General features: G+C 59.2%; 47 protein-coding genes (1 of these 47 running past the window's edge). 16 read left to right on the top strand and 31 right to left on the bottom strand.

Annotation, left to right across the window (positions count from 1 at the left end):
• The 14 genes from GSQ73_RS09880 to GSQ73_RS09815 all read right to left on the bottom strand — a co-directional run.
• Positions 1 to 979 carry the 5' portion of a glycosyltransferase family 4 protein gene (locus GSQ73_RS09880; protein WP_158883545.1) on the bottom strand. It extends 143 nt beyond the left edge of the window, so 979 of the gene's 1,122 nt are visible here — the first part of the coding sequence; the start codon lies at positions 977 to 979; the stop codon falls past the left edge of the window.
• Positions 980 to 989: 10 nt separating this feature from the next.
• Positions 990 to 2,507 carry a radical SAM protein gene (locus GSQ73_RS09875; RefSeq protein WP_158883543.1) on the bottom strand — a complete coding sequence of 506 codons (1,518 nt, stop codon included), beginning with the start codon at positions 2,505 to 2,507 and terminating at the stop codon, positions 990 to 992.
• A gap of 22 nt (positions 2,508 to 2,529) precedes the next feature.
• Positions 2,530 to 3,228 carry a class I SAM-dependent methyltransferase gene (locus tag GSQ73_RS09870; RefSeq protein ID WP_158883541.1) on the bottom strand — a complete coding sequence of 233 codons (699 nt, stop codon included), beginning with the start codon at positions 3,226 to 3,228 and terminating at the stop codon, positions 2,530 to 2,532.
• Entirely contained in the window at positions 3,228 to 4,439 is a 1,212-nt protein-coding gene (locus GSQ73_RS09865) for an amidohydrolase family protein (protein WP_174236116.1), read from the bottom strand. Before GSQ73_RS09865 ends, GSQ73_RS09870 begins: the two co-directional genes overlap by 1 nt.
• Positions 4,440 to 4,463: 24 nt before the next feature.
• On the bottom strand, positions 4,464 to 5,348 hold the full coding sequence (locus tag GSQ73_RS09860; RefSeq protein ID WP_158883537.1) for a class I SAM-dependent methyltransferase: 885 nt from the start codon (positions 5,346 to 5,348) through the stop codon (positions 4,464 to 4,466).
• 141 nt (positions 5,349 to 5,489) lie between these two features.
• Positions 5,490 to 6,311 carry a Wzz/FepE/Etk N-terminal domain-containing protein gene (locus tag GSQ73_RS09855; protein WP_158883535.1) on the bottom strand — a complete coding sequence of 274 codons (822 nt, stop codon included), beginning with the start codon at positions 6,309 to 6,311 and terminating at the stop codon, positions 5,490 to 5,492.
• Between the two features lie 2 nt (positions 6,312 to 6,313).
• The gene (locus GSQ73_RS09850; protein ID WP_158883533.1) at positions 6,314 to 7,459 is read right to left on the bottom strand and encodes a hypothetical protein; all 1,146 of its coding nucleotides are present in this window, start codon (positions 7,457 to 7,459) and stop codon (positions 6,314 to 6,316) included.
• Positions 7,456 to 8,403, bottom strand: coding sequence for a glycosyltransferase (locus GSQ73_RS09845; protein ID WP_158883531.1), 948 nt, complete (start codon positions 8,401 to 8,403; stop codon positions 7,456 to 7,458). The genes GSQ73_RS09850 and GSQ73_RS09845 overlap by 4 nt, the downstream gene beginning before the upstream one ends.
• A gap of 2 nt (positions 8,404 to 8,405) precedes the next feature.
• A complete protein-coding gene (locus GSQ73_RS09840) occupies positions 8,406 to 9,656 on the bottom strand; it encodes an O-antigen translocase (protein WP_158883529.1) in 1,251 nt (416 codons plus the stop codon).
• The gene (locus GSQ73_RS09835; RefSeq protein WP_158883527.1) at positions 9,653 to 10,780 is read right to left on the bottom strand and encodes a DegT/DnrJ/EryC1/StrS family aminotransferase; all 1,128 of its coding nucleotides are present in this window, start codon (positions 10,778 to 10,780) and stop codon (positions 9,653 to 9,655) included. The genes GSQ73_RS09840 and GSQ73_RS09835 overlap by 4 nt, the downstream gene beginning before the upstream one ends.
• Positions 10,780 to 11,712: a GNAT family N-acetyltransferase gene (locus GSQ73_RS09830; RefSeq protein WP_158883525.1), complete on the bottom strand. Its 933-nt coding sequence runs from the start codon at positions 11,710 to 11,712 to the stop codon at positions 10,780 to 10,782. The genes GSQ73_RS09835 and GSQ73_RS09830 overlap by 1 nt, the downstream gene beginning before the upstream one ends.
• Complete coding sequence (locus GSQ73_RS09825) at positions 11,699 to 12,655, bottom strand: hypothetical protein (RefSeq protein ID WP_158883523.1); 957 nt, start codon at positions 12,653 to 12,655, stop codon at positions 11,699 to 11,701. Before GSQ73_RS09825 ends, GSQ73_RS09830 begins: the two co-directional genes overlap by 14 nt.
• A gap of 7 nt (positions 12,656 to 12,662) precedes the next feature.
• Positions 12,663 to 13,328, bottom strand: coding sequence for an acetyltransferase (locus tag GSQ73_RS09820; RefSeq protein WP_158883521.1), 666 nt, complete (start codon positions 13,326 to 13,328; stop codon positions 12,663 to 12,665).
• Positions 13,313 to 13,750, bottom strand: a complete 438-nt coding sequence (locus GSQ73_RS09815) for an FdtA/QdtA family cupin domain-containing protein (RefSeq protein ID WP_158883519.1) — start codon at positions 13,748 to 13,750, stop codon at positions 13,313 to 13,315. Before GSQ73_RS09815 ends, GSQ73_RS09820 begins: the two co-directional genes overlap by 16 nt.
• Before the next feature lie 358 nt (positions 13,751 to 14,108).
• Here GSQ73_RS09815 and GSQ73_RS09810 point away from each other — a divergent pair, with 358 nt between their 5' ends.
• The 7 genes from GSQ73_RS09810 to GSQ73_RS09780 all read left to right on the top strand — a co-directional run bounded on the left by GSQ73_RS09810 (position 14,109) and on the right by GSQ73_RS09780 (position 20,029).
• Positions 14,109 to 14,648 (top strand): cytochrome b/b6 domain-containing protein, encoded by a 540-nt coding sequence (locus GSQ73_RS09810; RefSeq protein ID WP_174236115.1) that lies wholly within the window; start codon positions 14,109 to 14,111, stop codon positions 14,646 to 14,648.
• Between the two features lie 39 nt (positions 14,649 to 14,687).
• Positions 14,688 to 16,064 carry a cytochrome C gene (locus GSQ73_RS09805; protein WP_158883517.1) on the top strand — a complete coding sequence of 459 codons (1,377 nt, stop codon included), beginning with the start codon at positions 14,688 to 14,690 and terminating at the stop codon, positions 16,062 to 16,064.
• A gap of 77 nt (positions 16,065 to 16,141) precedes the next feature.
• Positions 16,142 to 16,477, top strand: a complete 336-nt coding sequence (locus tag GSQ73_RS09800) for a c-type cytochrome (protein ID WP_254063449.1) — start codon at positions 16,142 to 16,144, stop codon at positions 16,475 to 16,477.
• 90 nt (positions 16,478 to 16,567) lie between these two features.
• Complete coding sequence (locus GSQ73_RS09795; protein ID WP_254063371.1) at positions 16,568 to 17,407, top strand: hypothetical protein; 840 nt, start codon at positions 16,568 to 16,570, stop codon at positions 17,405 to 17,407.
• A gap of 110 nt (positions 17,408 to 17,517) precedes the next feature.
• The gene (locus tag GSQ73_RS09790) at positions 17,518 to 18,102 is read left to right on the top strand and encodes a sigma-70 family RNA polymerase sigma factor (RefSeq protein WP_158886355.1); all 585 of its coding nucleotides are present in this window, start codon (positions 17,518 to 17,520) and stop codon (positions 18,100 to 18,102) included.
• Positions 18,099 to 18,731, top strand: a complete 633-nt coding sequence (locus GSQ73_RS09785; protein WP_158883513.1) for a zf-HC2 domain-containing protein — start codon at positions 18,099 to 18,101, stop codon at positions 18,729 to 18,731. Before GSQ73_RS09790 ends, GSQ73_RS09785 begins: the two co-directional genes overlap by 4 nt.
• 68 nt (positions 18,732 to 18,799) lie before the next feature.
• Positions 18,800 to 20,029, top strand: coding sequence for a S8 family serine peptidase (locus GSQ73_RS09780; RefSeq protein WP_254063448.1), 1,230 nt, complete (start codon positions 18,800 to 18,802; stop codon positions 20,027 to 20,029).
• Positions 20,030 to 20,061: 32 nt separating this feature from the next.
• Here GSQ73_RS09780 and GSQ73_RS09775 read toward each other — a convergent pair whose 3' ends face one another.
• Positions 20,062 to 20,766, bottom strand: a complete 705-nt coding sequence (locus GSQ73_RS09775; protein WP_158883509.1) for a DUF2968 domain-containing protein — start codon at positions 20,764 to 20,766, stop codon at positions 20,062 to 20,064.
• Positions 20,767 to 20,862: 96 nt separating this feature from the next.
• Positions 20,863 to 21,576 carry an autoinducer binding domain-containing protein gene (locus GSQ73_RS09770; RefSeq protein WP_158883507.1) on the bottom strand — a complete coding sequence of 238 codons (714 nt, stop codon included), beginning with the start codon at positions 21,574 to 21,576 and terminating at the stop codon, positions 20,863 to 20,865.
• Positions 21,577 to 21,673: 97 nt separating this feature from the next.
• Between GSQ73_RS09770 and GSQ73_RS09765 the strand changes: the two genes are divergently transcribed.
• From GSQ73_RS09765 to GSQ73_RS09755, 3 genes are all read left to right on the top strand, one after another.
• A complete protein-coding gene (locus GSQ73_RS09765) occupies positions 21,674 to 22,114 on the top strand; it encodes a DUF4902 domain-containing protein (RefSeq protein WP_158883505.1) in 441 nt (146 codons plus the stop codon).
• Positions 22,115 to 22,246: 132 nt separating this feature from the next.
• Positions 22,247 to 22,858 carry an acyl-homoserine-lactone synthase gene (locus GSQ73_RS09760; protein ID WP_158883503.1) on the top strand — a complete coding sequence of 204 codons (612 nt, stop codon included), beginning with the start codon at positions 22,247 to 22,249 and terminating at the stop codon, positions 22,856 to 22,858.
• The gene (locus GSQ73_RS09755; RefSeq protein ID WP_158883501.1) at positions 22,807 to 23,970 is read left to right on the top strand and encodes a helix-turn-helix domain-containing protein; all 1,164 of its coding nucleotides are present in this window, start codon (positions 22,807 to 22,809) and stop codon (positions 23,968 to 23,970) included. Before GSQ73_RS09760 ends, GSQ73_RS09755 begins: the two co-directional genes overlap by 52 nt.
• 1 nt (position 23,971) lies before the next feature.
• Here GSQ73_RS09755 and GSQ73_RS09750 read toward each other — a convergent pair whose 3' ends face one another.
• Together GSQ73_RS09750 and GSQ73_RS09745 are read right to left on the bottom strand one after the other, a co-directional pair.
• Positions 23,972 to 24,769 carry an OmpA family protein gene (locus GSQ73_RS09750; protein WP_254063370.1) on the bottom strand — a complete coding sequence of 266 codons (798 nt, stop codon included), beginning with the start codon at positions 24,767 to 24,769 and terminating at the stop codon, positions 23,972 to 23,974.
• A gap of 58 nt (positions 24,770 to 24,827) precedes the next feature.
• Positions 24,828 to 28,793, bottom strand: a complete 3,966-nt coding sequence (locus GSQ73_RS09745) for a YadA-like family protein (protein ID WP_254063369.1) — start codon at positions 28,791 to 28,793, stop codon at positions 24,828 to 24,830.
• Between the two features lie 1,423 nt (positions 28,794 to 30,216).
• Here GSQ73_RS09745 and GSQ73_RS09740 point away from each other — a divergent pair.
• Complete coding sequence (locus GSQ73_RS09740) at positions 30,217 to 30,801, top strand: TetR/AcrR family transcriptional regulator (RefSeq protein WP_158883497.1); 585 nt, start codon at positions 30,217 to 30,219, stop codon at positions 30,799 to 30,801.
• Complete coding sequence (locus GSQ73_RS09735) at positions 30,782 to 32,221, top strand: nitrilase-related carbon-nitrogen hydrolase (protein ID WP_158883495.1); 1,440 nt, start codon at positions 30,782 to 30,784, stop codon at positions 32,219 to 32,221. The genes GSQ73_RS09740 and GSQ73_RS09735 overlap by 20 nt, the downstream gene beginning before the upstream one ends.
• Positions 32,222 to 32,653: 432 nt before the next feature.
• On the opposite strand, the gene GSQ73_RS09730 is transcribed toward GSQ73_RS09735, so the two are convergent.
• Positions 32,654 to 33,085, bottom strand: coding sequence for a hypothetical protein (locus GSQ73_RS09730; RefSeq protein WP_158883493.1), 432 nt, complete (start codon positions 33,083 to 33,085; stop codon positions 32,654 to 32,656).
• Positions 33,086 to 33,411: 326 nt separating this feature from the next.
• Positions 33,412 to 33,609, bottom strand: a complete 198-nt coding sequence (locus tag GSQ73_RS09725) for a hypothetical protein (protein ID WP_158883491.1) — start codon at positions 33,607 to 33,609, stop codon at positions 33,412 to 33,414.
• A gap of 1,174 nt (positions 33,610 to 34,783) precedes the next feature.
• On the opposite strand from GSQ73_RS09725, the gene GSQ73_RS09720 reads away from it, so the two are divergent.
• Complete coding sequence (locus tag GSQ73_RS09720) at positions 34,784 to 36,367, top strand: tetratricopeptide repeat-containing sulfotransferase family protein (protein ID WP_158883489.1); 1,584 nt, start codon at positions 34,784 to 34,786, stop codon at positions 36,365 to 36,367.
• 640 nt (positions 36,368 to 37,007) lie between these two features.
• Here GSQ73_RS09720 and GSQ73_RS09715 read toward each other — a convergent pair.
• The 3 genes from GSQ73_RS09715 to GSQ73_RS09705 all read right to left on the bottom strand — a co-directional run bounded on the left by GSQ73_RS09715 (position 37,008) and on the right by GSQ73_RS09705 (position 43,338).
• Positions 37,008 to 39,392 carry a protease pro-enzyme activation domain-containing protein gene (locus GSQ73_RS09715; protein WP_158883487.1) on the bottom strand — a complete coding sequence of 795 codons (2,385 nt, stop codon included), beginning with the start codon at positions 39,390 to 39,392 and terminating at the stop codon, positions 37,008 to 37,010.
• 139 nt (positions 39,393 to 39,531) lie between these two features.
• Positions 39,532 to 41,928 (bottom strand): protease pro-enzyme activation domain-containing protein, encoded by a 2,397-nt coding sequence (locus GSQ73_RS09710; RefSeq protein ID WP_158883485.1) that lies wholly within the window; start codon positions 41,926 to 41,928, stop codon positions 39,532 to 39,534.
• Between the two features lie 402 nt (positions 41,929 to 42,330).
• The gene (locus GSQ73_RS09705) at positions 42,331 to 43,338 is read right to left on the bottom strand and encodes a helix-turn-helix domain-containing protein (RefSeq protein ID WP_158883483.1); all 1,008 of its coding nucleotides are present in this window, start codon (positions 43,336 to 43,338) and stop codon (positions 42,331 to 42,333) included.
• Between the two features lie 508 nt (positions 43,339 to 43,846).
• Here GSQ73_RS09705 and GSQ73_RS09700 point away from each other — a divergent pair.
• Positions 43,847 to 44,179, top strand: coding sequence for an SOS response-associated peptidase family protein (locus GSQ73_RS09700; RefSeq protein WP_254063367.1), 333 nt, complete (start codon positions 43,847 to 43,849; stop codon positions 44,177 to 44,179).
• A gap of 283 nt (positions 44,180 to 44,462) precedes the next feature.
• On the opposite strand, the gene terL is transcribed toward GSQ73_RS09700, so the two are convergent.
• The 4 genes from terL to GSQ73_RS09680 all read right to left on the bottom strand — a co-directional run bounded on the left by terL (position 44,463) and on the right by GSQ73_RS09680 (position 47,770).
• Positions 44,463 to 45,086: a phage terminase large subunit gene (gene terL / locus GSQ73_RS09695; protein WP_158883481.1), complete on the bottom strand. Its 624-nt coding sequence runs from the start codon at positions 45,084 to 45,086 to the stop codon at positions 44,463 to 44,465.
• Positions 45,087 to 45,662: 576 nt separating this feature from the next.
• Positions 45,663 to 46,358, bottom strand: coding sequence for a class I SAM-dependent methyltransferase (locus GSQ73_RS09690; protein ID WP_254063366.1), 696 nt, complete (start codon positions 46,356 to 46,358; stop codon positions 45,663 to 45,665).
• 6 nt (positions 46,359 to 46,364) lie between these two features.
• Entirely contained in the window at positions 46,365 to 46,964 is a 600-nt protein-coding gene (locus GSQ73_RS09685; protein ID WP_158883479.1) for an NADPH-dependent F420 reductase, read from the bottom strand.
• A 71-nt stretch (positions 46,965 to 47,035) separates the two neighbouring features.
• Complete coding sequence (locus GSQ73_RS09680) at positions 47,036 to 47,770, bottom strand: SDR family oxidoreductase (protein WP_158883477.1); 735 nt, start codon at positions 47,768 to 47,770, stop codon at positions 47,036 to 47,038.
• A gap of 109 nt (positions 47,771 to 47,879) precedes the next feature.
• Here GSQ73_RS09680 and GSQ73_RS09675 point away from each other — a divergent pair, with 109 nt between their 5' ends.
• Entirely contained in the window at positions 47,880 to 48,248 is a 369-nt protein-coding gene (locus GSQ73_RS09675) for a helix-turn-helix domain-containing protein (protein WP_158883475.1), read from the top strand.
• A gap of 962 nt (positions 48,249 to 49,210) precedes the next feature.
• Here the strand turns inward: GSQ73_RS09675 and GSQ73_RS09670 are convergent.
• Positions 49,211 to 50,224 carry an RHS repeat-associated core domain-containing protein gene (locus GSQ73_RS09670; protein ID WP_158883473.1) on the bottom strand — a complete coding sequence of 338 codons (1,014 nt, stop codon included), beginning with the start codon at positions 50,222 to 50,224 and terminating at the stop codon, positions 49,211 to 49,213.
• Positions 50,221 to 55,365: a hypothetical protein gene (locus tag GSQ73_RS09665; protein WP_158883471.1), complete on the bottom strand. Its 5,145-nt coding sequence runs from the start codon at positions 55,363 to 55,365 to the stop codon at positions 50,221 to 50,223. Before GSQ73_RS09665 ends, GSQ73_RS09670 begins: the two co-directional genes overlap by 4 nt.
• Positions 55,366 to 55,588: 223 nt before the next feature.
• Here GSQ73_RS09665 and GSQ73_RS09660 point away from each other — a divergent pair, with 223 nt between their 5' ends.
• Positions 55,589 to 56,575, top strand: a complete 987-nt coding sequence (locus tag GSQ73_RS09660) for a HAMP domain-containing sensor histidine kinase (protein ID WP_158883469.1) — start codon at positions 55,589 to 55,591, stop codon at positions 56,573 to 56,575.
• On the opposite strand, the gene GSQ73_RS09655 is transcribed toward GSQ73_RS09660, so the two are convergent.
• Complete coding sequence (locus GSQ73_RS09655; RefSeq protein ID WP_158883467.1) at positions 56,552 to 56,986, bottom strand: EF-hand domain-containing protein; 435 nt, start codon at positions 56,984 to 56,986, stop codon at positions 56,552 to 56,554. The genes GSQ73_RS09660 and GSQ73_RS09655 overlap by 24 nt on opposite strands.
• A gap of 17 nt (positions 56,987 to 57,003) precedes the next feature.
• The coding region (locus GSQ73_RS09650; RefSeq protein ID WP_158883465.1) for a TIGR03032 family protein at positions 57,004 to 57,671 on the bottom strand (668 nt) is incomplete at its 5' end.

Raw genomic sequence — 57,671 nt, 5'->3', positions numbered from 1 at the left:
ATTCCGCAAGGCGTACGGCGTCACCACAAGGCCAGAGATGGCCGACACGACCTTCGTTGGTCAACGCGCGAAACGACGGGATATCGGTGATCACCGGTGCCACACCGCAAGCCATCGCTTCCAGCACGACGAAGCCGCAGCTCTCCGCGTGGCTGCCGGAAACGAAAATATCCGACGATTGCATCAGTCGCTCCACATCCGCATGCGCCACCTTGCCCAGCAGATGCACGCGGTCGGCAAGTCGTGAGTCGCGGGCGGTGTACTGCTGCACTTGTTCAAGCAGCGGCGCGTTGGCGAACGCGCACCACAGTTGCACATCCGGCAACGTCACGCTCGCCTGCGCGATGCCTTCGAGAACGGTGAGCGGATCCTTGCCAGCATTCAAATGTCCGACCCAGAGCACGCAAGGATCCCCGTACAGTCCGGTCTCCGCGCGTGCGTGGACGCGACTGCCAGGCGTGAAGCGGCTGCTCGATTCCGGTATCGCGAACAAGCGCGTGCGCGATCCGAACACGCCCGCGCGCGTGAATGGCAAAGCGAGTTCTCGTGCAGTGAAAACGACGCCGGAAACAACCGAAAACCAGCGCTTCCATCGCAGCCGTCGCCACCAGCGTGGCAGGCGATCGGCGTGGTCCTGCACGATGATCGACAGCTGCGGCAGGCATCGGGAAAGCGCGAAAATATCGCGCGCGAAACCGAGGCCGTGCACATGCGCAACATCCGCGTCGATCTGCAACAGCACGTCCGCAAAACGACGGGCGCGAGCCGCCACGCGCATGCCGACAACATCGACGAAGTAATAGTCGATGCCGTTGCGCGTGATCCGCGCCTGCTGAGCTGCCGCTTGAATGACCGACACGCGCGCGCCACCACTCGCTGCCGCTTCGGGGATGTCGGCCAGCGAAGGCCAGAGTTCAAATAGCTGCTCCGGCGAATGCCCCGGCGGTGCAGGCACGAAGTTGATGTGCACGGCGTGCATCAACGCCAACTCAGAGGCCGGAGACTTGCGGCATGCGCAGGCGCACCAGCTTGTTTGCCAGATTCAGTTCCCACGGCTTGTCATAATTTCCGCGGCGATAACGCCATCCGGCCATGATGCTCAGGCTGCGTTTGGCCCATGGCGGCGAGCGCAGATCCTGCACGGTGGGAAAGCGGCAACGCAGCACCGTCACGAAATCGTGGATGCGGTTGCGCAACTTGTCGGTCAGCCACGGCGCATCGGCATGACACGCGTAATCGACCCAACGCTTTTCCATCCATCCCTCCGGCGTGCTTGGAAACACCACCGGCTCACCGTTGAGATCGAGCAACGCCATCGACGATCGCTTGCCGCGATCGCTCTCGTGCTTGCTGCTTTCCGGCAGCGGTGTGTAGATATAGACGATGATCTCGGACTGCGGATTGATGCGCTTCAATTCTCGGATGAACTCGAAGGTGTGCTCGGTTTCTTCCTCGGTGTTTTCCGGTGGCGCAACCATGAAAGAGAGTTCGGGGATCACGCCGTTACGCCGGCAGAGTTCGGCGACCTCCAGCGTCTGATCCGGTCGCGTGCCCTTGCGGATTTCCTTGAGCATGGCGCCGCTGGGTGATTCGGCGCCGACATACGCCATGCGCAATTTGCTCTTGCGCACGAGTTTCCAGGTGCTCTCCGACAGATTCAGCAGCGCGTCCGATCGGGCGTAGCACCACCACGGCATCTCGAGCTTGGCCATCACTTCGAGCAGCGGGATCATGTCCACTTCGCGGTCGAAGAAGTTGTGATCGAAGAACTGGATCGAGTCGGCACCGACCTCGTACTTGAGATAGCTCAGATCGCGCTCGAGCCGGCTTGCACCAGGCAATACCGTGGTGCCCCCGAACATCGCGTTCACGCCGCAGAACGTGCAGCGAAAGCGACAGCCGATCGATGCCTGGTGTGCGGCCGTGCGCCGACCGAGAAACGTGCGCGCGAGATAACGTCGCGGATCGCCAAGCTTGTCGTACGGCAGCACCAGTCCCGCGTCGCTCATCGTGTAGCGACGGTTAGGGTTGTGCACGACGGCGCCATCGTTGCGCCACGACAGGCTGCCGATCTTCGCCAGCGCCTCGGGCTGCGCACCGCGACTGATCGCGGACACCAGTTCGGGCAGGCTGTCTTCACCCTGCCCGCGCACGGCGTAATCGACATATGGCGCGGCCAGCGCGGTGTCCGCGTAAAGGGTGGGGAAATAGCCGCCCCAGATGATCGGCATCGACGGAAAGCGTTCGCGGATCGCCTTGGAAACATCGATCGACGGCGCGATCTGTGGTCCGCCCATGACGCTGATGCCGACCGTGTCGAAACTGCCGCCTTCCAGTGCGCGCAAGGTTTCGCCGACGATATCGCGATCGACATTGCCGTCGATGATCTGGCTGCTGCCGAACTTGTCGAGCGACGCCGACAGGTGCAGCAACGACAACGGAAAACGCGCGCTCGAACGCGACGTGATGGTCGGGTTGATCAGCAAGGTATGGGGCGAATGGGTCATGGCGAAAACTGCGTCAGGAGGATCAGGCCGCGCGCCGCAGCTGGAACACCAATGCGACGGGCACCTGCAGAGCCATGCGATCGAATTGCGCATCCGCGGGAATGTCGGCCGGGTCGAGCATCGGTTCCAGCACGCGCTCGATCGTCAACCCGAGCTCGACGCAGGCCGTGTGCCATTGGCTGTAGAGATGCTGTGTGTGCCGCGCGGCGTAGCGCGTACCGTCGGATTTGAAATCGCGTTGCCATCCGAGTGCGTGCCCGATGGGGTGCACGTCGCTGCAAAGAATCGTGCCGCCCGGGCGCGTCACGCGATGCAGCTCGGCCAGCGCCTGCGCCAGATTTTCGAGATGCCCGACCACCAGTCCGCAGATCGTCAGGTGGGCCATCGCATCGGGCAGCGGCAACGCCATCAGGCTGCCCTGGGCCAACGCGATCTCGGCGACCGAGCGATAGGCGTCCATTTCCACATCGGCGCGCACGAGCATTTCCGGCGACAGGTCGACACCGCTGACGCGTGATGCGCCCCGCCTCAATGCGTGCAGCATGTAGCGACCGCTGCCGCAGCCGATGTCGAGCACGGTCTGCTGCTGCAGGCTGGCCGGCATCAGCGCGAACATCGCGCGCTCTTCCGCCTGCATCACGGGATTATGCGCATGCGCCGGATAACTGGCTGCCCACAGTGCGTACGCATCGGACGGATCGAGCGTGGACGCGCGCGACATCAGCGATATCCCGCTTCGACGACGCGTTCACGCTCGCGCACGTTGATGGCCGCCTTGTATTCAAGGCCAGGCTCGAGCGCAACCAACGCTGGCTCGGCCAGCGCGCGGGCCATCAATTTCGGTTGGCCGTCCAAAGTCACCGCCACGGTTTCCGTACCCGTGGCTGCAAACCATTCGGCGAAATCCGGATCGGCGATGCGCGGCACACCATCGCGCACGACCGCGCGAATATGCCGGCGATCGATGCCGACCAGATTGCGCAACTCGTCGCCGCCGCGATCGGCCACGATCAACATATCCGCGCGCGATCCCGCTGCAAGGCTGCCGCGTTGTGGCAATCCCAGAATGCCGGCCGCGTGCGTGGTAACCAGTTCGAGCAGATGTTTCGGTGCGAGTTCGCCGCGCTCATCCACCCCACGCATTTCCTCGAGCAGATCGCGTGCGCCGCTGACCCGCGAATCACTGCCGAGCGCCAGCCGGCCGGCCGCATGCAGGCGTTTCGGATCAAGCGTGCGTCCGAGCAGATTGCGATTGCTGGTGGGGCACCAGACCACCGCGGCGCCGCAGGCGATCACGCGATCCACGTCCTGTTCGCGCAGCCCGACGCCGTGGATCAGAACACTGTTGGATGCGAGGCAACCCAGTTGATCCAGTTGCGACAATTCGGCTTGCGCGATGTCGTCGGTGCCTTCGGCGAGATGGATCATCCATGGACGATGACTTGGCGTGGCGGCGAAACTCTGCTGCACCGGCGGACCATAATCCGGCCAACCGAGTGCGTAGCTCCAGCCGAAATCGCGCAGCAAGGCCACGGGGAAATCCGTGACGTCGAGCGCGGCGTGCCACGGGTCGTGATGCGCGACACAGGTGGTGCCGGCGAGCAGGTTCTTCAGTGCGCCGTGGCGCAACCGATGTTCCTTCGGTACCTGCAGCGCGGCGACGACCGCTGGCTCTTCGAAGTGCGCCTTGAACGCGGCGATCCACGCGTAGCTGTTGGGAAACGGCGCGACCTTGCGCAACGGCGGCACGGTGTTGACGTGCAGATGATCGTGCGCATTGATCAGCGCGGGGAAAATCAGGTGGTCGCGAAGATCGACGCGATAGGCGCGTGCGGCGAGCGATGAGCCGATGCGGCCGCCACGAATCGGCAGCGGCGTGCGCACGACACCGTCGGGCGTCACCGAACCCGCGCGGCACAACGTCACATCCATCGCGGCCTGGAGAATATCCACGGCTCAACGTTTCCGCATCACGATCAGGAAGTGGTCGCCCATGTCGCGCAAAAGCGGCAGGTTGCCGAAGCGATCGTCGAGACGGCCAAGCCGCTCGCACCAGCGACGACGACGACGGTAGTAATCCACGAGGTATGGCGGCGGCATGAACAAGCTCAGCGCACGATAACTCTGCAGCGAGAAATCGCCGGCAAATGCGCGGAAGAATTCGCGCGGCATGTAGTAGTAGGTCCAGATCGTGTGCCGGTTCATTCCCACCGCCGTGGCACCACGCGTCGCGCGTACGCCCGCGCGTTTGAAGCGGCCGCGCAAGGTGTAATGGCCCACTTCCCACGGACAGATTCGGCCCATCACCGAAAAAACAAGTTTGCCGCCGGGTTTCAGCAGGCGCGCACACTCGTTCGCCACGTCCTGCAGGTCGGGCGCGCAGTTCAGCGGGCCGAAGTTCGAATAGATGCCGTCGAATGAGCCGTCCAGTTGATCCAGTTGCTGCACGCCAAGATGTGTTGCGGTGACGCGTGACTGCAGCCCGCACGCCGCCGCGCGTGCCTGCGTGCGTTCGACCATCTGTGGCGACCAGTCGGTGGCAACGACATGAAAACCGCGCCGTGCGAATTCGAGCGCGTCGATGCCGGTGCCGCAACCCAGATCGAGCAGTCGCGCATTCGGCGGCAGTTCGCTGTGCACGGTGTCCCACAGCGTGAGCCGCATGCGCTGGATCAACTCGTTGTTGCCGCGCGGCCCGTCGTAGTCGGCGGCGACACTGTCGAACGCGCGCTGTGTCTCGAGCAGTTGCGCTTCATCCAGTGGCACGTGTCGCTGACGTCGCGCTGCGCTGGAGTCAGCTGCAAGCTGGCGTGCGTCGTGATGTGCCTGCTGCGTGCTCATGTCGATCGATCTGTGCTCCACCACGTGCGTCCTTCATCACCACGAATCCGCGGCCTTCTCCGTGAGTGCCGTTGCCGGACGCTTTGGTTGAATGCGCCCGGCGCATTCGATGTCGATATCGACACTGATGCCGTGCGTCGTTCAGGCCGATCGACGCGTGGCGCTGCGCGCGAGCGTGGCCAGCGACGCGAGAAAGAACGCCAGCAGCACGCCGATGCCGTAAGTCAGCTCGGGGTTCGGGAAAGCCTGCTTGTCCGGCACGTAGGCGGGCCAGGGCATCGACGTCTCGAAGGTGTAGACGGGACCCAGTCGATCGAGAAGATCGTTCTTCGCCTGCTGCAGGTTGCGGATCTCGTCGTTCTTGCTGGAAAGGAGCATGTTCGCGAGCAAGGGATCGCGCGTGTTCTTGCCATCGCCTGCCGCGCTGGCCTGCATGAAGCGATCCCGATCCGCCAGCGCTGTCTGCAAATCGCCCTGAACCTCGACCAGGCGCGCCTGCGCCGACTTCGTCGGAAGTTGTTCCAGACGCTGATGCAGAAGGTGAAGCTGGGCGACGGTCGCGTTGGCCATGGCGATGGCCTGCTCCTGCGAAAAGCCTCGCACGTTCATCCGTATGAGCGGACCGGCGTAAGGCAGCGGCTCCAGTTTCATGCTCTTGCGGAACAGTTGCGCCTCGGCCGACGTGGGTGCAAAGCCGAGGCTCTTCATGATCTCGTTCTGGAACGGCACCATCTGCAGGCGCTCAAGCACGCGGGCGAGCGGCTCGACGAGCGGATTCTGTCCTCCCGGCACCTGCCCGACCTGCCCGATCTGGATCCATGCGGTCGACTCCCACTGACGTTTCACGAGATGTGCGAATGCATAGGTGCACGCCAGCGTCAGCAGCAGCACGCCCACAAACCACTTCCACTCGCGGGAAAAAATCCGCCAGAGGTCGACCAGATAGATTTCGTCTTGTTCCATGGTTATTCGCTCACTGGATAAAGGGTCGAGGCGTGCGCCCGCCGGTTGGGCAGCCAGGCCGACAGCACCTGCAGCACCAGGCACAGGCCGATGAAGCCGGCGTTGGTCCAGGTGAAAGCCTGCGGCGCGAACGGCGACATCACGCACACGTAGGAAACGCGCAGAAAGATCAGAAACGAAAACAGCGGCACTGTCGGTCGAAGCCGCTGCACGCTCCACAGCAGCCACGCGTACAACGCAACCATCGAGAGCGTGGCGCCGAACGGACCCAGTGCGAGCAGGAACGGAAAAAACTCCGTGCCGACGTTGATGTTCGATGCATCAAGCGGGATGTCGGTGCCAGCCGTCGCCACCGAACCACTCAGCGGTACGACCTGATTGATCAGGAAGCTGGCGTTCGTGTAGTGCCTGGCGAGCATCGCGCTGAAGTTGTACGGGCCCGCGCTGCCATACAGCAACAGCCACTTGATGCCTTGCGGCGCAGCCCGGTACATCGCACTGAACGGCAGCGTCACGTGATCCAGCGGGCCGGAGCGCAACATGCCGAGAATGGAAAACGCGCTGAGCCCACCGATCGCCAGCAACCCTACCGCCTTCCACGGCAGCACCTTGGCCTCGTCCCGTCGCAACAGGATGACGATCGCGAAAGAGAACACCGTGGCGAACAGCCGGTTGCGATCGATCACCACGATCGGAAACAGGAAGCCGACAACGATGAGCGTGTTGCGCATCCAACGACTGCGCGTGCAGAGCACGCCGATCACCGGCAGGATCCAGCACATGTCCGACACGTGCCGGATATGTTCACGCCCGCCATCCATCGATGCATACGCCGATGGTTTGTCCAGCAGCGGCACCGGGAAAAACACCAGGTCGATCAGGCAGAACAGCACGATGAAACCGGCGAGCGCGAGTGCGACGAATCCATCGCGCGTGCCCGCGTAATGCCGCGAACGAAAACGTGCCGTGTCCGGAATCCTGATGCGCGCCTGCACGTCGAACAGGATGATGGCCGCCGCCACCACGGTAAGCAGCAGCAGACCTTGCATGTAATCCACCGAAAGGTCATAGGTGAACCATGTCAGCGCGCAAGCCAGCAGGATCGGCGCGCCGAGATAAGTGGACGGAAGGCGCAGCAGGTTCGTCATGCCTCCTCCGAATGCGGATGCGTGGAAGCGAAACGAACCCTGGAAAGCGCGAGCAGCGCGGCGTACGCCAGCAGATGCCGCAGCAGCGACCAAAGCCGTCGTTCCAGGTAGGAAATCTTGGCGCTGATGAAATGCGATTGCGCCTTGAGCAAGGTGCGGTACGGTTCGTCGAACAGATTCGCGCGGCGCATCGCGATGTGCTTCGACTCGGTGAGATTGCCGACGCGCGTTCCCGCGTGTCGCGTCTTGCTCAGGTTGCTGCCGTGGATGCGATAGGCGCAGACGTTGACGTCGATGAAGCCCAGCGCGTCGCGCGCGGCGAGCCGCAGGAACAAATCCCAATCCTCAATGCGCAGGCCCTCGCTCCAGCGCGCCACCGTGTCGAGCGCGCTCTTGCGAATCAGCGTGACCGGACCACCGATCGCCCACTGGCTGATCACCGCCCGACGAATGCCGTCGTCAGAACTGTAGAGACGCTTGTCGGCGCCATGCAGATCGCGCATGCCGCTGTCGTGCAGCTTCTGGCCATCCTGATCGACCACCACCGAATCGCCGATCACCGCGCCCTTGTTCGGGTGCGCGAGCAGGTATCGCACCTGCGCATCGAGGCCGCCGGCCAGCAGGTAATCGTCGCTCGCGCCTGGTCGCAGAAATTCGCCGTTGGCGCGCGCGGCCAGTTCATTGAGCGTGGCGGCGACGCCACGGTTTTCCCGGCGCACGTATTCGATCGGGATATCCATGCAGTGCGTGGCGACCCAGTCGGCGATGCGATCGGCCGTGCCGTCGGTTGAGCCATCGTCGACGATGATGAGTTCTTTCGCCGGATACGGGTCCTCCAGCACGCTGTCCAGGCAGCGTTCCACGAAGCGCTCGTGGTTGAACGCGGGGATCAGTACCGAGACCAGCGGCAACGACGATGCATCCATCGCGATGTCATTGTTCATTGTCACAGCGCCCCCAGGTAACGTCGGGCGACCAGCACGTTGAAGGCGAAATACAGCAGATAGTTGATCGCGAATGCATACATCGCGCCGACCAGGCCGTAGTGCGCCGTGCACACGTAGACCAGCACGAGATAGGTGAACGCGAACACGCACTCGGAGATCACGAACAGCCGCGTCATGGCTTTGGCCAGCATGATGTACGACAGGATGAAGGACGCGATCTTGATCACGTCGCCCACCAGCTGCGGTCCGTACAGAAAGTTGGCGGACTCAAAGTCCGCGGTGAACAGCAGGCGTGTCACCCATTCCCTGAGCACATAGACGAGTGTCGCGAGAACGATCACGGCCGGCATGATGTAGCGGAAAGCACTGCGCAGCTCGAACAGCAATGCTTCGCGTGTGTGCGTGGAGGCAAGTTTGGGCAGGTAGTAAATGTTGATCGCAGTGGTAAGGAACAGTAGATAGGCGTCCGATACCTTGCTCACTGCCTGCCAGTAGCCGACGCGTTGCCAACCGAAATGGACGGCCAGATGATCTCGAACCGCGATGTTGACCAGTGGCGCGAGCAGCGCCGACGAAAGCGTCATCATCGAAAACATCGCCAGCCGCACGGTCATCTCGCGATCGAAGCGCATGCGCAGCATGGCCGGCCGGAAGTAGGCGCTGCGCCACCACGCCGGCAGCCCGATCGCCAGCCAAGACACCTGGCTCAGCACCAGCGCCAGCAACGCGCCGTAGAGATGCAGCCACTGCGACAGCCAGATCATCATCGCGATACCGACGGCCGAGCCCGCCACCTGGATGAAGGCAAGCCGGCGCACGTCCATGAAGCCGTTGATCACTGCGAGCATGTAGTTGACCAGCGCAATGCCTATCTGCGCGATCGCCAGGATGCGGATCAGGCCGGCGTCCTGCGGGTCGCCAAGCAGCCATGTGGCAATGGGCCGGCTGAGCACAAGCGCCACGAAAGCCATCAGGCACGACGCACAGAATGCATACCAGAGCGCTGCGGAAAGCAGGCGCGAAAGCTTGCCGTCGTCCTCGCGATATTCGGCAACGTACTTCACGATGGCGGCACCAATGCCGCCACCGGCCAACACCGCCAGCAACGACATCAAGCTCATGAACTGGCCGAGCTTGCCCACGCCCTCGGGGCCGGCGAACCACGCCACCAGCTTGATGGCGATCAGTCCGGCGAGCAGCCGTGCTGCCGTGGCGACCGCGGTGTACGCGCCAGTGCGAACGATGTTCATGCGGCGTGTCCGAAGGTCTGGCATGCGTCGATAACGCGGGCCACGTCGTCGTCGCTCAGCGTGGGACCCATTGGCAGGCTGAGCACTTCGTCGTGCAGACGCTCGGTCAGCGGAAGGCGGATATCACGCATCGCCGCATACGCCGGCTGCCGGTGTGGCGGCACCGGGTAATGCACCAGGGTCTGGACGCCCTGCGCCTGCAGGTGTCGTTGCAGCGCATCGCGCCGGCTGCAACGCACCACGAACAGATGCCATGCGTGTTGTTCCTCGCGCGCCACGGTCGGCGTGCGGATATACGGATGCCGGATGCCGTCGCGATAGCGGCGCGCGACAAGTCGGCGCGATGCCACGTCCTCATCGAGGTACTGAAGTTTCACCCGCAGCATCGCGGCCTGCATTTCGTCGAGCCGCGAGTTGACGCCCTGAAACAGGTGACGGTATTTCACATCGGAGCCGTAGTTGCGCAGCGCCGCGACACGCGCAGCAAGCACGGGATCGTCGGTCACCACCGCACCGCCGTCGCCGAGCGCGCCGAGATTTTTCCCGGGAAAGAAACTGAAAGCCGCAGCATCACCGAACGTACCGGCCTTGCGGCCGTCGCTCATCGCGCCATGCGCTTGCGCTGCATCCTCGATCAGCAGCAACCGATGCCTGCGCGCGATGTCCGACAGCGTGGCCATGTCGGCCAGCTGGCCGTAGAGATGCACGGCCATGATGGCGCGCGTCCGCGGTCCGATAGCCGCCTCCACGACTGCCGGATCGATGTTGAAACTCAGCGGATCGGGCTCGACCGGAACCGCTACCAGTCCGTTGCCGGTGATGGCGAGAAAGCTGGCGATGAAGGTATGGCCGGGCACGATGACTTCGTCGCCCTCTTTCATCGCGCCGAGCTCCTTGTAACCGCGCAGGATCAACGACAGCGCATCCAGCCCGTTGCCGACGCCGATGGCGTGCTGCACGCCGCAGTACGCAGCGAACTCGTGTTCGAACGCAATGAGTTCTTCACCGAGGATATACCTGCCCGAATCGATCACGCGCGCAGCAGCGGCTTTCAGTGCATCGGCATGCCGAGCATTGACGTCCTTCAGGCTGAGAAACAGCACGTCTTTCACCGAGGCATCCATCACAGAGGCCACTCGTAGAAGTCGTGCACCAGCGCACGCGCACCGAAATATTCCTTTTGCGCAACCAGTCCGCCGTTGAGTTCGCGTCCTTCCTGCGTGGTGGAGATACCCAAGGTGAAATGCTGTCGCGTGGCGTAGGTATTACCGATGAGATCGGCCAGCAGCAAGGTGAGCGCGTCAAGCCGACGCCCTTCATCCGAGACGGCCATGTACTGCGTGTGTGCGACGCGACCAAAATCATAAACGAGTACACCGGCGAGCAGCTCATCATCGATGCGTGCTTCGTGCACCAAGATCTGTTGCGGGAAACGCGACTGCAGCAGCCGTAATTCCGCGAGGCTGTGCGTTGGCGCGACGCCATGTTTTCGCAGAACGTCAACGAGCAGCGCATGAAACGTGTCGATGTCGTCGGTGCCGCTTATGCGAATTCCGGCCTTGCGCGCCTTGTCGATCGCGTGCCTGCGGCCCTCGGTGAAGTGGAAGGTTTCCTGCAGCGCGATCGCAGAGGAAAGATCGCGCCGTTGCAATCGCGCGCCCATCCGGTGCAACGCGTACAGATCTTCTTCCGCCGGGTACGCGTGATACACGTGCGGCACCGCCTTGTAGATCACGCGATTCACCTGCAGCGCGCGGAAGCGTTCGGCCATCTGCTGGAATACTTCGAGTGTCGACTCCGCGCGCAAGGCGTGCGTGGTGATGAGGCCGCCGTACGTAAGGCCTGCGTGACTGGTCACTGTCGCGTCCGTGATATTGGCGGGGAAAACGCCAACGATCTCGCCACGCTGCTCGATCACCAGCGAGCAGTCGACGAAACGATCGGCGTGATAATCCATGTAGCTGCGTCGATGCAGGAAATTGCCGTTGCGGGATCGCTCGACCGCAGCATCCCAGGCTTTGGCGTCCGAGGCGTCGTAGGCTCTAACCGTGGGCATCGACACCACCATCGAAGCCTGCACTGTCGCATTCGGCCACGCCGAAACCGTCCACGCCCATGTCGTTGCCGTTGTAGAACATCAGCATTTTGTCGCGCTGACGAATCAATGCCGGATAGCAGATCACCTGCGAATCCCATCCGCTTTCGGACAGCACCATGCCGAACGATTCGTCGCGACGTTCCCAGTCGATGCCGTTCGTGCTGTGCGCCACGCCGGGGAAATATTCGCCGGTGACATTGCCGCGCGTGAAGTACATCAGGTAACCGTCATCATCGCACCGGTAGACGCGTGGCCGGCCGATGCGATATTCAATGCCCTGTGGTAACAGGCACACATGATCGTTGCGCGGTATCGCAGCGAGATCGTCCGTCTCTGCATAACGGATGTGGTAACGCGGAAACGGTTGATCGCCGATGATTTCCCAGTCGTCGCCCACGGCGTACCAGATGCGCCAGCGGCCGTTTTCGTACAGCACCGAATGCACCGCGCCGATCGTGCTACGTCCCGGAGCGCGATCGAGGATCGGCGTTTCCTGCGTGCGATGAAAACGATGGCCGCCGTCGGTGGAAACGGCAAGACCCGTGAACGCGAGGAATTTCGCCCTGGCCACGCGCTGGAACCCGACATAGAACATGTGCAGGCCGCCCGGTGCATCGACGACGTCGCCGAGGATCACGCCGTGATCGTCGAAGCAACCCGGGCGACCGATGTCGAGCACGGGTTCATCACCGACTTTCACGATGACGGTGGGATCATCGGCGCGCACATCGACATAGCCGATGCGGCTTACGCCTTCGCCGTCGCGAAAACCCGCGTAGACGCGAATCAGATTTTCATTTATGCGATGCGGCGTGGGCGTCAGCGCCGAGTGAGCCATCCATCTGCCCACACCATGGCGCGCAGTCTCGAACACCAGTCCTCGCTTGCTCCATGCAGGCATGCGTTCTTCAAAGCCTCACGTCGAGACTGGATTTGTCCGGCACGGCGCGCGCGGGAGAACCGACATAAATGCGACCCGGCTCGGTGTCGCGCGTGACCAGTGCGCCGGCGCCGATGATGTTGTCCGCCGCCACTTTCACGTGGTCGTTGAAGGTGGCATTCACGCCGATGAAGCTGCTTTCGCCGACATCGCAATAGCCGGAAATGACCGCGTGCGAAGCGACGAACACGTGATCGCGAACGACAGTGCGATGGCCGACGTGGTTGCCGCTCCACAGGATGCAGTTGTTGCCGATCTCGACGAAAGGCTGGATGACGTTGCCCTCGAAGATGAAGCTGTTCTCGCCGACTTCCGCGTTGCGCCATACGAATGCGCGCGTGCTGATGTACGTGGCGAACTGGTAACCGCGCGATTTCGCGTCGCGATAGAAACGCGTGCGCACGCGGTTGAGTTCGCTGGCGGGAATCGCAACGAAGACATCGAAATCCGACGGCGGATAATTTTGTTCGATGTTTTCATAGGCGATCACGGGGCGACCGGCGAGCTCCTGCTGCGCGAGGTACTTGCGATCCACGCTGAAGGCGACGACATCGCGATCGCTGTCGTGTGCGAAGTATTCGCAGGCGATCTGGGCGAACTCGCCCGCGCCGATCAGGACTAGCGGCCTGGCCATGCTGCCGAGCCCTCCCGCCGCAGCGTGCCGTTCACTTCGCCCAGAAAATCGTCGTAGTTGGTGATGTAGTCGGCCGGGTCGTAGTACTGGTCGGCCAGCACCATCAGCACGCAGTCATCGCTGAAATCGTAGAGCTCGCGCCAGACCATGCTGCCGAGCAAAAGGCCCTGCGATGGATCGTCGAGCGTTACTTCCACCGGCCCGGTGCCGTCGTCGAGCAGAAACGTTACCGAACCACGCACCGTCACCGCCAGTTGATTGAGATGGCGATGCGCGTGCTGGCCGCGATGCACTTTTTCTTTCGTGGCGAACAGGTAGTACACGCGCTTGATCTCGAACGGCACGTTTCGATCCTGCTCCAGCGCGATGAGCATGCCGCGGCCGTCACCATGCTTCTGCAACTGGACTCGCTCGATTTCCATGTTTGGCCCCAAGGCGTGGATGGGAGTTCACCGACCTCTTTGAGTGCCGGCTCGCGAGCGAAAGGTTGTACGTGTTGCAGCGAAGGCGCCTGTCTTCAACGCGCGACTCCGATGCGTGCGCGTCACCGATGACGCGATGCAACCTTTCGCGGCACGGCCGGCACTCATTCGTACATGGTCACTCCGGCCTGCGCATCCTTCGTTCAGAGCGGCAACGCCTGAGCGGGCGCGGGAATTGTTCGACGACGGCGAAGCGCAAGGACCTCTCGGAATGGGATTGGAGAACAACGCGCAGCACGATGGCAGCGTGACGTCCGCAGCGGACGTCGTGGGTGATTCGGGGCATCCGTCCGATGCGATGGCATCACCGCTCGCACGCCCGCGAAAACTGGTGGTTCTGCACTGGCTGACGGCGCTCTGCGTGACGCTGGCCGCTGCGCTGATCCTCACGCGCGATGAAGTTTCCGGCCGCGCGCTGCGCATGTGGCTGCTGGAGGGTCACCGGCATTTCGGCTTGTTCGTGCTGATCCTTTTCTTTGTGCGGATCGCGCTGCGCATCCGGTTGGGCAAGCTGCCTTCCGAAGACAACCCGTCGCGCCTCGTCCACCTGCTTGCGGTGTTGAATCATCTCGCGCTGTATGCGCTGTTGCTGGCGCAACCACTACTTGGCTGGACGCTCAGCAGTGCGCAGGGCAAGCCGGTTCATTTTTTCGGACTGACGTTGCCCGCGCTCGTGGGCGCCGATGAAGACCTCGCGGACCGCCTGCAGGCCTGGCACCAGGACGCCGCATGGCTGTTGCTCGCCCTTTTGATACTGCATATCGCCGCTGCGCTCTGGCATCACTTCGTCGTGCGCGACGGCGTGTTGCGCAGGATGTTGCCGCAACGCCGGCGCTGATCACGCTTCATTACCGCACCACCGCAACAAGGAGACATCATGTTGTCTTTTCTGCATCGACGCGCGGCGCGCACACCCGACAAAAGGCATGTGTGGAGTAGCGTTGCGGCGCTCGTGCTGCTCGCTTGCGCCAGCACCGCACACGCCATTCCTGTATACGCGCGACAGACCGGGTCGGCCTGCGCCGATTGCCATGCCGCAGCCTACGGCGCAGCCGGCGCCGGCCCGAACCTCACGCCTTACGGCATGCGTTTCAAGTTGAACGGATACACCGATACCGATGGCAACGGCACCAAGATTCCGCTGGCCGCGCAGCTCACGGAATCACATAGCGCACCGGCGAAAGGCGTCAGCACGACCAACCTGACCGAAGCGGATTTGTACATCGCCGGACGTTTGACCGATCAGATCGGTGGCTACATCAAGGTCGAGGCCGATCATGTCGGGCACGACACGTACAACACCAAACTCAGCACCGTGGACCTGCGCTTCGTCGCCAAAGAGCTCAAGCTCGGCGGCAAGAACCTGACCCTCGGCGTGAGCGTCAACAACAGTCCCGGCTTCGACGATCCCATCTCGATATTGCCGGCGGCGATGAGCTTCGGGCCGCCGGGCGGACAAGGGCCGACTGGCACGTTCCTCAATCTTTCCAGCGCCAACTCGCCGACCAACCGCGTCATCGGCGCCACGTTCTACGGGCTCTACGACGCCAACTGGTACGGCGAAGTGGGCACCTACGATTCGCTGCCGAGATCCACCCAGGATCACCTCGGCTACAACATCTCCGGCGACCCGGGAAAAATCAGCGACACCGGCTATTTCCGCTTCGCGTACATGAAGGATCTCAAGCGGCAGTTCTTCTCCGTCGGCGTGGTGGGATTGACGACAAAACGTGAGCTGCAGCGCGTCGGACCAGCGGACGATCTCACTGATCTGGGCTACGACCTGTCGTACCAGTTTCTCGGCAACCGGGAAAACATCGTGCAGGTCAGTTACGTGAACATTCTCGAAAAACGAAAGTACGGCAGTACGTTCGAGAGCCCGACCGTTCCGGGATTGTTCGCTTCGTCGCGCGGCGCGCTGCACGACGAAACCCTGAGCGTCGCGTACATCTTCAAGCAGAGCTACGGCGTGCAGGTGGCGCACATCGAGAGCAACGGAACGCGCGACGACGTTCGCTTCGGGCCATACGGCAATCCCGATACCGCGGCCAATCTCTTCAGCGTGTTCTGGACGCCGTTCGGCAAGGACGATTCGTTCACCTCGATCGCGAACATGAGAATTTCCGCCACCTGGTTTCGCTTCACCCGCTTCAACGGCGCCACCAGCAATATTTTCGGCGTTCCGCTGGGCGTCGAAAGCACCAAGCCAGGCGATCTGAACGCGTTCACCGTTTCGGTGAGTGCAGCATTCTGAAAACACGCAAAGGAATCTGAAACGTGACGAAGTCAACCTTGGGCCTTTGTGCCGCAGTGCTTATTCTCGGCTGGACGCTGGACTCGCCCCTGGTCCGCGCCGGTGACGCCAGCGCGGGGTCGGATGTTTTCAAGTCGGAGTGCGCCGAATGCCACAGCGTCAAGCAGGGTCGCAATAAAAAAGGCCCGAGCCTGTTCGGCATCGTGGGGCGCAAGGCGGCCTCGCTGCCTGACTACAACTATTCCGACGCACTGCGCAGCCACACCGACTGGGTGTGGACAGCGGACAAGATTCACAGTTATCTGTCGCAGCCGGCCAAACAGGCCGACCCCGGCACCAAGATGAAATACGATGGACTCAGCAACGCCAAGGATCTGGACGATCTCATCTCCTACCTCGGTACGATCCACTGATGATTTTACGTAACCCGCAAGCCATCGGAATGATGCGCTTCACTTTCGCGTCGGCATGGATCGCCCGGCCAAGGGAGCGATGATCCGGACATGACCAACCAACGCTTCCCGCGCGCAGCGTTGTGTTTGCGTCATCGTTCCTTTCAACTCCCGCATCGCAGGATCGGCATCGATCATCGCTACCGCAGCGCGCGACACCTTGCGCTGTTGGCGCTGATCGCCGGCTCCGGCACTTCACCGATGCTGCATGCGCAATCCTCGACGTTCGGGGGCACGGTAGCGGTGAGTTCGGAGCTGATGGACCGCGGTCAGGCAATCACCGGCAACACGCCGATACTGCAGGCCGCCGCTTCGTGGACATCGGTCAGCGGCTGGTCGCTGGGTGTGTCGGCAGGTACCAAGTCCGGTTCGCCCGGCCGGCTGGTCGAAGGGCTCGCGCAGGTTTCTCACTACTGGTCGCTTTCCGGCGACTGGCAGATGCAGGCCAGCGCGCTGTATTACCGCTACCCCGGAAGCGCCGGTGTCCGCGCCTACGACCGGGCCGAAAGCGGCGTCAACTGGACCTATCGCGACGTGCTGACCATGGGCGTATCGGCCATCTATGTGCTCGGCGCTAAAACGCACCGCATGCGCGGCGCCGCCGATCTCGGCTTTCACTGGCCGCTGGCTTGGAACCTGTCTCTCACGGCCGGCGTCGGGGTTGCCCAGGCGCTGGTTGCGCCGTATACCCGCTACCAGTACGGTCGCACGGGTACCTACGCCTACCTTCATGAGGGTGGCCTGCTCGGTTACGGTCAGGTGGGTTTGATGTGGAGCCGCGGGCCGTGGCGGATCGAAGTGGCCCGGGTCATGGCCGATGCCGCGACCCGGCAGCAATGGGCAAGCCTGAATGCATCGCCATGGATCGGCACGCTGTCGCGATCCTTTTGACCGGGTATCGGCTGTTCCTCGATCCTTCGAGCGCGGGGCAACCTTTTGGCGCTGATGCGGTACTTACGGGTAGCGAACCCACCGCGATCCGACGGATGACTTCCGAGCCTATGAACGACGCTGATATCGATGCCGACGCGACCGACCGCATGCTGCTGCAGCGCATGGCGGCGGGCGATCGCGTGGCGCTGGGCATTCTCTACCGTGGATACCACGGCCGACTTTGCCGCTTCCTTTCGCGATTGACGCGACGCCCCGACGTGATCGAGGAAGTGATCAACGATTGTTTCTGGATCGCCTGGCAGAAAGCCGGCAATTTCCACGGCGACTCGCGCGTTTCCACCTGGCTGATGGGCATTGCCTATCGCTGCGGACTGAAGGCGCTGCGCCAGCACGGCGACGAGCCCGTGGAGGAAAGCAACCTGCCGGAGCTGCGCACGCCAGCGCACGATCTGGACGACGATCGCGAACTGCGCGACTGGCTCGGCAAGGGACTCGAGCGTCTTTCTGCAGACCAGCGGGTCGTGGTCGAACTGGTTTACGGGGTGGGCCATTCGCTGGACGAAGTCGCCGTGATCATGCAGTGCCCGGTGGGTACGGTGAAGGCGCGGCTGTTTCACGCCCGGGTCAAATTACGCAACGTGCTTCCGGCTCTCGCCGGCGAAGCGCCACTTCACAAGGAGAACGCACCATGACGTTCCCGATGGATTCCGGCAGGGAATGCGTCCGCGCCTGGGAAGCGATGCCCTGGGTGTTGCAGGACAATGCTCCGCAGGATCAGAAAGACTGGCTCGAAGGCCATCTCGCGCATTGCGCCGAGTGTCGTGCAGAGTTCGCGCAGCAGAGTCGCCTGCGAATGGCGATGTCGCTGCCTTCGGATATTCCACTCGATGCCAACGCCGGCTTCAGCCGTCTGATGGGTCGCCTCGATCGCCCTGAAGTTCCGGAAGTGCGCGTGCGTTCGCGATCGGTCAACTGGTTGAGCCGCGCGCTGGTGGCCACCGTGCTGATCCAGGCACTGGGCATCGGTGCACTTGGGTTGAAGCTGTGGTCGGCGGGCGAAAATCCCCTGTATCGCACGCTCAGCCAGGAATCTGCCGCTGTTCCTGCCGGCAGCATTCGCGTCGTACCCGATGTCGCGATGACTGTCGCGGACTGGAATGCCTTGCTGCACACCTTGCAATTGAAAGTCGTGGACGGTCCGAACGACGTCGGCGCGTATACGGTCGCGTCGATCGCATCGACATCCACTACGCATGCGCTGCAGCAGTTGCGTGCCACGCGCGGTATTCGCCTGGCGGAGCCCATCAACGCCACGCCATGAAGTACCGCGTCCTTTTTCTTGTTGCAGTCGTGGCGGCATTGAATGCGTGCGCGCTGTCGCGCCCGACGATGCCGCGCAACGACCAGGCCGGCCATCGTGCAGTCGCGGCATCGAGCGTGTCATCGATGAACAGCGGGCGCGACATCGTGCTGGCTGTCGACAATCCGCTGGAGCCGCCACCGATTCATGCCGGTTCGAGCCTGCTTGGTTATGCGCCATCGAGAATCTACGGTGCCGGCCAGCGTGCCGCCGCCACCGTTGCCGCGCTGAAGCGACAGTATGGAATGCGTGAAGTCACCGGCTGGCCGATCAAGGCGCTCGATGTGTATTGCGTCGTGCTCGAACCGCCCGCCGGCGTGACGCGCGATGCGCTCATCAAGATGCTCGCCAAGGACAAACGCGTTCAACTAGCGCAGCCTTTGCATGACTATGCCGTCTATGCGGACAAGGCCAGCGCTGCACGCAAGTACAACGATCCCTACGTGAACCTTCAGCGCGGCTTCGTCGAAACCGATGCCGCCGTCGCTCAAAGCGTCAGCCAGGGTAGCGGCGTGCATGTCGCGATCGTCGATACCGGCGTCGACGTCGTGCACCCGGATCTCCAGGGCCGCATCAGCGACACGCACGACATGGACGACGGCAACACCGCGTCGTTCAATGGCGATAGTCACGGCACCGAAGTCGCCGGCGTCATCGCCGCAAGCGGTGACAACCATCAAGGCATCGTCGGCATGGCGCCCAAGGCCATGCTCAGCATCTACAAGGCCTGCTGGTATCCAGCCACGACCAACGCCGGCGCCCGCTGCAATTCCTTTACCTTGGCGAAGGCGCTGGCCGGCGTCATCGATACCGATGCGCGCATCGTCAACCTGAGCCTCGGCGGGCCCGCCGATCCGCTGCTGCATCGCCTGCTCGTGCACTTGCTCGAGCAGGGTCGCATCGTGGTGGCGGCGATGCCGCCTGATGGAAGCATCGACGGATTTCCAGTCGATACGCCGGGCGTCATCGTGGTCCGCATGAGTGCACCCACAGCAGCACCGCACGGCATTCTCAGTGCTCCCGGCAATGACATCCTGACCACGCAACCCGGCGGCGGTTACGACTTCACCTCGGGCTCGTCGATGGCCGCTCCCCATGTGAGCGGCATCGTCGCGTTGTTGCTGTCCATCGCGCCTGGACTGGATGCACGCACCGCACACGATCTTCTGCTTCGAAGCAGCAAGGTATCCGGCGGCGTGTTGCAGGTGAACGCGGCGGCAGCGGTAGCGGCGCTTCGCGCACAGCAAGTCGCGCCGTAGCGGCTACATCGAAGCGAATAGCGACGCGTGATTTACGGAGAAGACGTCTGGCTCGTGTCGGCTTGTGCCGGCGAGGATGCAGCGCCTGCAGAAGAGGCCGCGCCTGCTGGAAGGCTCAGGTCGGGATTCCCCTGCTGTGCTTCGAGCTTGTGGATGTTCTGCTGAACCTCATCCAGCTGGCTGCTTGTAGCGCGCAGATCTCCGCTCAGCGCAACCGCCTTCTGTCGTCCCTGCTCCTGCAAAGCCGCGACCTGCTGACCCTGACGTTGCTGTAGCAGCGCGTCTTGCTGCAATTTGTGCAGGCGCGATTCGTTCAGGGCCACGAGATGCTGCGCATATTGCTTGCCCGCTTCCAGTCGCAAGGTATCGATGTCCACTTCAGCCAGCTTCGCCGTCTGATCTGCAAATACGCGGAAGGTGTTTTCTGCATTCTTCACCGAGTCGGTCTGGATGACGCGCCAGAACGACTGGTCATGCGAAAGCGTGACGAAGTAGTTCAACGTATCCGCCTGGAAAAGCAGGCTCGCGCTGTAGCTGCCGTTGCGCGTGCTGCGCACTTCCGCCACATCGTGGCTGGCGATCAATCGTTGAAGACTGGCGATCGTGCTTTCGGAGGCAGCCGAAGAATCCGGCGAGTCTTCTCCCGGCGCCGGCGGGTGGGCGAAAACCGCGGTGGCGGTTCCGGCAAACATCAGCAAGAACACGGCTGTCGAAGCGTATCGGGTGATCGATTTCATGGGCGAGTCCCTCTCATTTTGCAGATCCGACATGGAACATGGGCATCCAGTCTCCGAGCTCACCGTTGTCTCGAAAACCGGATGTTCGTCGTGCGATCAATCCAGTGCATTGAGTAACAAAGCCTTGGCCACCGCCTGCGTCTTGTTGACGACATTGAGCTTGCTCAGCGAACTGGCGATATGAAATGTCACTGTACGTTCGGTGATGCCCAGGATGGTCGCGATCTCGTCAGCGGTTTTTCCCGCCGCACTCCATCGCAGCACTTCGCGTTCGCGATTCGACAATTCGCGAATGGTTTCCGGCATGACGCGCTGCAGTTCAACCGAGCCGATCAGGCCATGGACCACATGCGCCAGCCATACCAGTTTCATCTCCGTGTCGGCGAGCTCGAGTTCCGTCACCGGTCGAGAAGAGCGCGCCAGCGACAGCATGCCTGTCGTCATGTGTCGACCATACGTGGCCATGGCCCAGCCATGCCGTATGCCATGCGCCTGCGCGTCTTCCCAGAACGCCGGCTCGCTGGTATCGCGCGCATCGGCCCACGTCAGTGGCGCCATGTCTTGCACGACCTTGTGGATGATCGGATCGACTTCCAGATATTTGTTGCTGAAGTAATGCTCGAGCCAATGCACGGGATACGTGCTTGCCCATACGACGGAAGGTTCTGAAACAGGAATCGGCATGCGCAACACGTAGGAGCAGTATTCGAAGCCGAGGTCACCGACGATGCCAGCGAGCTCCTTGACGATATCGTCCGCGGAATTCGCCGCAAGGGCGAGTCGGTGGAGGGAATCTTCGCGCCATGTCATGCGTGCGATCACTTCTGTCAATCTGCAAAAGCTGACAGCTGTGTGCCATGGCAGGAACGGCATAAGGTAAAAGACCCTGCCCTACCTGGAACACGCCGTGGCATCCGCATTTTCTTCATCCCAAGTCTCCCCCAAAGGACTTTTCGATGGCTACGTCCGCATCACGTTCGATGCATTGGCCCAAGTCGTGTTTTCTGAAAGACACGCTTGGGAGGACGAGAGTCTGAGAGAAGACCTTGCTCACGAAGATGTTCCCGCTCTCCGGGCAGGATACTGCGAATGGAGTGCGTCGGGGACCGCACGACAAATCAGCATTGGCTGGGCGTGGTTCGTGTCACAAACTGGACGTGTGCTTCTCGCGCCGGGCGGGTTGAGCACCAATCTCATGCTGGTAGGTTCGCAACGTTTCGACCTGGGATGCAAAAAAACGAATGAGTTGTTGCACGCATGGCTTTCAGGCGTTGCGTGGCAGACAACACTTGAGTCCGACAATATCGTGACGCTCGTTTCGAATGACTCGGCTCCATGGCCGTTTTGATCCACGTTCGATTTTTACTTGCCAGCTAGTACGCGCGTTACGTCTCGCGTACCAACTGTAGGAATCTACAGTTCTCCCACCGCTTGCTTTCACCTTCAATGTCTTCATTCAGCCTTCGCAGAGTGACGGACCATGGTGACGATGCTGGCAGGCACAAGGAAACAGCTGCCGGTGGGACTGGAAGCAGAACTGGCTTCCTACCGGCACTCGATATTCATCGAGACACTGCATTGGCAGTTGCCTGTCGTCGACGGTCTTGAGCGGGACCAGTTCGATCGCCCCGACACCTTGTATGTCGTGGCCAAGGATGAGCTGGGAGTCATCTGCGGATGCGCGCGGCTGCTGCCGACCACTCAGGCATATCTGCTCGACGAAGTGTTTCCACACCTCATGAACGGAGAGTGCGCGCCACACTCGCCGGAAGTCTGGGAGCTTTCGCGCTTCTCCACGAAGACGACACACGAAACATCTGCGTTGTCACGTGAGGATGCGCGTCAACATTTCTGCCTGTTGTTCGCAGCGTTGGTCACCGCTGCCATGGAACATGGTGCCACGCGACTGATCACGTTCACCGCCATGGGTGTCGAGCGGATTCTGCGCAGCATCGGCATGCACGCTCATCGTGTCGGCCCACCACAACTGGTCGACGGCAAGCCGGTGCTCGCGATGTGGATCGAACTCGATGCACAAACATGCCAGGCCTTGAACATCCAGCAGGACGCAAGCATCCGTCTTTCTCACTGAGTAGCGCCTCGACGCGGAAACCAGGAACCGATGTCGAAGTCCCCTTTTCACGGTCGCCCTGGCCAATTCGTAGTGTTTTCCCTGGTGACGTCATGGCGAGTTTTCGGCCCGATGGATTGATTCCAGCCTCCCAGGGAACTGCCGGAGTGCAGCTGTCGCATTGCGACCTGGCCATGTTCATTGCGCAACTAAAATCCAGCAGGATGCAGGTGCTGCTGCTGGACACCGCCGATCCGCAGGCATTCGTCGGCTCGCTGAAACAAGGTCAATCATTTGCCTGCAGCAGCGAATACTGTTTCGGTTTTCGCGCTCGCTTCGTGATGCCCGCGGATTTTTTTCTGCTGGGATACATGCACCGCGCTGGCGACAACAGCTGGTGCCAGGGCGTGCCAATGACGGCAGATACTGCATTTTCCGTGATGCCGGGACAAACCGCCGACTTCATGTTCGGAGCCGGCACACGCGTGACGCACGTTCTCCTGCCGACGGGTGGCATGCGCCCGGGTTCCCTGAAAGCGCTGCCGGCACCTGCCGAACCGCGACTGTTCGTCAAACTTTTTCAAACGGCTGGCAACGACACATTCGCCCGGCTCGAAAAAATCTATCAGCAGATTCGCTGGAAGGTGATCCTTCAGGCTGACGCTGCATACAGTTCGTTCGTCACCCCGATCGATCTGCAAGCGCTTGTCGAATGCCATGCCGCCGCAAGCCTGTCCGCAACGGGGAAGAGCATTCTCGGTTGTTGCAGATCGCGACGAAAACACTACCGTGTCGTCGAGCGCACCGAGCACTTCATACGCGCGAATCTGGGCGTGGACATCTACCTCTCCGACATGTGCGACGCCGCCGAGGTCAGCGAACGCACGCTTCGCTATGCCTGCCAGGATCTCCTGGGTATTTCGCCCATGCGATTTCTTTCGTCGCTGCGTCTTTGTGTTGCTTTCATCGAACTGAACGAAGCAGACGCAAGCCGCCGCTCAGTGAAGTCCGTCGCGATGGATTGCGGAATGCATGACCTCTCAAGATTTGCCGAAGCATACAAACGGTTGTTCGGTGAGCTGCCACACGACACGCTGCTGCGACCGTCATCAGGCGAATGGATGACTAACTGACTCAGGGCTTGGCAGTTCCGGACAATTCCACCCTGCGATTTGGCGCGAGGCAAATGATCAGGGTGGCTTTGTCGGAGTTTGCGCAGTGCACGATCGGATTCTCTGCACCGCGTCCGTGCGCGGTGATCACATTTTCCGGCACGCCGCCTGCGACGAGGTAGTCGCGCACGGATGAAGCGCGCCGACGCGACAGTTCCAGGTTGTAACGCGCGCTGCCGAGGCGATCGGTATAACCGACGACGACGACGTCCTGAATGTCGCTCGCATTGCGTACTTGCGCCAGCACTTGTGAGAGTTTCTGCTTTCCCGACGATGTCAGTTCGGACTTGTCGAAATCGAACAGCATGTCCGACGAAAGACGAACAGGTTCGGAAGGCATCGGCGCTGTCGTGGGTACAACTTCCGCCTGAGGCGCAGGCAACAAGACCCGGCTGCACGACGCCGGCATCCAGTACATGCCGGTGGAAAGTCCGTGTTTGTCGAACGCAACCTGATATTGGCAACGCAAAGTGTCCCCGTTGCTACCAGCGTTGCGAAAGTCGAAGAGATAATTCCAGGTGCGAACACCGAACACGCCTTCGTTGAAATGCGGCGTCCCGAGCAACCGGTGCAGCTGCGCCTTGGTCATCCCTGTTTTGACTTTACCGAGATCGTCCAGATTGACGAAATCGCCTTCCGGCATGGTCGACTTTGCCTGATCGGGAAATATCGCCGGTCCGTTCGCTGCGGCATTTCTTGCTTGCTGATCTGCGCATCCCGCAGTCATCAGAGCTGCCAGCATCCATCCATACAAGCTCATGCTTTTCATCGTCACGCGGCCTTTTTCGTCTACGTCCGTATGTGGATGCCACGCGTCCCTACCACTGCATGCCTGCTCCGATCGTCACACCGGCATCGCCGCGCGTATCGGTCGATCCCGTCAGTTTGTAAACCCACCTGCCGCCTTCGGAAATTGTCGAGACGCCGATAGCCAGGCTCGACTCGCCCCGAAAGCTGCCGGCCGAAACGGATGCCATGCTCTTGCCGGGCTCGTATGCCTGTGGCAGCCCGCTCATCGCCATGGCTGCAGCCACGCCTGCGTTGGCGCGATTGCTGATCCGTTGGAGTTGCTGATCGGTGTATGCATTGGCCCAATTGACTGCCTGACCGATGCCGGCATTCAGCTGATCCACATTCACGGCGTCGGTGTTGGCGATGCCCGCACCCACGTTGTGGATCACGGTCGTGCCACTGCCATTACCCAGCGTCACGTTGTTGTAGTCCGTGCTGCCGTCGGCGTGCTGGTCGTAGCGCACGGTGCCTTGCTGGGATGCGGTCACCGTCGAGGTGAGCTGGCCCATGTTCACCGCATCGGTGACCTGCGTGCCCGCTGCGACGTTGGTGATCTGACGCGTGTTGCCATCGCTGCCCACCGACACCGTGTTCGCGCGATCTGCAACGGACCCGGCACCGATGGCCACGGCGTTGTCCGCAGTCGCGGTGGCGCCATTGCCGACCGCAACACTGTCGCTGCCGCTTGCCTTGGCCACCGGACCGATGGCAACGCTGTTTGAACCACTGGCAGACGAATCGGCCAGTGTCGAATTCGCGTGGAAATATTTGGAACTGCCGCCACCATCCGTCGGAAGATTCTGCAAATCGGTGTACAGGCTGTAGTTGCTGTAGATGTTGTTGACGTCCTGCGTCCAGTGCCACAGCTGCGAGCCGTTGACGGCGTCGCTGCTGGTGGACAGCTCCGCACCTGCAGCGAGTTGCGTGATGCGCACCAGTGCACCACTGCCGTTACCGGTCAGCGTGATGGAGTTGGTGGCATGGCCCGCTGTATCCGCATCATATTTCACGGCCAGCTGGTCCACCGACTGCACCTGGTTGTTCACGGCCTGCAACTGCTCGACGTTGACCGCGTCGTTTGCGGCAGAGCCTGCAGCCACGCCGGTGATCTGGCGATTGCCGATATTCACTTCGCCCGCGGATGTCTGCGGCGCGGTCAGCCCGTAAGCGGTGTAGTTCGTCAATGCGCCCACCAGCGTGACCGAACCGGCACCAAGGGCCACGCTGTTGGCCATGCTGGCGTTGGCACCCGTGCCCATTGCGAAAGCGTTGTTGGCGCTGGCTGTTGCACCATTGCCGATCGCGACACTGCTCGCGCCCGTGGCCTCGGCAAGCGGACCTACCGCCACGCTGTCAGCACCGCTCGCGCTGCCATCGGCGAGCAAGGATTTCACGTGGAAATATTTGATGCCCTGGCCGGACCCACCGCCCGTGAGCGCATCGAGCACGTTCTGCACGGATGCGTAAGTAGCGCCGCCATAGGTCAGGTTCGCGATCACTACGCCCGTGTTCGGATCGAACGACGAGCCACCGCCGAACGCGGTGGCCGTGGAGCTGCCTATCGTGTTGACTCCCGCGACCACCGAATAGAGTTGCGATCCGTTGATCGCATCGGTGGAAGCTGCGGCGACTACGCCCGGTGCGAGATTCTGCAATTGACGCTCGGCGCCACCGGCACCGATCGATAGCACCGACGATGCCGTACCCGCGGCCGTGCCACCAAACAATGCCGTTGTGCCCACGTGTGCCGCTGCCGTGATCGAACCGGAACCCAGGGCCACGTCGTTCGTGTTGATCGCATGCGCGCCCGTACCCGCCGCGACGCTGTCCACACCCGTTGCCGCACTGCCGGCGCCCGTACTGTTGGCCTGGAAATATTTCGTGCCGGTGTCGTAGATGTTCGAGATATTGCTGTTGGTGGCGTAGAGCTGCGCACCGTTCACCGCGTCGGTGCTGGTGGCGTTGAGCGCACCTTGATGCAGGTTGCTGATCGTGGTGCCGCCCGTCGCGCCACCATCGGTGGAAGGCGCGCCTGCGAGTGTCACGCTGTCGTAGTTCGGCGTGCCATCCAGGCGCGTGTCGTATTGCACGGCTGTATTGCCCAGCGTCGAAAGCGCGCCGTCAACAGCTTGCAACTGCGCCACATTGACCGCGTCGCTCGCTGCCGTACCGGCTGCTACGCCGGTGATCTGTCGGTACTGACTGCTAGTCGCGTCGCCTACCGATACGGCACCCAGCGTGCTGGTGGTGGCGTTGATCGCAGCGATGGTGGCGGGCGTTGCATCGGTGGGTGCATAGCCGGTGATTCCCGAGGCTGTCGATGCGATGGAGCCGAAGCCCAACGCGACGCCTCCGGCAGCCGTGACCTGTGCAGCCTGGCCGACTGCCGTGCCATTGGTTGTCGCGGCTGTCGCACCCTGCCCTACGGCGGTTGATCGAAGGCCGGACGCAATGGCGTTCATGCCGAGTGCGGTTGCATTGTTGCCGGCCGTGGCACTACGGCCGAGCGCAGTGCTCTGAGCCGAGATCGCCTGGGCACCTGAGCCGACTGCTGTGGATTGCGGCCCACTGGCCAACGAACCATCACCCAACGCAATGGAATTCTGCGCGGATGCCACCGCGTTGTTGCCGATCGCCACTTCACTGATACGTGTCAGATCTGCAGCGCTGCCCGCGATGGCGCTATTGCCGATGGCGATGCTGTTGGTGCTGATCGCCTGGCTGTTCACCCCACCGGCGATCGCGTCCGCACCTAACGCTTTGCTGGCCGTACCGGTGCTGTTTGCCTGGAAGTATTTGGTTCCGGTATTGAAAACGTTGGTGATGCTTTGGTTGGTGGCAAAAAGCTGTGATCCGTTCACTGCATCAGTGCTCGTAGCGTTAAGCGCGCCCTGATGCAGATTGGTAATCGTGGTACCGCCGGTCACGCCTCCGTCCGTGCTCGGCGCTCCCGCCAGTGTGACGACGGCTTTGCCGGCATCATCGTATTGCACGGCGTTATCCGCCACTGTGGATACGCCTTCGAGCTGCGCGACATTCACGGCATCAGTCAGCGCACTGCCGGCGGCAACGTTGGTGATCTGTCGCGCGTTGCCGGCTGAGCCGATGGACACTTCACCAGCCGAGTTCTGCAAGGCGGCAAGTCCAAAGGCAGCATAGCCAGTCAGGGCGCCACGATTGGCCACTGATCGATAGCCTAGCGCCACGCTGTTGGCGGCACTGGCGCTTGCCTCCGCACCAACGATGGTTTGCGCATTTGCCGTTCCGGATGCGTCGTCGCCGATGACCACCGAGTGACCAAGCCGCGCTTCATAGTCTGCTGTCGGCAGGCCGCTTGGATTGTTCGGATCATTCGTGCCCGACCCTGGAAACACCGTGTCGGCATCTTGCGTTGGCAAGGTGTGGCTGGCGCCGGTACCGATCACGACTTCCTTTGATCCATTCGCTGTAGCGCCATCGCCGACAAGCACTTGATAGTCCTGCGCGGCATTAAGGCCCCAACACGACTCCGTCACCAATCCAAGCAGGTTCAGGCACGTGGACGACCACGCCGGCGCATGAGTTGGCAAAGCGATGCCAAGCAAACCGCCCGGCCCGCCATTGTTGATGTTGTCGATGTAGCTGTCGGACGTGACGCCACCGATCAGCGTGAGATGCGAATTGATACCGGTGCCGCCCACGAGCGCACCGCCGGTCGACGTCAACACCGTGCCAACCGCCGTCAGATTCAACAGGGGGATGCCCAGCGCGCTCAGCGTTGAATATCCCTGGGTGAAATTCGCGTTGTTGACGCGTAACGATCCGTTACTGACATAGCCGTCTGGACTTCCAAACAGACTGTTCGTCGTCGGCCCCAGCAATTGCGAAACCGCGCCCACGACGCCGCCATTGCCCACGATGATACCCGTGGGCGAAGGTCCCGGTAGAGGTATCACCGGCTGCGATGCTGAAAGGATCGACATCGATGGCGAAAGCATGTCGCTCGAACTCATGGCGGATGTCGAAGGCCCGGCCATCGCCAAGGTCGACCGCGTACTCCACGACGCAGCCAGCGGCGATGGTGAGACCGTAGCTGTATCAGTTGCCGTTGATTCGGTGCTCGCATCGTCGAGCGCATCCGAATCCGTCGACTTGTGCTTGGCGGATTTTTTGCTGGTTTCGTGGCTTCGCCGACGATCGGCTACCGAACCGTCGATAGCGAGTGACCCCTGCGCCATCGGCTTGCCCGCATCTGTCGTCATGCTCTTGGGCGTCGGCGGCGTTGACGCGCGCGATGCCTGAACTGCCTCAGAGGATTCGTGAACTTCTGCACGAGCGACAACGGGCTGATGAATCGCTGCCGATTTTGCGACGCGAGATTCAGCGCGCGGCGCACGCGTAGCCGAACGTGGCGAAAGAGGTCGCTGAAATACCTGCGGCTCAGGCATGGCGGTGACATGCGACTCGCCTGCCTGCGCAACGGGTTTCAATGGTGTCGGCGCGACGGGTGAGTATTTGTCGACGAGCGGCAGAAGATCCGCCAACTTCGCGTTGTCCGTTGACTGCGCGAACACCGGCGATATGGCGAGTGAGCACAGCAGCAGAGATGCCAGATGCAGCGATCGCACCCCTTTCTTGCGGCAGCCCGTGCGCACCGAAGATCCACCTTTGGAGGAAGCCAGCTCCGAGACGACCACCAGAGTATTGCGAGCACGGCACCAGATCAGGCGATAAATGTGATTCATCTAATTCACCTTCCATTGCGAAATTGCGGATGACTCGACCGTTGCATGTCCACTTCATTGAACAGCAGCAGCAAATAGGTCAATGCACAAATCCGGCAGAAGGTAGTGCTTTTTCGGCAGCGCAACGGGCATATTCGGCAACTGGCAACTGACAGTCCGGCCTCCATTGATCCGCTTCGCGGCATCAACTCGTTCTCCGCACGAGCAGGCACGGAACATGCCCCGTCGTTTGCTGCTTCTGATGGCTGGCACGGCTTGCCACGACCGGCACCACGCGCAGGTGGTCATCCTCGAAGCACGCTTTCTTATTTTCGGACACGCAAAAAACGAAGGCGCCCTTGCGGGCGCCTTCTAGCTCAGGGGCGATGAGCCAACCATTTGCCCGTCCATGTCAAATCCCACCAGACATCCGATGTCTGCGCCCTGACGTCTCGTCGGCGTGGCATGACCGGGGCAAGTAGAAGCTACGTGTGCCTCGCAATTTGGGGTACTGATATTTTTTGCAGTATCCATCACGCGAGCAATGCTGTACGAGCCGGCGACCATCCAGACGACGGCATCAGCTGCAGCGTGGGTGCACGAGGAAGCCACTCATGCAGGTCTTTGAAGAGGCCAACGTCGCTTTGGCCACGTTCCGCTGATTTTAGCCAGAGTATTGCACTGCTTCACCTGATTTGTATACGCTGTATACATGCCGCGACTCACAACCGTCGAAAAAGTGATTCGTGCCGCCCATCGCATATTCGATCGAGACGGTGCGGAAGCTGTGACCATGCGTCGCGTGGCTGACGCGGTCGGCATCACGCCGATGGCGATCTACCGGCACTTCCCGAACCGCAGCGCGTTATTGAAACGACTTTCCGACGACAGCTTTCAGATCGCCGCAGAGGAATGGGAAACGCGCACCCGGCATCCTGATATCGAACGGCGCTTGATGACGCTGCTGGATCCGTATCTGGATTACGCGTTGGCGCATCCGCATTTGTTTGACCACTCTTTCTCGGTACGTCGTGATGACGCGCGACTCTATCCGGAGGATTTTCGCGCCGGGTCGTCGCCAACTTTCAATGTCGTCATCGACGCCATCATCGATGGCATGGCTCAGGGCGTTCTGAAACAGGACGATCCGCATGACGTCGGAATGACAATCTGGGCTCACCAGCATGGCCTGATCGTGCTCTACCGCGCCGGACGCTTCAGCTTCGATGAAGCGCAATTCCGCGCTTTCTGTAAACAGTCGCACGGGAGATTACTCGATGGCATCAAGGCTCGATAATCGTTTCGCCAAATTGACCTGGCTTGCCGCGACCCTGCTGACAGCCGCGATGTGGTGGCTTGGGAGCGGCCTGCAACCTCTTTGGTGGTTGACATGGTTCGCGCCGCTGCCGGTCCTCTGGCTTGCGCCAAGAGTGCGCACGCCATGGGCGTTGCTGGCTGCATTCACGGCCTACGCGATCGGTAGTCTCAACGAGTGGTCGTATCTGCATGAGGCTATCGGTTTGCCGATGGTCGCAATCATGTTTTTCATCGCCATGCCGGGCGTCATGCTCGCACTTTGCGTGTGGTTGTTCCGGCGATTGTTGTTGCGCGGCTACGTCATGGTCGCGGCGTTGTCTGTATCGTCCGCCTGGGTTTCCGCCGAATACGTCTACAGCTTGCTGTCGCCGCATAGCACGTTCGGCAACATCGCTTATACACAGATGGATGCGTTGGCGATCATCCAGGTCGCCGCCATGACCGGCCTGTGGGGCGTCGGTTTCATATTGCTGCTGCTGCCAGCAGCGATTGCCGCATGTATTGCGTCACGCACGACCGGGAAACTTCGTAGCTCAGCCCCTGTCCTCCTGGCAGCGGCAATCGTTGCGGCACTGGCCATATATGGCAGCTGGCGTTTGCGAACGCCTGCCGCAAGCACGATGCGCATTGGATTGGTGTCGTTGCAGAAACCCGCTGGCGTTTCTCTGAGCGAACCCGCAGGCCAGGCACTTGAAGTGCGCTACCTTGCCGTTGCGAATCGACTTGGCGATCAAGGCGCGAAACTTGTGCTGATGCCGGAGACCACTTTCAAACTCGCCAGCGCCAACATTCCGGCGTTTGCACAGCTCGCACACGCACGCGAAATCACCATGGCAACGGGCGTCGATTCGGAAATGAATCCGTCCAGCGCCCGCAACATGCTTATGGTGTTTCGGCCTCGCACGCCCACGCTTTTTACGTACAGCAAGCATCACCTGCTCATCGGGTTGGAGCAGTACAAACCCGGGACGGATTACACGATGCTGGATGCAACGCCGCGCATTGGTTTGGCAATTTGCAAGGACATGGACTTCCACGACATCGGCTGGGCGTACGCCGCGCGTGACACGCAATTGCTGTTGGTACCCGCATCCGATTTCACAGTCGACGGCTGGCTGCACAGCCGCATGGCGATCATGCGTGGCGTGGAAAATGGTTTTGCCATCGCGCGCGCTGCGCATGCCGGCCGTTTGACGTTGAGCGACGACCGGGGACGCGTCCTTGCCGAAGCATCAAGCGAGCACCAGGATGCCGAAGTCGTTGGAGACTTGTCGCTGCGCGAGACGCATACGCTTTACTCACGCTTCGACGATTGGTTCGCGTGGCTGAACCTGTTCGCGCTGGTGAGCTGGTTGGCAATCGCATTTCTTCCGCGCGCGCAAATAGATTCGCGGAAATGAAAGCGCAAACCGTTTGATGCCGACGCCTGCGGTCAACGGCAAGCGTCGCTTTCGCTACTACACATGTCGCGCTAACGCAGGCACCTGCGTTCGCACAACCGCACGTGAGGTAACAATGCGACACGTATAGGGCCATTTTTTCTTTGCGTGCATTGTGTCTCTCTACACCACAATCACCGCTTGCGTATCGGATGACACAAGAGTCGCGTCACGACTGCAGCAAGAAGCTGCATGCACTCACTATCAAGTGAATGCTTCAGGCCAAGATCCACAGAGCATGAGAGACCAGTCTCGGTACGACTCCCGCGATAAGGATCATCCGTACTACGGCGCTCCACCAAGCACACCGGAAGCTCCACAGAGTCCACAGCCTTCGGTCTCGTGTGATGGCTTCAAATAACTACAGCTAACCTTTCCTTGTCGATGTGCGCGTCATCCGGTGCGTTTGTGCTGTTCTGTTCGTGCTGTAGCAGATAGTTCACCGCGTTGACGTATTCCCTCGAAATCCAGACGCTGGTTCTTGTCCGTATCGAATGCCGACATCGGCGGTGCCGATGCGCCGGCGTGCTTGACCAATGCCAAGTGCGCGTACTCCGCCGCATCCAGGCTACCGCTCCTGTCGGTGTCCAGCGCTACAAACTGGTCGTGCAACCGATGCAACGCGGCATCCGACTGAAGCTTCTCCCAGCCCGCGCTGAACTCAGCCGGCGACAGCGTTCCGTCGTGGTTCGTGTCCCATTGCGTGAAGAGCGCATTCGGTCCACTGGCTTGCGACGATGCCGACGTCATCGGCGCCTTGACCGGAGTCGTCGATGAGCGTGGCTGAGTCTGCAACGCAATCGCTGCGATCGGCATCATGGTCATGCAGAGCGCCAGATTCATTTTCGCCAGGTCATGCTCATGCGCTCACATCCTGCGTCGGCGGTTCTGTTTCGAACGTGATCAGGTCGCGAAAACACGAATTGGTTTCTGTCACGGATGGTCCCGTATCGATGCAGAGCCTTCGTTTCGTCCACTTCTTCCACGGCTGGCTGGCAAACGGCTTGCACGCTCAGCCAGACCAGCACCGCCGCGTATTGAACGCGATATTTCAAAGCTCTTGGACCACCGCCGCCGATGCCCACAACAGCGACGGGAAGAACACCGCTCCGCTGTCGGACTCAGATTGGCCAGTGCGCCACGATCAGAATTTAACCGATCGACTGGGCAGACTCGGCAAGGATCAACTCCACCATGCGATGAATTTGGGGCTCGGTCAAAGAGGCTGCTAGATATTTGCTCCATAGCCAGTCAATTTCATCAGCGCGGCTTGTGTGCACACGATCTGTCTCGTCGGCTATCTCTTGAACAGGCGTCGACAGCGACTGATCCGGAGAGTTTGTGTCCATGCTCATCACCTAAGGAAACAGTGACACTGACGCGTCGTTGGTTTTGCGCCAAGAGTCAGTAGGACTTCATATGTGGGCCATTTCGCGCGACGGTCGGCGGGGCTTGCGTTGGCGCCACCGATGAAAACTTTCATAAGGATGAACGCCTCGCGGCCTTCGAGTGGAACTTAGAGTCTGAAATTTTCAGCTCTGAGCGATGGGAATTTGTTTCAGCCATGCCACTAAGTATCAGACTGGCGATATCCCTATAAACGGTCCGATCGCATCGTTTAGGCCCGGGTACTGACAAACCTTGCCGTCAATCTCGAGTATCAGCATGTTACCGGCAGTCGTGGTGTGTGAACCCCGAATGACGACGTCATGGCTCGATCCGTTTGCCAAGAGAATTAGATATTTCTTGCCGAGCGCCATTGATACTGTCAGATGCACCTGAATCATCTTCTTAGTTTTTCCCGAACGGATGAGGCCTAGCAATGGCTAAGGCTGCGGCAGCTAACAACACGATGCCTGTATCTGACATCAGTTCGAAGCGGAATCAGGAGGTTGCTCTGACGATCGGCCGTCTTTGTTACTGAAAATTTGATGTCTGCATTCCGCCCATTGATTAAAATCAACTGCGAATGCACGAGTATGGGTCGAAAGATTCTGGCAGCGTCCTGCCGCCAGCAAATGATACAAGACCAACTTACGCTTGAATGCTACGTCGTGCTGCACGCATCGCAATGACCCACTGAAAACAGATTTCCTCTGTCAAGAATCTGTTTTCCTACCAGCTTGTTGCCCAACCCTTGTCACAGTAGACTTTTTTGCACTTGCCACGCAATGGAAATAGACGTTTATACTTCTATCCTGATAGAAACATATCATTTCATCGGCTGACGAAAAGAGGTCCAAACGGTCAGCGTTGGATTTAATATGTAAATATGGTTGAGACAGAGGGCGCGGTTCCTCAGCGCGGTGTGACGCCATCGCGTTTAACAAACTAGTTTCGTGGTCCCACACCATTCAATATGTGCAGGAACAAGCTTGCAACGCATTTGCACCAAGGTATGGCTTTCTTCCCTAAAACTATCTTCTCGCCATTTTTAATCAGCTCCGAGAATCCTGCGAATCTTCTTTCGCTGAAGATTCGCAGGTGTAACGTATTTCTTGCATTCTTCTCCACGAGAACACGATGGACCATCTTGCCTCGCACAACTTGCATACCCAGGCGATTGCCGAGTTCACGCAAAAAAACTGGCAGCGCGCTTACGAGTTATCGATGCAGTTCCAGCAAAAGGAGCCCGACCATGCTGGCTCCCGCTATATTGCCGGGCGAGCCGCGGTGGAGCTGCAACATTGGCCGCAAGCGCTGGTCCATTTGCGCAGAGCAACCCGGCTCGATATGCATCGTGCCGATTACGCCGCGCATTGTGCGAAGGTTCTTTCCATCACGAACATGCCGGGCGAGGCGTTGCGTATGGCTAATCGCGCCTTCAACCTCGCCCCAACCGATACGCAGTTGTACGAGATCCTGGGCATTGTTTACACGCGCTCGAATGTGCTCGAACGTGCTGTCTGCGCTTTCGGGCGAGCTGTCGAGCTGGCGCCGACCAACGCAGTGTGCCGCTACAACCACGCAACCACCCTGATGTATACGGGCGAGAGTGAGGCAGCCGAAAAGGAATATGAAGCATGCCTGGCACTTGACCCAACCTACTGGAGGGCTCATTTCAGCCTGCCGAAGGTGCGCAGGCAGACGCGGGAGAGCAACCACATCGACACCATGCTCGCGTTGGCGCATAAACATGCAGACGACAGCAAGGCGCTGATGAATCTGCATATGGCGCTTGGCAAGGAATACGAAGACCTTGGCGACTTTCCGCAGGCTTTCGCCCATTTCACTAGGGGCAAAGCCTCCGTCGGGAGTACGCGTACGAATTCCGCCCTCCATGATCAAGCTATGGTCGACGCCATCATGCGAATATTTCCAGAGCCGTGGTCGCCGCCACGAGGCTTTCCCACCGGCGAACCTATTTTCGTTATGGGTCTTCCACGCACAGGGACCACCCTTGTGGAACGAATCGTCTCCAGCCATCCATACGTCCATTCCGCTGGCGAACTGCCAAATTTTGGAGTTGCCCTCAAGCAGGCAGCGGGCACACACACGCCCGCGCTACTGGATTTGGAAACGCTCGAAAAGAGTCGTGATTTGCGTTGGGATCGTCTGGGCGAAAACTATCTGAACAGCACGCGCCCGATGACCGACAACAAACCACGTTTCACCGACAAGCTACCGCATAATTTTTTCTATGTTGGACATATCGCCAACGCGTTACCCAATGCCAAGATCATCTGCTTGAGACGCAGCCCTCTGGATACCTGCCTCAGCAATTTTCGCGAACTGTTTTCGCACGGTTCTGAATTTCACGACTATTCGCTGAACCTGCTCGACACCGGCCACCACTACCTCCAATTCGACCGCCTGATGGCCCACTGGAAGAGCGTCCTGCCCGGACGCATATTGGAAGTCGAGTACGAAGCATTGGTGGAAGAACAAGAATTCAACACCCGCCGAATTCTGAAACACTGCGACCTGCCGTGGCACGCCTCCTGTCTTCGGTTCGAAGAGAACAATGCCGCCTTGAGCACGGCCAGTGTCATGCAAGTACGCGCGCCGATGCATCGCCATGCGCTGAAACGCTGGAAGAATTACGCACCCCAGTTGACGGAATTACGAGCACTGCTCGAAACAGCAGGCGTGGATTGTGGTTCCTAGGAGCCAGCTCAAGAACGAGGCACAACTGCAGAACGCCTAAAAGCTGCGGCGTATTTCACCAAAGGGTGGAGATGCAGTTCGCATTGGTACGCGTGCGTGAGTTCGCCTCACAGTGGCTTGCGTGTCGGCGGAGCATCTCAGAAGAAGGCATTGAATGTGGCGCGCGACCCGTAGCTAGAAGCGAAAGACGTATGGAGGCTGACCTCAGCAAATCGGAGAAACTATCAGAAGATCATTCAATGCTTGGATGAACCCTGCGCTTGTCATCGTGACGCCAATTGGTTTCCCAAGCACATCACACACCTGAATATTCGGATTACCTAACTTCAATACGACGAATCGGGTGGGAAGATAAAAGCCTACCCCCAGAGCGCACGGGGCTCGACGAAGCGGATAGGAAACCCCGGTGGAAAACAGCCGGTAAACCACCGAAGGGTCCGTGGTCGAATGCGCGCTGGGGGTAGCTGGTAAAAGCGAAGGGTTGAATCGTCAAGGTATGCAATGTCGAGCCGACTCATCCCAAACAGCCTCCGGCATTACCAGATCGGAGGAGACCTACGTTCGCATCTCGAGTACCGACTTATTAAAACAGCTATGTTAAGGAACACGGCTGCCTGCAAAGGCAGCCGTGTTTCCAATTTCACTGAACAGAAGCGGCAGGCGCATTGACGAATGCACGCCAAGCCACCAGCAGGTTGCGAGCATTCACCGAACCAAGGCCCGAGGCAAAGCTCCAGCCTGGCTGCGCCGAATACGCCTTGGTCGTTGGCCCGTAATTTTGCGGGTCCAAGCTGGTAAGGCCAAGAGTGACAGGGCCCAAGTTGAAGATTTTATCTTCAAGCAAATTATTAATGCCGCCATAAAAGTAACAGTTTGTCGTTGGGGCTGTCTGGGCATCAACAACGGTCAAGCACTGGCTGGAAATAGTGCCGCGAACGATGTTGTGAAAAACGCAGCCGGCACCGGCGTCAAGGTTGCCGTTGTCTACACTGGCGCAGGCGGCCAGACTATCCGGAACGGGCCCTTGGCCGGTGCCATATTCCTGGCCCGCGAGCGCATACAGGGTTGGCGCGGAATTGCCCTGATCAGCCTGAAGTCCGCGCTGGGCGATCCCCTGATCAATCAAGGCTTGAATACCCGCCATCAGCGGCGCGGAGAGCGACGTGCCTTCGACCGTTTCCACCTGCGTCGAAAAGGTCGGGCTGCATGGGTAGAAGTGCTTGCATATGACGGTCGTTGTTGTCTCGCCGTAGGAACCGGCGAACAACGCCACATCTGGGAGATCGCGGGATTGGTCTTGAGCGGCATTCTGCACCATTCTCTGCCATGCGGGCTTGGCATCCACGCTAGATGGACCACCACTGCTTGCCTCGGAGGTTATGGTGTAACCATCGGGATCGGCATGCAGGTACAACTTGCACAAGTCAATCGCACTTGTGAGACCCCAGACCGACTTAGCGACGATGCCATTGCCACAACTCGCATTCCAGGGGATCTCCGGGACGTAGCCCTTGGCGGTGCCAAAGTCCACGTTGCCATTGCCGTTGAAGTAGGAGCTCGTGGTGCCGTCCCAAATGTCCGCAGTATCGGTGCCGCCCACGGCGGTATCGTGGGGCGAGCTGCCAAACGCGTTGGCATCAATTCCCTGACCGTAGATGAAAGCTCCGTTATAGCTTGGATTGGAACCGGAATCGCCACTGGAAACGAATACCGAAATACCCTCGGCATCAGCCTGCGCCCACATCATGTCAATCGCGGTCTTGGAACCGCCATCGACGTTAGCTTCACCGGAGCCCCAACTGACACTGATGATATCCGGCCGGGCAGCTGCGTTGACCAGGTTATCGGCCGCAGTGAATGTACCCCCGAACAAGTTCGCGCTGTTGTTGAAACTGTCGCAGGCGGCAACCCAGACGTTTGCCCCCGGCGCCATCGCCGTCACATATTCCGCATCCAGAGCGGTCTCATCAAAATCAGCTTGCACACCATTGGCCGGCTCGAGGCAGTTCTTGAAGCCTGCGGCGCTGGCCTGTGGCTGGAATTGCTTGAACGTACCGCCGTAGGTGCCCAGATTGAATGTCTGGACGAAATTGGTCCAGTCGCCCGGCTGCATCTCCGCATCCTCGACCACGGCGATCGTGATGCCTTTGCCAGTAATGCCATTGTCGCGAATGCTCTTGCCGGCAGGACCCACGACTCCGTACATGTTCGCGAAGTCATTGGGCACCAGAGCGCGCGAGAATTGACCTTGCAAAGCCATCGAAATCCCTTGCGGTTGTCCGCTCGCAGACAAGTGCTTTTTATCGCCGCCTTGGCCTATGTCAAAGCGGTGCGTGCCGGCATTGAATTTGCCAATCATTGGCTTCGTTATGTACGGCTGGGGGTGGACATTATTCAAACCCAGCACACCGGCAATGACAGGCTGCAGGGCGGACGGCACACTAATATCGGTGCTATTGGCAATGAATTTCGCACCGCCTTTGGTGGTGAACTGCGTCTGTTGAGTGTGAAAGGCCTGTTTGACCTGACCGGCAGTGCCGCTGAAATCGATCTGGGATTTGTTCGGATACACCGCGTTGACGACAAAACCCTGGGAGGTCAGCCATGCGCTGACCGCAGCGATATCGCTGTCCACCACGCCAAAATTCTGGCCGTACTGCTGCGGAGTGATCCACTGATGAAAGGCAGGCGACGCGGGATCATGCTGCGCCTTGACGAGCTGTTCCAGCGCGGCCGCACGCTGCGCGCTCGGTTTCAGCACCAGCTGCATGTGACTCATGGCGGTCGTGTCGGCCAGCGTGCCGGTCGTCGTTACAGCGGACATCCGGATAGGCAGGTGAGTACGAGCGAGCGGCGCAACGAGCTGGTTGTTCACCGTCTGGGTGACGCGTGCGACCTCAGTGGTATCGATGCCCGCCAAAGCAAGTGCGTTGGACGGGCTTGTTGTTGTAGCGAATGCACAGGTAGAACCTGCCGCAAGCAGCGCCGAGATGGCTGCGCGCAGCGAGAGATGGCCGTTTTTCATGGAATATCCTCAAAGAGCAAAAGGGAAGACTGGAATACGACACCGAGCTGCTTGTGTGGTTAATACTTTTTTTGGTCCAAAGCCGATGGCGTGCGCGCTAAGGGGACATGGCGTCCAAAGACGGCCATGCCCCTGCGTTTCACAAGACGGGAGCGGCAGGCGCCTTGACGTATGCACGCCAGGCCATCAACAGGTTGCGGGCATTTACCGAGCCTAGACCCGAGGCGAAGCTCCAGCCTGGTTGCGCGGAATACGCCTTGGTCGCTGTCGCGTAGTTATACGGATCCAAGCTGGTAAGGCCTACGGTTGACGGACCTAGTCCTGCGAGGAAGATGCTGAGATTTCTAACAGTGCCGTAGTTGTAGCAGTCCGTCGTGTAGGGGTTCGGTCCCTGGAGGAAGGCATTAGTTATGCATTGAGTGGAAATATTGCCGCGGACAATGTTGTGGAACACACAGCCCGCGCCGGCGTTGGGGTCGCCGTTATCCACGCTGGCACAGGCGGCCAAGCTGGCTGGAACCGGGCTCTGGCGATTGCCGTATTCCTGGCCCGCGAGCGCATACAGGGTCGGCGCCGCATTACCCTGGTTCGCCGGCAACCCACGTTGCGCGATACCTTGGTCGATCAACGCTTGAACGCCAGCCATCAACGGCGCTGAAAGCGAAGTGCCCTGGACCAGTTCCGTCGGCTGCGTAAAGCCTGCTACGCATGGATTGGCATTCGTGCAAAGTACGGCTGCCGTGGTTGGGCCGTAGGATCCGCCGAACATGGCCACGTCCGGTACATCACGAGTCTCGTCCAGCGCCGCCCCCGTGACGGCTGTCTGCCATTCGGGCTTGATATCCGTAAAAGACGTGCCGCCGCTACTGGCCTCGGAAGTCACGTACAAGCCATTGGGATCGGTGATGAGGTATTGCTTGCACAAATCGAGGGGATTGGAGAAGCCCCATGCTGCCTTGACAGCGACGTCGTTGCCACAGCTTGCATTCCAGGGAATCTCCGGGACATACCCTTTGGCAGTGCCGTACGCCACATTTTGTGTGCTATTGAAATAGGTGCTGGTGGTGCCGTCCCAGATATCTGCCGTATCGGTGCCGCCCACCGCCGTGTCGTTGGGCGAGCTGGCCATCGCGTTGGCGTCGATACCAGTTGAGTAGATCCAAAGCCCGTTGAAACTCGGATTCGAGCCGGAGTCTCCGGACGATACGAACACCGAAATACCCTCCGCATCGGCCTGCGCCCACATGGCGTCGATCGCTGCCTTGTCAGCGACAGGGACCGAACCTTCACCGTATCCGTAACTGACGCTGATGACATTCGGCCGAGCGACCGCGTTGACCAGGTTACTGGCCGCCAGGAACTCTCCACCAAAAAAGTTGCCTGAGCCGCTATCGTCGCAGGTGGCGACCCAGACGTTGGCACCCGGCGCCATGCCCGTGGTGTATTCCGCGTCCAGGATGGTCTCAAGATAATCAGTTGTAGGATTTCTTAGTGCATTCGGTTTCGGGGCAATGCAATTGATTTGGCCGCTGGGCTGCGGCTGAAATTGCGTGAACGTGCCACCGTAGCTGCCCAGATTGAATATCTGGACGAAATTGTTCCAGTCACCCGGCTGCATATCCTCATCCTCGACCACGGCAATGGTGATGCCTTTGCCGGTAATGCCGTTGGTTCGGATATTCTGGCCTGCAGGACCCACGATGCCGTACATGTTCGCGAAGTCATTGGGTACCAAGCCGCGTAAGGTGCTCCGAGTAATGGCCATCGGAATACCTTGCGGCTGTCGGGTGGCAGGCATGAGCGATGCGCCCTTTGTGGCATTGACCTGATCAAAACGGTGTGTGCCGTTGTTGAATTTGCCGAACAATGGTGCGGCTAGGCTTGGTTGTGCATGAAAGTTATGGAGGCCCAGCACGCCAGCAATAACCGGCTGCAGGGCCGCCGGCACACTGATGTCGGTGCTGTTGGCGGTGTAGTTCGCGCCGAGCTTGGTGGTGTACAGCGCTTCCTGCGTGTGGAATGCTTGATTAACTTGGCCTGCGGTGCCGCTGAAGTCGATCTGCGATTTGTTCGGATACACCGCGTTGACCACGAAACCCTGCGAGGTCAGCCAAGCACTGACTGCGGCGATATCGCTATCCACCACGCCAAAATTCTGGCCGTATTGCTCCGGCGTGATCCACTGGTGAAAGGCGGGCGACGCGGGATCATGCTGCGCCTTGACGAGCTGTTTCAAAGCCGCGACGCGCTGGGCGCTGGGCTTCAGCACCACTTGCATGTGATTCATGGCGGACGCATCGGCCAGCGTGCCGGTCGCCGTTGTCGCGTAGGCCGTCAGAAAAGGCAGATGGGTGTGCACGAGCGGCAAAACGGCTTGCTCGCTTACCGTCTGGGTGACGCGAGCGACCTCGGAGGTATTGATGCCCGCCAAGGCAAGTGCGTTGGATGGGCCCGCAGTTGTAGCGGATGCACAGGTAGAACTTGCTGCAAGCAGCGCCGAGATGGCTGCGCACAACGAGAGATGGCTGTTTTTCATGGAGTATCCTCAAAGAGCAAAGGGAAAAGCTTGAACACGACGCTAAGGTCTTGTGTGATTGGTGCTTTTGTCGCTTTTTGTCCACTACTACGCACTGGCCGACACGTTCCCAGGGTGATTTAAGTCAAAAACCCCCGACGCCGCCCCAAAGGGACGCCGAGACTCAATGCACCAATAGACTCAAACCGGCGGCGATCTACGTCATCCCGACGTCTCGCGATAAACCAGCTGAAAAGCTCTTTCCCCTGCCGGCTTGTTACCGAACCGTGGCAACAATAGGCTTGCTTTTGGTTTCAGCGCAATGAAAAGAGACGTTTATACTTCTATCTTGATAGAAAAATATCATTTCATCGCCAAACAAATGGACGTCCAAAAGTCGGGCCGTTTCGCGGGAATGAACGACTAGCTACGCTTGTCGGGCGATGCGCGTTCAGGAAACGCTTCCAGCGCTGCGCACCAGCCCAATTGAAAGCGGGTGCGGGCGTCGAAATGCTTCATGAGCTCTGAGATGCGTCGATTGAGCGTAACCGCGCTTACGCCTTCCTCAAAGGCAATGGATTTGTCGTGTACACCCGCAGCCAGTCGAGGAATCATCTGCTTCGCCGCATCCGAAAGTCGTTTGCCGGTCGCACCTTGCTCAACGGCTCCCCTCTCGCTGAACGCTAGAGGCGTTGCACGTTCCCATATCAATTCGAAAAGGGCGCAAAGTGCGTCGAGCAACGGGCTTTCTCTAACCAGCAGGATGGGGTCCGCTGAGTTGCTACCTGCATTGAGGATCAAGCCAATGCGGCGATCCATGATGAACATTTTGATGGGCAGTGTCGGAAAAACCCTCACTTCTTCACCCATGGCGGCGACGCGGCTCAGTCCCTCTATTGCACCGGGCGACTGAACGAACTCAAGGTCGGAAACGCTGCGATAGCGCAAACCCGGACGTATGGCTTCCTGATGCGAATTACTAACAGGCAGGCGTATGAACCCGAAGAGCTCTTTTTGGGCCGTTCGGTGCAGGTGCATCGTGATCTGCCACAAGGTATCGCGATTGGAAATCACCTCAACAAGTTGCTCCTGTTTTTGCCCCTGAGCATTGTCAGCAAACTTCTCCAGTTCGGCGATCTTCTGCCGGGCTCGCTCAATCTCGGCGTGGCGTTGACTGGCCAACGCCTCAATGGCCAGCCCGGGAGGCACTGCGTTATAGAGCCTTGGCTGTCCCGGCGAATGAGTCGCCAGTCCCTTGGCCTCGATACCGTCGAGCAATTGAGTTGTCTCTTGTAGTTGCACAGACAACAGTTCGGAGATATCTGTTGCTAGGGAAGCGCCGTGCGCAAGCAGCGCGCAATACAGTCGCTCTTCCAATTCGTTGATACCCAACGCCGCAAGCGAGCTTTGGGTGTAAGCCGGTGGATTCATGCACAACGCCCAGTGCTCACCAAGCCCGCATCGACGGCGCCGGAGGTTTGGAAGGAAGCAGCCAGATATGACGCCGCGCATCGGGCTTGGGTGATGATCCCGGTCACGAGTAAGCAGAGTCGTGGCAAATCGAGCTCGGCTTCGAATTTGCTAAAACTTGGTTGCGGTCGACCTGACGACCCTATCATCGAAGGAACCCCGATCCGATCATTGCGTCGCGAGGGCTCAATACTTGTAGCGGGTGCATAGCTTGACTTGCAATCAATCATGGCGATATCTCGGTGCGACCCTAGGTCATGTGTAACCCAAAGCGAAAACTGCATGTGGATCAGCTTTGCCGTCTGCTAGTACATAACCTTTGTTCAAGTGACCAACCTCAATCAACCTAGTCGGGGTGTGTGTGTTTCGAGCGCAACTCCCTGGGCACGGGCGCGTGGCATGGAAACGCACATTTGTCTGGCCTCATCCAAACTTCAGTCTAACCAAATTCTTCGATTGTCATCTCTTTGTGGCCTGTCTCTGGACCTATGTCGAGGCCGCCGGCGATGATCCCGACTTCTACACGTTCGCGACGATCACGGACGACCCACCCTTGGAGGTTGTGGAGGCAGGCCACGACCGGTGTCCCGTTCCGATCCACGAAGACGACATAGACGCGTGGCTCGACCCGAAGCCGAATGACCTCCCAAGCCTTGAGGTACCGGAAGAGGTTTCGGAGCTGCCGGCCGACGTTGCCAAACCGCAGGTCGCCGAAAAGAGTTGCTCGCGAGAACTCGCCGCGTGGCTCGCCGGCAACAACACGTCGCTGGCGATTTCGTCGTATCAGACCGAACGCGTCTAGCTGGTCGGCAGCGACAAGCAGGGACGCGTGTCGTTCTTCGAGCGTTTGTTCGAACGCGCGATGGGCAGCGTCGACAACGCGCAGCGCATTTGTCTGGGCAGCCTGTATCAGCTGTGGCGCATCGGCACAGCCCATGTCGGCGTTCGATACGGACAAGAACCAGCGTCTGGATTTCAACGAATACGTCAACGCAGTGAACTACTTGATCAAGCTCGATCGCAAGTGAACTTGAGACAGACTCCGACACTCAAACCGCCCTAGATACGCCTTTCGAGTGCTTAGCTTAGCGATCGTCGCACATCGCCTCCGCGTCTCGCTTGAGCAGTTCCCGCATAAAAACGAGATACGCCGGCTCATCGAACTCGTGATTGATCCACGCTAGTGCCTGCGAGGTGGAATCGACTTGGTCGTCGTATTTGCCATTCGGAAAGGTGGTCAGCTCTTGGATATAGCCGTCTAACCACGATGCTCGCTCCGGAAAGCGCACCACACCATTTTCAATCATCGCCGTCTGCGCATGCATGCGCATGACCTTGTCGCCGACCGGCTTCACCGCCTTGACTTGGTAGAGATGTTCCTGACGAAGCTCTTGAATCAGCTGCGTACCAGAGGCCTTGTCTTCGATCAGGATTGTTTGCGGCTTCCACACGGCAGCTTCTGCGAGTACGGCTCGTTTCAGAGCGGGATATTCCATGCGGCGCCGAACGACACCTAACAGATAAACCGTTTTATTCACGATGCCCCACCTGGTGCATACGCTGTAGTCGTAGATCTCCGTCTTTTTGTTGGCCGTATCCCACGACTGCAAGATCTGTTCGAACTGTTCGATGCCGCGATACCGATTGGGCCGGTTCGAACATGTGCGATGCGCTCCTTGGCTTAAGCGGCAGCCATAGAACTCGCTCATTCGAAATAAAAATTACAACTGACGCTGGCCCGATGTTCACCAGCGAGGCTTGGCGGGCGAACTAGATTCGAACTTTCAGTGAGACTTCTGAGCCTGAACGAAAGTCTAGTCGCAAAAAAGCCGCAGAGAGGATTCCCTGCGGCTTGTCTGTTTGGCGGGCTAAACAGAATTCGAACTCTCAGTAACACTTCTGACCCTACCCAAATTTTGGGTACAAAAAAACCGCAGAGAAAGGTCCTCTGCGGTCTGTCTGTTTGGCGGTGCTACGAGTCTCGTGCGAACTTGTCTCAACGGCCTTTTTCCCTGCTTTCAGGGAAAACAGCAGGGAATTTGGGGAAAAGAACCATCCGAGCACCATCAGGAGCGCTAAAAATAGGCCCGCCGCCTAGGAAGGCTGGGCAATTCCCTACACTTTGTTGCAGGGAATCCAAAGCGGCCAAGCAGGGAAAAAATTTAGGCTAGTAGCGAGGCACTTACAGGCTGAAACTTGCCTCGGCCTAGTTCCTGTATCCCATGCCACGCCGCCTTGGCATGCCTTCGCTTCGGTCAGGCCACATTACTTGCGATCGGCGTCCTTCAAGGCTTCACGAACCGATAGACGAACCGGTCAGTTTCGCCCTTGATCGAGGCGTCGAACACCTTGACCGAGTGCGGATCATCCTTGTTTGCGAGCAGAGTACTTTGCGCATCCAGCACGAAGCCAGCCGCCTCCACCTCCACGCGAACGGACACAGGGTCGATCCGATGCAGCGACTGGGTGTCGCTCGTGCCAGCCGCTGCTGCAGCGGCATGGTCGACGATGACGTAGAACCCACCGGGTTTGAGTTGTTCGTAGACGACTCGGTTGAAGTCGGCCGCCGTCGCACCCTTGGCCTGGATGAGCGCGGTATGGAGATCGTGATAGAACAGGTGCAGCCACAAGACATCCGCTGGTGGCGTGACGTCCGGCATCGCGACGAGGTCCGCTGAGACGGCTTCGACGTTCTCTCGGCCCGGCTCCTTCGCGAGCGCCCGCATGTTGTCCAATTGATCGGGCTTCACGTCGGCAATTTCGGTCGGCACGAAACTGTAGACATGTCCTTCGGCTCCCACCACGTCGGAGAAGAGACGCGTCCAGTCGCCGTCGCCGGGATAGACGTCGATGACGGTGGAGCCCGCACCTGCGCGTGCGAAACGGATCAATTCGGATTGCCTGGTTGGGTCGTACATCGGGATTTCCTCCATTGCGTTTTTGAATTCGACAAGCGCGCCGCGAGCGAGTCGGCGATCCACGGCTTGTCAGTCGAACTTGATCAGGTCCTTGAAGATCAGTGGACCCCAGACGTTTCCGCGCGCCTGCACAAGCAGCCCACCTTCCGAAAGCCCGCCGAGTTTGATTGGCGAGAAGCCGAGGCTTTCCGCAAGCGCGCAAACCTCTGTTGCAGCATCGTTATCGTCGCTCGCAAGAAACACGACTCTCCTGCCGCCATGGACCGCAGGATCCTGGCCAAGAACGGCAGCACCCAAATGATTGAAACCCTTGACCAGTCTTCCACCCGTGAAAACCTGCGCCACGGCTTTCGATGAAGGCTGACCTCCCAGTTCCTCAGGGGGCACGCCGTAGGCATTGGTCACATCGATGATGATCTTGCCCTTCCAGTGGGGCAGCGCCTTCGCGACATCCTGGTGAGACTCGAAACGGACGGCCAAAAAGACAATGTCCGCTTTGAGCGCTTCGTCCAGTTTTTTGGGAATGATGCCGGGCCCGATCGCGGCCGCGTCGGATGCAAAGCTTTCCGGGTCGCGTGTGGTTGCCACGGATACTTCGATGCCGTTGCGGGCAAAGGCCTTGGCCAGAGCCTGGCCGATATTTCCGAAGCCGATAATGGCGTAGCTCATGCTTTTCTCCTCGGGTTACCAAGCCCGGCAGCACTCCAGACGATCGAATGGAGTGCTGCCGGACGTATGCGTCAAAGTTGCGCCAAGCCGCCATCGACCGCGACTTCGCTGGCGGTCATGAAGCTGCTGTCCGATGACGCGAGGAACGCAGCCGCCGCCGCGATTTCCGCCGGGTCTGCCATGCGCAGGAGCGGAGTCATCGATGCGTAAACCTTCTGGCCTTCCTCGCCCAGCGCCTGCTTTGCGAGTTCGGTGGCCGTGGCCCCGGGCGACAGCACGTTGACCCGGATACCGGTGCCTTTCAGATCTTCCGCCCAGGTGCGCGCGAGATTGCGCACTGCCGCCTTGCTCGCACTGTAGGCGCTCATGCCCGGAGCACCCGTGGTGCCGGCGCTTGATCCGGTCAGGATGATCGAGCCGCCTTTACCCATCAGCGGCAGCGCCTTCTGGACCGTGAAGATCGTGCCCTTCACGTTGGTGTTGAAGTGCTCGTCGATGTGCTCGGCGGTGATCTTGCCAAGCGCAGCCTGACTTCCGGCGCCGGCATTGGCGAACACAATATCGAGCGTTCCGCGCTCGGCCTTCACCGCCGCGTAGAGTCGATCGAGATCGGCCTCATCCGATACAGAGCCCTTCACTGCCCGAGCGTTGAGTCCGAGTTCCGCTAGAGCAGCGTCGAGCATTTCCTGTCGGCGGGCGTAGATGAAGACGAATGCGCCTTCCTCGATGAAGCGCTTTGCTGCAGCGAGGCCGATGCCGGTCGCGCCGCCGGTGATCACGGCGGTCTTACCTTTCAGTCTGTTCATGTCATGTGTCCTTGGTTGAAGTTGTGCGGAAGCGGGAGCCGCTTGCTTGAGTACAAGGATGTGATCGAGATAACCTAACAACAAGTATGCACTTTTTGGTAAGTATCAAATGACGGACTGTTCTGAGAACTGTGGTGGTCGCTATTCCCACGGGCTGGCTGCCACGCTCCGCGTCATCTCGGGCAAGTGGAAGCCGCAAATTCTGTATTTCCTGCTTGACGGACCGAAGCGCTACGGCGAACTCAAGCGCACGATCCGCGGCGTCAGCGATAAGGTGCTGATCCAGCAACTGAAAGATCTGGAGGCCTATCACGTGCTGGCGCGGACCGACTACAAGGAGGTGCCGCCGCGCGTGGACTACGCGTTAACCCCATTTGGTCGCAGCCTGGCCGACGCAATCGTTCCGCTGTGCACATGGGGCACACAGAACATGGCGGAAATGGTGAGCATCTTCGCCCAGCGCGACTCTTTGCCTTAGTTCGACGCTGATGAATCGCCGACTCAGATGACTTTTCGCATTTGCGGAAGAGGCCAATCGAATTCTTTCGATCGGAGCAGAGGCTTCGCGCCGTACCTGCCCAATGCTCATTGGCTGATAACGGCGGACACTTAGAACTCGCCAACTTCAAGGTGCCAAACACAACCGTTTTAGAGGCAAAGCCTCATTGAGGTCGCAAGTCCAGGCTTGCAACGTAAACCACCTTTTGCTCCATCCGCCGGTGTCACCTGTGGCGCACTGTAACCGTGGCAACGGGCGCCGTTTGACTATAGCGAAGAATCCATCCGATTTGGATGTAATGCTTTGGGCCTGGCAGGCGAAGTGTAGGCAGCTCTTAAAGACTCACCTTCATTTCAGCTACAGCCCGTTCGACCAAGAACGAAATTTCTTCTAGCTAACAGCAAGCAACACAAACAGGTCCTTGCATCGACCGGCTGAGACTGCCGTCGAATGCGGACCTCTCTGACTTCAACGCTAGCAGCCTACTCATCGCGAGCACACGCGTTATAAACTATGAGCACGCGCGGCCAATTCGCCTTCCTTCAAGCCCGGAGCTCAGCGTCGTAACTTCCTTGATCCTTTTTCACAGTGTGTAGAACGACAGCTAGTCGCGCCAACTTGCCCCCCTTATTTCGACAGTATTGGTTCCAGGCTCGACGTTATTGGCACTAACAACGTATCCCCCTTGAGGGAATATTTTCGATAAAAGGGTATTGCTCAAAGCCACTCTGGACGGACACTGACTCTTGAATTGAAAATATGCGACATTCTTACTTTGGACGGAATATCCCGCTAGCGGAATTTTGAGTTGCCAGGACACGTTCATAAGAGTGTTTAGACCGCTCTCTTGGAAACTCGGCAAGGTCAGATCCGTCGCTTTTACTTCGACAATGCAGTCCGCTCGAAATGGGAGCTCTTTCTGATGACGGCAAGCACATAAGCTAATTGTGCATAGGAGTATAAATTCTAATCGTTTCAAATGATGCATTTTGATGCCAATCCTCTTGCAATGGAAAAGTAACGGTCCACTTATTTCCACCAGGCCCAGGTAACGCGTAATATCTGAATGAGTGGCCAGCTCCATACCCTGTCAAGCCACTACTGTTATATGTCGGGTCACTCCATTTTTGCGACGCCGATACCGACAAATAATTGCCATTTAAATCGAGTGGTCTTTGACCAACGTAAAATCCAAAGGCGTCTGTTTTGAAAGGGCCACCGACCGAATTAGCTTGGACCAAGATACCGCCGCGCGAAATGACAGATGCAGACTCTCCTTCTGTAATTTCTGCTGCGACTTTCCAGCTGGTAAAGTCGATGGCGGGCACTATATCAAAGCCGTTATTGTACCCATTAAGCTGTGCTGCTATCTGCGATGCCGTTGATGTCGGAGTATCGGTGCTTGCGCTCTGTGTCGATGTTGGCGCACCCGTTGTCGGATTAGGACTCGATTGGGGCGGCGCTGAAGATTCTGAACCGCTATCATCATTCCCTCCAAACATTGTCACTCCGACGGGATAGGCCGAATGATCGAAATCATCTGGATCGCCGGGGGCCATGCCCGTCGGATCGTCGTGGACGACCGGCCCATTATTCGCATATGCATAACGGTTGAAGCTAAACGAATTGCCTGCATCAGGCGCGACTTGATCGGTGCTTATGAACCTTCCCACATTTGGATCGTAGTATCGAGCCTGCATATAGACGAGCCCCGACTCTGGGTCGTTCACATGGCCCGAATACCCCGGTCCATTTGGCGCCCCACTCATGCCACTCGCCGTCGACGCCGCACCATAGGGCGCGTAGTCAAACTTCGCAGTAATCGTACCGGTCGCATCCGCTTCCGCCAGTGGCGTGCCATGTGGATCGGTGTAGACGTAGGTGACTGAACCTGCATGAGTCGTCCTCCCAAGGCCCAGAAGTACCGCCGCCGACATGATCAAAGCGAGCTTCATGGTGTGCCTCCCTGACGGACTGCCGTGGCCGTGTTTCCACACTTGGGAATGCCGGGTTGCATGCCACTCGTCTTGACCGCCTCGGACGAGCAAGTCACCACAGTTACAGTGCCGGAATTTGTCCACCCTGAGCACCCGGAAGCATTACAAGCCTGCGCTGAATACACGTACGTGCCTGCAAGAACCAATTGGGTAACACTGGTTGCAGTACCCGTGTAAACCGCTGTGACCGGATTTGACGCTATGCTGGTAGTGGTTTTTTGAACGTTATAACTGGTCGCTCCACTTACCGAGGACCAGCCAACAGTGAAGCCACATCCCGGGCCTTGATAGCAAGCTGTGCTTGGTACCGAGACTAATGCAGGCGCCGCGGGTACGCGTAAAACGCTTATCGACGCCGTCGTACTCCATGGCCCACATCCGGCGACGTTGCAGCCTTGCACGTGATATCCGTACGTACCGCTACCCTTGCCGCTGATGGCATCGCTGGTCGCACCGGTTCCCTGTATAGTTGCCCACGCGCCACCATTCACTGCTTCCTGCAGCGTATACGTCGCAGAGCTTGCCACTGCACCCCAACTGACCGAGTAGCTGCCAGTGCTACTGGTGGCTGGTATCGTCAACACCGGCGCGCTGGTGGGGGGGCGCGTCACCGCCACTGCACTGCTGAGCTTGAACGCGCTGCAGCCGCCCGCATTGCAGGCCTCTACTTGGTATGTATAGCTGCCGGAGGTAGTTTCACTGACGCTAGCACTGGTTGCCGCACCGCTGTAAGCGGACGTCCATGCGCCGGTGCCCAGACGATGCTGAAGGGTGTAACTGCTTGCCGTGGCACTGGCCGACCAGCTCACCGCCACTGTGCCTGTACTGGTTGTCGGCACGGTAAGGGTTGATGGTGTGACCGGTATGAAGAGCACGGTAGTGGTCACGATGTTGCTCCAAGGAGTGCATGCGCTAGCGCTGCATGCCTGCACCTCGTAGGAGTAGCTACCATTGCTTTTGCCAGTGATAGCGCTAGCGGTAGAGCTTCCGTTCAGGATCGATGTCCAGGTTCCACCATTGTCTTGCTCTTGCAAGTTGTAGCCTGTGGCGCCGGCAAACGTCGACCAACTCACCGTAAAGCTACCGTTGTTACTGAGCGCCGGTGCGCTGATCGTGGGCGCGTTATCGACATTGCGCGCGACTATCTTGCTGCCGAGGTAAATAAAGTTGGTCGAAACAGGTCCCGGACCGTTCTGGTACATCAATTGCCCGGCCTGGTTGTAGAAGTAGTAGGTATCCGCACCGGCCGAGGTCTTCTTCACCCGACGACCCGCCGCGTCGTACTGGTAGCTATCGGTGCCGACGATCTGGGTAAGTTGGTTTTTCTGATCGAACAACAACGTGATCCCGTTCTTGGTCGCCACGTTGCCGCGCGGATCGTAGGTGTAGCTGGCGGTGAGTGCGCCGCTGATGCCTGTCAACTTGTTACTCGTGTCGTACGCGTAAGTCGCGGTCTGACCGTTTGTCTGCAGCGTGCGCAGGTTGTTAAGTGCGTCGTAGGTGTACGCCTGCGTACCCCATAGACCCGAGGCGGTTGCGCTCGTCAACCGGTTTAGCCCGTCATAGCCGAAAGCCTTGCTGCGTGGACCACCCGAAACCAGATCGGTCACGGTGGTGATGTTGGCGTTTTGGTCGTAAACCAGGTCTTCGCTCAGCTGCGCCGCGCTGCTCGGTCCATAACTGAAGTTGCTCAGCAGTTGCCGGGTGTTTTGCTCGGCGGCATAGCCAATGCCATTGCCGTAGACAAATCCCGAGACTTGCCCGTTGGGGAAGTATTCGACGCCACTGACATAGCTGCCGGCCTGGGTCGGGCGACCGAGCGCATCTGGCACGTAGCTAACATTTTCGCCGTCAGGGTAGTGAACAAAGCTGAGGCTGCCGTTGGCGTCGTGCGCATACCCGATCGCCCAGGGACTTTGGCTGCCCACTTGCAGACTTTCGCCGGTGAGCATGCCGCGGAAGTTATAGGTGCCACTCCAAGTGTTATCTCCCGAGGCTGCATTAGTCACGGCGCTGGTCATGCGGCCGACCGAATCGTACCCATAGGTGGTGCTCTGCGTACCAGCGGGCGGCACAATCGTCTTGAGGCGATTCATCGCGTCGTAAGTAAATGTGGTCTGCGAGCTCGTGGGAACCGTTTCCTTGCCACATGGGCTGGACCCGGGCGGAACGGTAAACCCTGACACACTGAACCGTATGTTGTTGGCGCCGTCGTAAGCCATTACGGTGTCACCGCTCTCCGGCTCAGTCGTGCGGCACAGGCGGTGATAGATGTCGTAGACCATGGTTTTGCTGAGACTGTCGCTCTCGCTACCATATAGCCCTGACTGCGTGATCGACGTCGGACTGCCGTAGATGTCGCGCGCAATGATCTGGGTAATGCCACCCGGTGCATCAACCCAGATAACCGCGTCATAACTCGGGCTGTCGAACACCTGATAACCGGTGGTAGTGACGTTGCCCTTCGGATCGGTGACCTGTTGTTCTGCACCGGGTGGATACTTGGTGCCGGTTGTCAGAGTGCCTAGCTCCGAGGTCTGCTGGATCTGTGTAACGCGCTCCAATGCATCGTACGTCGTGATGCTGCCTGCGATGGTGGGCGTCGGCGTGTATGTCAACGCCGTGGCGCTGGGATAAGCACTGAAAACCTTCTGCCCTTTGAAGTCATACGTGGTCAGCGTGCTGGCCTGCACCGTGCTGCCGATGTCGCTATCGCTCAGCACAGGACGCAACATGGCGTCAAAGTAGGTCACCGTGTTGGCGTTGCCAGTGGTGACGGTGCGCTTCCAATGGTTGGCAGCGATACCGCGCTCCGCACTGGTCACAAAGTTATAGGAGAACGTTTCCGGCGCCCACGCCACCTCGTCACCGGCGGAATAGATGATGCCTGTGACCCGCCCAATCGCATCGTAGCTGTAACTGGTGGTGTGACTGGCTTGGTCAGTGATGCTGGAAACCTGCCCAAGATCGTCAACGATCAGCGTCTTACTGGTGCTATCCGGATAATTGATGGTCTGCGGAATGCCGCGTTTGTAGTTGCCCAGCGATGTTGTCTTGCTGTTGCCATCTGTGAAACTGGCCAGCTGACCAGCGCTGTTGAAGGTGTAGCTCATCAGCGGCTGGCCGAAACGAGAGTGAGTAAGCAGCGTGTCGTTGGCTATATAGGTGTTGGCTGATTCGATATCGCCGGTGCCAAGGTTAGTCACCTGCAGTGGCAGACCTAGCACCCAGTAGCTGGTGTCGTTGAGATACGACGTCGTCTCTTCGATTCCTCCGACCTGACCAGTGATCGAGCTGTACCGCTTGACGTCGGTCGGCTGGGCATAAGCGTTGAACCCAATCGCTTGCCAAGTGTACGTATCACCACTCTGCGTGATGACGCGTTGACTCATCGGCGACAGTTCCGTGACTTGTGTTTGATTGTCCCGGTACAGCATGTCGGCTCCGTAAGCGGCAGGCCATGGACCGCCTACGGGATTGGCATACGTATTGACCTCCGAACGCATCAAGGTGCCGCCCGCTGCTCCGCTGTAGTAATCCGTTCGGTTGAGCTGGCCTTCCGTGGCATCGAAGCGATTGCTATAGGTATAGCGGGTGTCGTTCCCTTCGGGATCCACGACGTCGGTGTAGACAGTGCTGACACACGTATCGCTCGTTGCGCAGGTGTCAGTGCCCCAACTCTGGTTTGCCGGCGAGTAGCTGTAGCTCCAACTTTGCGCAGGCATACCCGGACCTGACAGTACTTCGGCCGTAATGGCAGGTTGAATAGACCACTCCGGATAAAGTGCCGAAGGTGCGGTCCCGTTATCGAATCCGTAACACGATTTAGGTGAGTACGAACGGCCGCTTAGTTTCATGCCGAAGCTAAATGTACCCGTCAGTCCGGAAGGTGTGGTTATCGTCCCAGCAACCTCACCTGCTACGGGGTAAGTAAAGTATGGAAGCTGGTCAAGCTGACAATTGCTGTTCGATACATTGAAGGTCATTGGGCCAAGAGGCAGGTTGTATGACCAGGCACTTCCATCGGGCAGTTGCACGCCCGTCAGACCAGACCCATAGGTGTAAGTCCAGGTACGTGATGCTACGTTGGTAGCTTTAGCAGTGATCGTGTGGATCAACGGCGAACCGGATACATAGGCAACATCCACTTCGCGACCATCGCTCGCGGTGATGCTAGAGAGATAACCCGAGCTAGGATCGTAGTTATAGGTCAGCGTATTGCCGAAGCGATCCTGGATCTGCGTGACGTACATCAACGCATCTTCTCGGTCCAAGATTCCGATGCCTCCCGGAGCGCCAACCATTGGCGACGCACTCTGTGCCGAAGCGCCGCTCGATTTGGCGAGATGGGTAACGTCAGGGGTTAACTCACCTGCGCCTACAATCCGGTACCAAGGACGATAGACGAGATGAGCAAAGGTATACCGCGTGCCATCGGGTGCGATTGCTAGGAATCCTTCTCCACCATCGCTCGCAGTGACTCCGCAACCAATCATCCAGTTGTTCTTGGTGACAACCGAAAAACTCTTGCCGCTGATGGTAGGCGACAGCGAATTGGCTGCTGTGCGTTGCATCAAAAGTTGTTTACCTTCGCCCGGCACCAACAGGTTGTATCCGTACCACCATTCATCCGGCACCCAGCCCCCCTCGCTGGATGTGGAAGCAATACCGGGTGGCATGTTGAACGTGGTGCATCGGTTCGTCGTACCCACCGTTGAAGTCGCCCCCCCTACCCCTGTCTGCCAGCCTAACTGGGTTGCCACCAAAGTTTCGATGCGAGGGATGTCCAAATCCCAGTTACCGAGAGGGAGTTGCGGACTAGAAGTCGGAGTGTCGTTGATCCACTCGAAATCCTGCGCAGTTCGTCCCACGGTGATGCTCGGACCATTGCCGCGCAAGGAAACGTCGGTGACGTTGAACGAGAAGCTGCCGTCGTACAGGTTGACGTTTTCGCCGAACGGATGCTCACCTAACGGCTGAATGCTCGGATCGACTTGGATCAGCTTTTGATATTCCTGATCAGGCGTCGACTGGGCATAGCACCCAACGGATAGAACCAACAGCACTGCCGCGAGGCAGATCCCTTGCCAAGTACGCATCTACGTTCCCCTCCGACCCGGCGTTGCGCTCAGGCGTGAATCAGGGTGCGACCGCACTAAGAGCATTGTCAACATGTAAGTTTTTACGACAGATCACTGGGGACTTATGCAATCTCGTTCGAGACACGATCATTCCAAAGACTGCGTACAACGCGCGCGCAAACGAACCCTTTCCAACGCTCCACCCAGCTCTGCGTCTAAAATTTCTGGTTCAAGCGCGGCGATGTCCGTCAAGCACGAGATCAGCGGACCATCCCACAACCCGCTTGTGGTCGGGGAACCCAAGCTGAAGTTCTATGCGGGCGTCGTTTTAAAAAGGCCCGACGGCCTTCCCATCGGCACGGTCTGCGTGTCGGCTACCGTCACGCGGAACTTGGACACCAGTCAGCTCGACGCACTTCGTGCACTGGCTCGCCAAGTCATGGTGCAACTTGAACTTCGAAAGTTACTCAAGGGCAGTGAAGAGACTAGCCAGTACCGTGCAAGGCTTCTGGCTGCTGTGAGTCATGACCTACGAAGTCCGTTGACCGTGGCGATGCATTCGGTCAAAAAAGCGAGGACCGATGCAGCGCCAGCCCAGATGAAGTATCTGGACATGGCGGACGAGTCGATGGAGTCCCTCAAGCAAGGGTTCATCCGTATGCTCCCGGCTGGAAGTGGCAACTCGACATTTTCGCTTGCAGCCTTTGGAGACACAGATCTTGGCGCCATCTTCGACGCTGTCAAAACGATTGCAACGCCTGCCGCCAAACGAAAGCAGATTGATGTTCGGATGGTTCAACCCCGTCTGCATGTGCTGACAGACGCTGCACAACTCGAAACGTTGATAGGCAACCTCGTTGCCAATGCGGTGAAATACACACCCAAAGGTAATCGGATCTTGCTTGGGTGTCGGCGTCGAAAGACTCGTATTGAAGTGCAAGTGATCGACACTGGCATTGGTATGGAGGTCACTGAGATTGACTCGATGTTCGAAGCTTTTCGGCATGCGGACTCACACTCAGAAGGGCTCGGTCTTGGCCTTTGGCTCGTCAGACGGACTGCTGAAGCCTTGAGGATGGACATCTCAGTACATGCTTCTCGAATCAACACCAAATTTGCTCAATATGTTCGGCACGTGGAACTTTATGGTGTCACCGGTAACCGCCCTTTCCAAGGCTATCTGAAGTGTATGATTACAACAGTTCTATTTTCTCTGTTCGTGCTGTAGCAGGTAGTTCACAGCGTTGACATATTCCTTGAAATCCAGACGCTGGTTTTTGTCCGTATCGAACGCCGACATGGGCGGTTCTGAAGCTCCCGCGTGCTTGATCAATTCCAGATGGGCGTACTCCGCCGCATCCAGGCTGCCGCTCTTGTCGGTGTCCAGGGCTGTAAATTGTTCGTGCAACCGATGCAGCGCGGCATCTGACTGAAGCTTCTCCCATCCTGCGTTGAACTCAGCCGGCGACAGCGTTCCATCGTGATTCGTGTCCCATTGAGTGAAGAGCGCATTCGGTCCACTGGCTTGCGATGATGCGGGCGTCATCGATGCCTTGATCGGAGTCGTCAATGAGCGTGGCTGAGTCTGCAACGCGTTCGCTGCGATCGGCATCATGACCATGCAGAACACCAGGTTCATTTTTCGCCACGTCATGTTCATGCGCTCACATCCTGCTTCGGCAGTTCTGTTTCGAACGTGATTAGATCGCGAATCTCCGGCGTACGCAGACCGACCACCATCGGGTTGCGCACGTTCGGCAGAAAGCACAGGTCGAAGATTTCGGAGATGTCGCCTTCGAAGCGGATCCATTGCAGCACGTCGCCGTTGGTGAGTGAGACGATCTGCACGCCGCACCACGGTTCGATGTCGCGCTTGATCAGTTCCGCATCCAGTTGCAGGCCTTCGAAACGCTGATTGCGCGGCTTGGACAAGCCCACTGCCGCGGTGTTGCCGGTGATCGAGAGGCCGCGCGCGAAGCCCGGCAGGAACGCCAGCGGCACGAACGATTTCGTCGCGAAGTCGACCCAGCCGAGCTGGCCGGTGCCGGCATTGAGCAGCCACAGCTTGCCGTTCGCCCAGCGCGGCGAGTGCGGCATCGAGAGGCCTTCGCAGACGATCTCGTTGGTGTCCATGTCGATCACCACGCCGCCTTCGCTGCGTCGATCGCGCCAGCCGTCGACACCATCGCTCTTGCACACCGCGGTGACATATTTCGGCGCGCCATCCACCATCGCCAGGCCGTTGAGGTGGCAGCGATCTTCCGGTGCGAGCTTGCTGATGAAGTCCGGTTTCCAGATCGCCTTGAAGCTGTGTGTCTGGCTCA

Source organism: Rhodanobacter sp. L36 (genome assembly GCF_009765755.1).
Lineage (GTDB): Bacteria > Pseudomonadota > Gammaproteobacteria > Xanthomonadales > Rhodanobacteraceae > Rhodanobacter.
Note: the sequence above shows the minus strand (reverse complement) of the source record. Positions and strands in the feature narration are given on the sequence as shown.

Bases quoted from the DNA above. Each gene is read 5' to 3' on its own strand.
- GSQ73_RS09875 (WP_158883543.1), bottom strand. From the start codon at position 2,507: ATGACCCATTCGCCCCATACCTTGCTGATCAACCCGACCATCACGTCG.
- GSQ73_RS09870 (WP_158883541.1), bottom strand. From the start codon at position 3,228: ATGTCGCGCGCGTCCACGCTCGATCCGTCCGATGCGTACGCACTGTGG.
- GSQ73_RS09865 (WP_174236116.1), bottom strand. From the start codon at position 4,439: ATGGATGTGACGTTGTGCCGCGCGGGTTCGGTGACGCCCGACGGTGTC.
- GSQ73_RS09860 (WP_158883537.1), bottom strand. From the start codon at position 5,348: ATGAGCACGCAGCAGGCACATCACGACGCACGCCAGCTTGCAGCTGAC.
- GSQ73_RS09855 (WP_158883535.1), bottom strand. From the start codon at position 6,311: ATGGAACAAGACGAAATCTATCTGGTCGACCTCTGGCGGATTTTTTCC.
- GSQ73_RS09850 (WP_158883533.1), bottom strand. From the start codon at position 7,459: ATGACGAACCTGCTGCGCCTTCCGTCCACTTATCTCGGCGCGCCGATC.
- GSQ73_RS09845 (WP_158883531.1), bottom strand. From the start codon at position 8,403: ATGAACAATGACATCGCGATGGATGCATCGTCGTTGCCGCTGGTCTCG.
- GSQ73_RS09840 (WP_158883529.1), bottom strand. From the start codon at position 9,656: ATGAACATCGTTCGCACTGGCGCGTACACCGCGGTCGCCACGGCAGCA.
- GSQ73_RS09835 (WP_158883527.1), bottom strand. From the start codon at position 10,780: ATGGATGCCTCGGTGAAAGACGTGCTGTTTCTCAGCCTGAAGGACGTC.
- GSQ73_RS09830 (WP_158883525.1), bottom strand. From the start codon at position 11,712: ATGCCCACGGTTAGAGCCTACGACGCCTCGGACGCCAAAGCCTGGGAT.
- GSQ73_RS09825 (WP_158883523.1), bottom strand. From the start codon at position 12,655: ATGCCTGCATGGAGCAAGCGAGGACTGGTGTTCGAGACTGCGCGCCAT.
- GSQ73_RS09820 (WP_158883521.1), bottom strand. From the start codon at position 13,328: ATGGCCAGGCCGCTAGTCCTGATCGGCGCGGGCGAGTTCGCCCAGATC.
- GSQ73_RS09815 (WP_158883519.1), bottom strand. From the start codon at position 13,750: ATGGAAATCGAGCGAGTCCAGTTGCAGAAGCATGGTGACGGCCGCGGC.
- GSQ73_RS09810 (WP_174236115.1), top strand. From the start codon at position 14,109: ATGGCATCACCGCTCGCACGCCCGCGAAAACTGGTGGTTCTGCACTGG.
- GSQ73_RS09805 (WP_158883517.1), top strand. From the start codon at position 14,688: ATGTTGTCTTTTCTGCATCGACGCGCGGCGCGCACACCCGACAAAAGG.
- GSQ73_RS09795 (WP_254063371.1), top strand. From the start codon at position 16,568: ATGACCAACCAACGCTTCCCGCGCGCAGCGTTGTGTTTGCGTCATCGT.
- GSQ73_RS09790 (WP_158886355.1), top strand. From the start codon at position 17,518: ATGAACGACGCTGATATCGATGCCGACGCGACCGACCGCATGCTGCTG.
- GSQ73_RS09785 (WP_158883513.1), top strand. From the start codon at position 18,099: ATGACGTTCCCGATGGATTCCGGCAGGGAATGCGTCCGCGCCTGGGAA.
- GSQ73_RS09780 (WP_254063448.1), top strand. From the start codon at position 18,800: ATGCCGCGCAACGACCAGGCCGGCCATCGTGCAGTCGCGGCATCGAGC.
- GSQ73_RS09775 (WP_158883509.1), bottom strand. From the start codon at position 20,766: ATGAAATCGATCACCCGATACGCTTCGACAGCCGTGTTCTTGCTGATG.
- GSQ73_RS09770 (WP_158883507.1), bottom strand. From the start codon at position 21,576: ATGACATGGCGCGAAGATTCCCTCCACCGACTCGCCCTTGCGGCGAAT.
- GSQ73_RS09760 (WP_158883503.1), top strand. From the start codon at position 22,247: ATGGTGACGATGCTGGCAGGCACAAGGAAACAGCTGCCGGTGGGACTG.
- GSQ73_RS09755 (WP_158883501.1), top strand. From the start codon at position 22,807: ATGCCAGGCCTTGAACATCCAGCAGGACGCAAGCATCCGTCTTTCTCA.
- GSQ73_RS09750 (WP_254063370.1), bottom strand. From the start codon at position 24,769: ATGAGCTTGTATGGATGGATGCTGGCAGCTCTGATGACTGCGGGATGC.
- GSQ73_RS09745 (WP_254063369.1), bottom strand. From the start codon at position 28,793: ATGAGTTCGAGCGACATGCTTTCGCCATCGATGTCGATCCTTTCAGCA.
- GSQ73_RS09740 (WP_158883497.1), top strand. From the start codon at position 30,217: ATGCCGCGACTCACAACCGTCGAAAAAGTGATTCGTGCCGCCCATCGC.
- GSQ73_RS09735 (WP_158883495.1), top strand. From the start codon at position 30,782: ATGGCATCAAGGCTCGATAATCGTTTCGCCAAATTGACCTGGCTTGCC.
- GSQ73_RS09730 (WP_158883493.1), bottom strand. From the start codon at position 33,085: ATGACCATGATGCCGATCGCAGCGATTGCGTTGCAGACTCAGCCACGC.
- GSQ73_RS09725 (WP_158883491.1), bottom strand. From the start codon at position 33,609: ATGGACACAAACTCTCCGGATCAGTCGCTGTCGACGCCTGTTCAAGAG.
- GSQ73_RS09720 (WP_158883489.1), top strand. From the start codon at position 34,784: ATGGACCATCTTGCCTCGCACAACTTGCATACCCAGGCGATTGCCGAG.
- GSQ73_RS09715 (WP_158883487.1), bottom strand. From the start codon at position 39,392: ATGAAAAACGGCCATCTCTCGCTGCGCGCAGCCATCTCGGCGCTGCTT.
- GSQ73_RS09710 (WP_158883485.1), bottom strand. From the start codon at position 41,928: ATGAAAAACAGCCATCTCTCGTTGTGCGCAGCCATCTCGGCGCTGCTT.
- GSQ73_RS09705 (WP_158883483.1), bottom strand. From the start codon at position 43,338: ATGAATCCACCGGCTTACACCCAAAGCTCGCTTGCGGCGTTGGGTATC.
- terL (WP_158883481.1), bottom strand. From the start codon at position 45,086: ATGAGCGAGTTCTATGGCTGCCGCTTAAGCCAAGGAGCGCATCGCACA.
- GSQ73_RS09685 (WP_158883479.1), bottom strand. From the start codon at position 46,964: ATGAGCTACGCCATTATCGGCTTCGGAAATATCGGCCAGGCTCTGGCC.
- GSQ73_RS09680 (WP_158883477.1), bottom strand. From the start codon at position 47,770: ATGAACAGACTGAAAGGTAAGACCGCCGTGATCACCGGCGGCGCGACC.
- GSQ73_RS09675 (WP_158883475.1), top strand. From the start codon at position 47,880: ATGACGGACTGTTCTGAGAACTGTGGTGGTCGCTATTCCCACGGGCTG.
- GSQ73_RS09670 (WP_158883473.1), bottom strand. From the start codon at position 50,224: ATGAAGCTCGCTTTGATCATGTCGGCGGCGGTACTTCTGGGCCTTGGG.
- GSQ73_RS09665 (WP_158883471.1), bottom strand. From the start codon at position 55,365: ATGCGTACTTGGCAAGGGATCTGCCTCGCGGCAGTGCTGTTGGTTCTA.
- GSQ73_RS09660 (WP_158883469.1), top strand. From the start codon at position 55,589: ATGTCCGTCAAGCACGAGATCAGCGGACCATCCCACAACCCGCTTGTG.
- GSQ73_RS09655 (WP_158883467.1), bottom strand. From the start codon at position 56,986: ATGAACCTGGTGTTCTGCATGGTCATGATGCCGATCGCAGCGAACGCG.